Genomic DNA, 55,976 nt, shown 5'->3' on the forward strand with positions numbered 1-55,976 from the left:
CCGACCGGAACGCGGCCGACATCCTCGACACCCAGCGTTCCGAGCACCTGCGCATGATGCGCATCCTCACCGACCGCAAACGCAAGGGCGATCTGGCCGACCAGCTGATCTGCGACCACGCCCTGTTCCATCTGGAGGCCGACCTGCGATGGCTGGAGCTGACCGCCGCCCGACTGGGCAAACTGGCCGAGGCGGTGGGCCGGTGAATCCGCCCCCCGGCTCCCTGCTCGTCGCGACCGATCTGCGCAAGGCGTACGGTCCGACCACCGCGCTGGACGGCGCCGAGTTCTCCATCCACCCCGGCGAGGTCGTCGCGGTGATGGGCCCCTCCGGCTCCGGCAAGTCGACACTGCTGCACTGCCTCGCCGGCATCGTCACACCCGACTCGGGCTCGATCACCTACAACGGCCGTGAGATGGCCACCATGAACGACACCCGGCGCAGCGCGCTCAGGCGCAGCGAGTTCGGGTTCGTCTTCCAGTTCGGTCAGCTCGTGCCCGAGCTGACGTGCGTGGAGAACGTGGCACTGCCGCTCAGACTGAACGGCGCCTCCCGCAAGGAGGCCGAGCGGACCGCCCTCGGCTGGATGGAACGCCTGGAGGTCGACGACCTCGCCCGCAAGCGTCCCGGTGAGGTCTCCGGCGGCCAGGGCCAGCGGGTCGCCGTCTCCCGGGCGCTGGTCACGGGCCCCAGGGTGCTGTTCGCGGACGAGCCCACCGGCGCGCTGGACTCCCTCAACGGCGAGCGCGTGATGGAACTGCTCACCGAGGCCGCCCGGTCCACCAACGCCGCCGTCGTCCTGGTCACGCACGAGGCGCGGGTGGCCGCGTACTCGGACCGCGAGATCGTCGTACGGGACGGGAAGTCCCGGGACATGGAGCGCGTCGTATGAACTCCGCCGTCGTCCGTCAGTGGTACCGGGATCTGGCGATGGGGGTCCGGTTCACGTTCACCGGGGGCCGCGAGGGCTGGGTGCGCGCCCTGCTCACCGCGGTCGGCGTCGGCCTCGGGGTGGCGCTGCTGCTGCTCACCACGGCGATACCGAACGCGCTGGCGACGCGGGGCGCCCGGGAGGAGGCCCGGCAGGACCTGGGGTTCATCAATTACGAGGAGAACCTCAGGTCCAAGCCGACCGACACGAGCCTGGTCATCGCCGACACCGACACCGAGTACCAGCGGCAGGAGATCAGGGGACGGCTCGTCGAGCCCGAGGGTGCGAAGGCGCCGCTGCCACCGGGGCTCGCGAAGTTCCCCGCGGCGGGCGAGATGGTCGTCTCCCCCGCCCTCTCCGAGCTGCTGGGATCGGACGCCGGGAAACTGCTGCGGGGCCGGCTGCCGTACAAGACGGTCGGCACCATCGGCGAGACCGGGCTGATCGGCCCAGGTGAACTCGCCTACTACGCCGGCGCCGAAGGGCTCGCCCAGCGGATCGACGGCTCGGTGGTGGCCCGGATCGAGCGGTTCGGGACCCCGGTCGTGCAGCCCGAGGAGGAGCGCATGGACCCGATCCTGCTGCTGCTCACCCTGGTCGTCTTCGTGGTGCTGCTGATGCCGGTCGCCGTCTTCATCGCCACGGCCGTACGGTTCGGCGGCGAGCGGCGCGACCGCAGGCTGGCGGCGCTCCGGCTGGTCGGCTCCGACAGCCGGATGACACGCCGGATCGCGGCGGGCGAGGCCTTCGCGGGCGCCGTGCTGGGGCTGTTCTCCGGCGCCGGGTTCTTCCTGCTCGGCAGGGAGGCCGCGGCCTCGGTCGAGGTGTTCGACGTCAGTGTGTTCCCGAGCTACCTCAACCCCTCCCCCGGCCTCGCGCTGCTCGTGGCGTTGGCGGTCCCGGCGGCCGCCGTCCTCGTCACCCTGTTCGCGCTGCGCGGTGTCGTCATCGAGCCGCTCGGCGTGGTCCGCACGGCCAAGCCCGCCCGGCGCAGGCTCTGGTGGCGGCTGCTGCCACCGCTCGGCGGTCTCGCCCTGCTCTACCCGTTGCTCGGCCAGGGCTCGGACAACGGGCAGTTCAACGAGTACCAGGTGACCGGCGGGGTCGTCCTGTTGCTCTTCGGCATCACCGCGCTGCTGCCGTGGGCCGTCGAGGCGTTCGTCGCCCGACTGGGCTCCGGTGCGGTCTCCTGGCAACTCGCCGTCCGCCGGCTCCAGCTGAGCAGCGGCTCGGCGGCCCGCATGGTCAACGGGATCGCTGTGGCGGTGGCCGGCGCGATCGCCCTGCAGATGCTGTTCGCCGGGGTCGAGGGCCGTTTCACGGAATCGACCGGGAAGGACCCCTCGCGCGCCCAGTTGGAGCTGACCCTCCCACAGGACCTCTCGGTGAGCGCCGCGGGCGAGAAGCTGAAGCGGGCCAAGGGCGCGGCGGGCACCGCGGCACTCTCCTCCTCGACGATCTCCCGCGAAGCCAAGGACCCGGAGGAAGTGACGGAGGTGACCGTCGGCGACTGCGCCTCGCTGCGCGAACTCGCGACGATCCCCTCGTGCCGCGACGGCGACGTCTTCCTGATGCCCGACCCGGCCGACTCCACCGTCACGAACCTCGCCACCGCGGGCCGCACCCTGTACTTCGACCCGTCCTACGCCGGCGAGGACCCGGGCGCCGAGATTGCCTGGAAGCTTCCGGCCGAGGTGACGAAGGTGCGCGAGCGCACCGATTCGCTGCGGACGGGGATGTCGGGACTGATGGCGACCCCGGGCGCCCTGCCCGCGAAGACCGAGCCCCTGCTCCACAGCACCGTCTTCGTACGGACGGACCCCACGGTCCCGGACGCGCTCGACGAGGTGCGCAACGCGGCCGTGGCGATCGATCCGCTCATCCGGACCTGGGAGTGGGAGTCGACCCGGCGGTCGGACGAGTTCTCGGACATCCGCACCGGTCTGCTGGTCGGCGCGACCGCCGTGCTCGTCCTGATCGGCGCGAGTCTCCTCGTCTCCCAGCTCGAGCAGCTCCGCGAACGCAGGAAGCTGCTGTCCGCGCTGGTCGCGTTCGGCACACGACGCCGCACGCTGGGCCTGTCCGTGCTGTGGCAGACGGCGGTCCCGATCACCCTGGGCCTCGCCCTGGCCGCCGCGTTCGGCCTGACCCTGGGCGCCGCCCTGCTGAGGATGACGAACGCCGATGTGGGCGTGGACTGGCCGAGCGTGCTGTCGATGATCGGCATCGGCGCCGGCGTCGTCGTCCTCGTCACGGCGCTGAGCATGCCGCCGCTGCTGCGGATGATGCGGCCGGAGGGGCTGCGTACGGAGTAAGCCGGTGCGGGGCACGACCCCCGGGGTCCCACGCCGATCAGTCTCCGAGGGGATCGCGCCCGGAGGAGATACTGGACCCCGTCAGGCTGCTCGCCGGGAGTGAGGACGACATGTCGCTCGACGCCTTGAAGGCCGCGGTACCGGCGTACGCCAAGGATCTCAGTCGCAACCTGGACTCCGTCATCGGTCACTCCACCCTGCCGGCCCAGCGGCTGTGGGGCACCGTGCTGGCCACGGCGATCGCCTCGCGCTCGGCGCTGGTGCTGCGCGAGCTGGCACCGGAGGCGAGGGCGCGGCTGTCGGCCGAGGCGTACACCGCGGCGAAGGCCGTGGCCGCGACCATGGCGATGAGCAACGTCTTCCACCGGACCCGGCACCTGCTGTCCGACCCCGGGTACGGCGAACTGCGGGCGGGGCTGCGGCTGAACGTCCTCGGTGATCCCGGGGTCGAGCGGGCCGACTTCGAGATGTGGGCGTTCGCCGTGTCGGCGGTCAACGGGTGCGGAGCCTGTCTGGACGCTCACGAGCGGGCGTTGCGCGGGGCCGGGACGGATCGGGAGAGCGTGCAGGAGGCGGTCCGGATCGCGTCGGTGGTTCAGGCGGTCGCGGTGACCTTGGACGCGGAGGCGGTTCTCGGCGAGTAGGCCCCGCCGAGGCTCAGGCCCTTCGGCCTGTCGGGGAAATACGGCCTGCCGGGGAAATACGGTCGCGCGGCTCCTCCCTCCTCCGGAAGGATCCATCCCATGGCCTCCTTCCACTCCCCCACCTTCGAAGACCTCGTCGCCGACGCCGACGCCGTGCCCACCGAGGGGTGGGACTTCTCCTGGTTCGAGGGGCGGGCCACGGAGGCCCGTCCGTCGTGGGGGTACGCGCGGTCGAAGGGTGAGCGGCTGGGGCGGGCCTCGGCCGCGCTGGACATCCAGACCGGGGGTGGGGAGGTACTCGGCTCCGCTCCCCGTTTTCCGACGGTGACCGTGGCCACCGAGGGGTGGGCGCCGAACGTCGCGAAGGCCACCGCACTGCTGCACCCCCGGGGCGCGGTGGTGGTGGCCAGCCCTCAGGACGCCCCGCTGCCGTTCGCGGACGGAGCGTTCGACCTGGTCACCAGCAGGCATCCGGTACAGGCGCACTGGACGGAGATCGCCCGGGTACTGAGGCCGGGCGGCACGTACTTCGCTCAGCATGTGGGCCCGAGAAGCGTCTTCGAACTGGTCGAGCACTTCCTGGGACCGCTGCCCGAGGAGACCAGCGGCAACCGTCATCCGGACAACGAGCGGGCGGCCGCCGAGGACGCCGGACTGGAGATCGTGGACCTGCGGGCCGAGCGGCTGCGGATGGAGTTCCACGACATCGGCGCGGTCGTGCACTTCCTGAAGAAGGTTGTCTGGATGGTGCCCGGCTTCACCGTCGACGCCTACCTCCCCCAGCTCCGCTCCCTCCATGACCGGATCCGCAGCGAGGGCCCCTTCGTCGCCCACAGCACCCGCCATCTCTTCGAGGCCCGCAAGCCGGCAGACGTGTGAGGCAGTCACACGTGTGAGGCAGTCACACGTGCGCGGCGGTCAGACATGCGGGCCGGTCAGGCGTGCGGGCCGACCGTGATCTTCCCGATCGCCAAGTCCGCCCGTGCCTGGAGCACTTCCCCCGCCCGTTCCACCCGCTCCCCCAACTCCCGCTCCTGCCCGGCGGCCAGCCGCCCCAGCGGCTCCACCGTGACCGTCGTACGCCGCCCCAGCGGCTCCACCGTGACCGTCGTACGCCGCCCCAGCGGCTCCACCGTGACCGTCGTACGCCGTCCCTGGCGCCGCTGGTGCCAGACGCCCGCGACGACACCGTCGAAGGTCGGATCCTGACCTCCATCGCGGTTGCCACATCGTTATCGCTCCCGGCTTGGCTTCCGCCACGCCTCTCCCGTAGGTTCAGACCAAGGGAATTCGCGTGAGCAAAGCTGCGCGGCACGGCTTCGCGCAGCGGAGGGGGCTGCGCGTAGCCGTGCGCCTCGACGGAGGCGTCAAGTGCGCACCCCCGCTCCGCTTCACCCGTACGAGGGTGTCCGACCGTTTCTTCCCGCGAGTCGCACAACGATGCGCAAACCCCACAATCCCACCAGGATTGCGCCTCTTCTCCTTGGAATCCGTCGTAATCCGGCCACGATCACCCCTTGATCGCACCCTGAACGAACGGTTCCGCGCTCACCGCCGCGCTGTCATCCGACTCCGGAGAGTAGTTGTGGCACGCCGATGCACGCAGCATCACTCACAAAGGGTTATGGTGGGAACCCCCCCTCGGGCCGGTCCGTCTCCCCCCCACGGACCGGCCCGTTTTTTGTACGGTGAAGTGGGACCCGCGAGGCCCCCGAACCGTCGGCCGCATGGCCCCCCCAACCCCGTACACCCCTTGGCAGACTTGGGCTCAACCCCCGGTAGGCTCTGCCAACCAAGGGGACCGCCACCGCATTTCTGAGGGGCTGACATTCACGTGAACCTGCGAGACAAACTGCGCAGCCTGCTCGTCAGGGTCTACGCACGCAGGGTCGAGGGCCACCTGGACCACGACCAGGTGCCCAAGCACATCGGCGTGATCGTCGACGGCAGCCGTCGCTGGGCGAAGGCCGCGGGCTCCACCACCATGCAGGGCCACCAGGCCGGCGCGCACAAGATCGAGGAGTTCCTCGGCTGGTGCACCGAGACCGACGTGGAGGTCGTCACCCTCTGGCTGCTCTCCACCGACAACTTCAACCGGCCCAAGGAAGAACTCGTCCCCCTCCTCGGCATCATCGATGACACCGTGCGCTCCCTGGCCGCCGACGGCCGCTGGCGAGTCCACCACGTGGGCGCGCTGGACTTGCTGTCACCGGGGATGCAGCGCACGCTCAAGGAGGCCGAGGAGGCCACCGCGGACGTCGACGGGATACTCGTCAACGTCGCCATCGGTTACGGCGGACGACAGGAGATCGCCGACGCGGTGCGCTCCATGCTCCTCGACGCGCAGGACAAGGGCACCTCGATGGAGGAGCTCGCCGAGTCCGTCGACATCGACATGATCGGCCGGCACCTCTACACCGTCGACCAGCCCGACCCCGACCTCGTGATCCGCACGAGCGGCGAGCAGCGGCTGTCCGGATTCATGCTCTGGCAGACCGCGCACTCCGAGTACTACTTCTGCGACGTCTTCTGGCCGGCCTTCCGGAAGGTCGACTTCCTGCGCGCGCTGCGTGACTACGCGGTGCGACACCGCCGCTACGGAGGCTGAGGCTCCGCATCACCGGTGCGGTGCGCGTTACCCCCATCGGGACAGAAGTAACGAGGAGTTCACCGGGACGCCGTCGTACCGCTTGGCATGGCGGCGCGTGTTCGAGGGCATAAGCCAGTCAGGTCGACGCCCGAACCACGGGTGTCGGATCTCAGCGGACGGCTCGGGGCCGTCCGCCCGGGAGGCCCTTTGCACCAGCCCGATCGTGCGGTCACAGCACGGACGAAGCAGCGGAGGGCCGGTCACCGGCCCGTGCAACGGCGCCGACGACCGGCCGTTTGTTCGCACCCTGTCCATCCTGGGTGTCATCCCGTCGCTCCCCGACCTCATCCGAGGGGGTACGTCCTTCCGTGGTGACCAGCACAAAGCGCCACAAGCCAGACCGGCGCACCTACGTCCTCGACACCAGCGTCCTGCTGGCCGACCCCAATGCTTTGAGCCGCTTCGACGAGCACGAAGTCGTGCTGCCGATCGTCGTGGTGACGGAGTTGGAGGCGAAGAGGCACCATCCCGAACTCGGCTACTTCGCCCGCCAGGCCCTGCGCCTGCTCGACGAGTTCCGGGTGCGGTACGGACGCCTCGACGCCCCCATTCCGATCGGGGACCTCGGCGGGACCGTCCGTGTCGAGCTCAACCACTCGGACCCCAGCGTCCTGCCGACCGGCTACCGCCTGGGGGACAACGACTCCCGCATCCTCGCGGTGGCCAGGAACCTGCAGGCCGAGGGCTACGACGTCACGGTGGTGTCGAAGGACCTTCCCCTCAGGATCAAGGCGTCCTCCGTGGGTCTCCTCGCCGAGGAGTACCGGGCGGAACTCGCCATCACGGACACCTCCGGCTGGACCGGGATGTCCGAGCTGGCCCTGCCGGGCGAGCAGGTGGACATCCTCTTCGAGGAGGGGACCGTCCACGTCCCCGAGGCGAGTGACCTGCCGGTGCACACGGGTCTGATGATCCAGTCGGAGCGCGGCAAGGCACTCGGCCGGGTCACGGCCGACGGCAACATCCGGCTCGTCCGGGGCGACCGTGAGGCGTTCGGCATCAAGGGCCGCAGCGCCGAGCAGCGCATCGCGCTCGATCTGCTGCTCGATCCGGACGTCGGGATCGTCTCGATGGGCGGCCGGGCCGGCACCGGCAAGTCCGCGCTCGCGCTGTGCGCGGGTCTGGAGGCCGTGCTGGAGCGGCGCCAGCACCAGAAGGTGATGGTCTTCCGGCCGCTGTACGCGGTGGGCGGCCAGGAACTGGGCTATCTGCCCGGCTCCGAGGCCGAGAAGATGAGCCCCTGGGCGCAGGCGGTCTTCGACACGCTCTCCGCCGTCACCAGCCGCGAGGTCATCGAGGAGGTCACGGCTCGCGGCATGCTGGAGGTGCTTCCGCTCACGCACATCCGCGGACGTTCCCTCCACGACGCGTTCGTGATCGTGGACGAGGCACAGTCACTGGAACGGAACGTTCTGCTGACCGTTCTGTCCCGGATCGGCGCGAATTCTCGGGTGGTTCTGACCCATGACGTGGCCCAGCGCGACAATCTGCGCGTCGGGCGCTACGACGGTGTCGTCGCCGTGGTCGAGAAGCTGAAGGGCCATCCGCTCTTCGCCCACGTCACGCTGACGAGGTCCGAACGGTCCCAGATCGCGGCCCTTGTGACCGAAATGCTGGAGGACGGGCAGATCTGAACCTCGATCCAAGGGCGCCGCCCGGCAAAGGCTCAGCAGCCTAGCCGGGCGGCGCCTTGGCGCGCGCGGCTTTCCTTGAATCTCCCGCGGCAAACGAGGTGTGAGCTTTCACACGTGGCACTGGATTGCCTCGCGGTGTCGGGTTACGGCAGAGTCTCACTCCTGTCAGGCCCCGCATACGACACACCTGTACCCCCAGCGGTACGGAACAACAGCAGCACCAGGTCAACTCCATACCGTTGTCGTATGCCGCCCGCGCACCACACGGCGCTCCTCGCCGAGGAGTTGCCCACCGGGCCCGCGCCTCCGTGACCCCGCAGTTGGGAGGCCAGCGCCAGGGGCACGATTGCGTCCGCCAGGGTCACCGAGGCGGGCGATGCTGGAAGGAAACCGTGTGAGCCGGATCTCGGTCCGGGGATTCGCAGTGGCCTCGGCCACGGCGGTCACCGCAGTCGGCAGCGTCGTCGGAGTTGCCTCGGGCAGCACCGCGCAGACGACCACTGACGACGCAGAGGCGGTCGCGAACGACACCACGTTGCTCGCTGACATACCTGTGGGCCAGCAGGCTCAGGTCCAGACCGCGTCCCTGACTGCACAGGCCGACGCCCAGGCCATCGCCGCCGACGCGAGCGCCCGCAAGGACGCCGAAGCAACCGCCCGCAAGAAGGCGGCCCGGGACGCGATCGACAAGCAGAAGCAGGCGGAGAAGGCCGAGCAGGAGCGCAAGGCCAAGGAAGAGGCCGAGAAGAAGGCCGAAGCCGCCGGTTCGCTCGGTGACGCCCCCGTCAAGAGCTCGTACTCCATCGCCGAGATCCAGGCGATGGCGAAGGCGGTCGTGGCGAGCGACCAGTGGACGTGCTTCAGCAACATCGTGAACCACGAGTCCACCTGGAACTACCAGGCCGTCAACCCCTCCTCGGGTGCCTACGGCCTCTTCCAGGCGCTGCCCGCCGGCAAGTACGCGTCCGCCGGTGCCGACTGGCGGACCAACCCGGCCACGCAGATCAAGTGGGGCCTGAACTACATGGAATCGCGCTACGGCAGCCCCTGTGAGGCCTGGTCGTTCTGGCAGGCCAACCACTGGTACTAGGTCGTTCGGTCGTCGGGTGCCCGGCATCCGGCCGCTCAACCTTCGGAAGCCCTCCACCGTCCTTGGGTGGGGGGCTTCCGCCATGTACGGTCGAAGCTCCTGAGGCGCGCCGCGGCCTCCGGGAGGAGTGGTGACCAGCAGGGGCGACGGGGGAAGACGGGGAAGAGGACGGATGATGTCGCGAGTTCCTGGATGGCTCGGCCGGCTCGGCGCCGGACTGAGCGGGTGGAGCGAGCGGTTGGAGCGACGCCGGGCGCAGATCGAGGCGGAGGCGGAGGCCGAGGGGTCCGCGGGGTCGGAGGGGTCCGCTGGGGCGGAGGGGTCCGCGGGGTCGGAGAGGTCGGGACGGGACCGGGGCATCGCTGGGCGTGGTGCAGGCTCCGGTGACGCGGGCGGCTCCGGTGAGGCGGGTCCCTCCAGCGGTGGCGGCGGCTCCGGTGACGCGGGCGGCTCCGGCTCAGGTGGTGCGGACGCCGCCGGTGGCTCAGGGAACGCCGGCGGTACGGGTGATGTCGGCGGCTCCGGTGACGTCGGCGGCTCCAGCGCTCGGGGGCAGACGTCCGCCCCCCTTCTCTACACCCGTCCCGACCCCGCGTCCGCGGTGCCCTGGGGCATGCGGGTCGCGGCCGAGGCCGGGTGGCGGCTGCTCGTTCTGGCGGGCACCGTCTGGGTGATGATGCGGATCATCAGCTCCGTACAACTGCTGGTGCTGTCCTTCACGACCGCGCTGCTCGTCACCGCGATCCTCCAGCCGACGGTGGCCCGGCTGACCCGGCACGGCGTACCGCGCGGCCTCGCCACCGCGCTGACCGCCATCCTCGGCTTCGTCATCATGGGGCTGATCGGCTGGTTCGTCACCTGGCAGGTCATGGAGAACATCGACGACCTCTCCGACCAGATCCAGGACGGCATCGAGGAGTTGCGGGGCTGGCTGCTGGACAGCCCCTTCCACGTCACCGAGAACCAGATCAACGACATCGCCAAGAACCTCCGCGAGGCGATCAGCGACAACACGGACACGATCACCTCGGCCGGCCTGGAGGGCGTGACCGTCGTCGTCGAGGCGCTCACCGGCATCCTCCTGACGATGTTCTCCACGCTGTTCCTCCTCTATGACGGCAAGCGGATCTGGCAGTGGACCCTGAAGCTGGTGCCGGCGGCGGCCCGACCGGGCGTCTCGGCGGCGGGCCCGCGTGCCTGGCAGACGTTGACCGCGTACGTACGCGGCACGGTGATAGTGGCGCTGATCGACGCGATCTTCATCGGCCTCGGCATCTACTTCCTCGACGTGCCGATGGCGGTCCCGCTGGCCGTGTTCATCTTCCTGTTCGCCTTCATCCCGCTGGTGGGCGCGGTCGTCTCCGGCGCGCTGGCGGTGGTCGTGGCGCTGGTGACCCAGGGCGTCTTCACCGCCGTCATGACGCTGGTCGTCGTACTCGCCGTCCAGCAGATCGAGGGGCACATCCTCCAGCCGTTCATCCTCGGCCGGGCCGTACGCGTCCACCCTCTCGCCGTCGTCCTCGCCGTCGCCGCGGGCGGCATGGTCGCGGGGATCGGGGGCGCGGTGGTGGCCGTGCCGCTGGTCGCGGTCACGAACACGGTGGTGGGGTCGTTGCGGGCGTACGCCGACGACAGCCTGCGGGCACGGCTGAAGGGCGGCGAACCAGACCGGGCCTAGAGTCCTGCGGTGCCCAGGGGGTGGGGCGTCGTGGTTTGGGAGTACGACGCCGTTGCCGAAGGTGCGGGTCTCGATCAGACGTAGGCCGGTCGGGGCCGTGATGTCGGCGGCCCGTAAGAGGCGTTTGTCCGCGCCCAGCAGCACGGGGTGGGCAGAGAGCCGGGAAGCGTCCCGGCTGGCGTGAACGCATCACACCCCAGCATGACGGCATGGGACATCTCCTCGTCCGGCGTCCAGTTCGTGACCTCGCTGGTCGAGGACGCGATGGACGACCTGGCCAAGGACGTCAAGGCGTACGGCACGGACGTGGCGAGCGCGGCCGAGTCGGCCGGGACGATCAGCGCGGCGTACTGCGGGGCGTCGCAGACCGGGGCGGTCGGGGCGGCGTTGGCGTTGTTCGTGGAAGGGACCGCTCAGGAGGTGCTGTTCCTCGGGGCCCGCGCGGCGAAGTCGGTGAGCGGGGCACGTGAGGCCACCGGGTACTACGAGGGCGGGGCCCTGGAGATGGCCGCCACAGCCCAGAGGAACGCCCTCGCGGCGCCGAAGGTGGAGATGCCGGGCAAGGGCGGCGAGGGCCAGGGAGGCGGCGAGAAGTGATCGAGCCCGCTGGCATACCGCAGTTCACCGGTGACTTCGCGCAGTTGGAGAAGGATATTTCGGGGCTGCGTCTGGAGGCCGCCGGCATCAGCGACGCCGGCGGGGACGTGCACTCCCGCTTCCAGGCGCTGGGAGCGTACTACTTCGCCCCGGAAGCCGACGACCTGTTCGCCACCACCGAGCCGGTCATGAGCGGGGCCTCCGCGTTCGCCGGAAAGCTGGAGACGGTCGCCGACGCGCTGGAGGCGTACTGCGCCGAAGCCCGGCCCCTGGCGAAGCGGCTGGCCCAGCTTCAGACCGACGCCTACACGTTCGTCGACAGTGTCGACGGTGACGACGAGTGGACGTACGACGAGGACAAGGTCCAGCGCCATCAGGCGCTGCTCGACGGCGTCGCCGCGGCGGAGAGCGCGTTCCGCGCGGCCGAGCGCCGGGCGGCCACCAAGATCTCCGCGCTGGTGGGCGGCCCGAAGTTCGTCGCCGACGACGGCAGCCACACCGTCGACAAGAACACGGTCATGTACGGCTACGGCCTCGACATGCTCAAGGGTGCCGGGGAACTGCCATGGGGCAGCCCGGTCCAGGAGTCCCACCACGCGTGGGAGCTCGACCACTGGGGCAAAACCCTCGTCTGGGACGGCATCTACAAGGACAACATCGAGCCGGCCGTGACGGGCCTGGTCGATCTGGCCACGTTCGACGGCGAGGCCTGGGGCGGCGTCCGGGACGTACTGACCGGCATCGGCCTCTACACCATCTCCCCGTACGACGCGTTCATGGACTGGGCGATCGGTCCGGACGAGGAGAGCGCGGACGAGGTCCGGGGCAAGCAGGCGGCCAAGGAGTTCGCCAAGGGGCTCGTCGCCTGGGACACCTGGGGCGAGAACCCGGTCCGGGCCTCCGGCACGGTGATCTTCAACGCCTTCACCCTCGGGGCCGGTTCCTTCACTCGGCTGGCCAGGGGCGCGGAGGCCGGGAGCAGTGTCGCGAAGGGGGCCGGCGCGGCGGCGAAGATCGGCGAGTACCTCGACCCGCTCTCGGCCGCCGTCAAGGTCGGCGGCAAGGCCGTGGACACCATCCCCAGGCTCTCCGACGTCACGGCCCGCATCACGTCTGGCCTCGGCACCACCACGGACTCGACCCGGACGACCAGCGTCCTGGAACTGAGCGACGGCTCCAAGGTCCTTATCGAGAACGGGGAGTTCATCCATGTCGACAAGAACGGGAACGTCGTTTCGGCGGAGGCGCCGAAGGAGCCTCCGGTGGTCTCCCGACACGACGCTGCGGAGCAGGAGCCGGTGCGGCAGCGTGAGCCTGTGGGTGTCGGGTCAGCCGCGCGCCCGCATGAGGCGACCGCTCACGTCGGTGACAGCTCATCCAGCGGTGGTCACACCGCGCGTGACATCTCGGACGCTGATGGTCTGCATCCCGGTCCGGGAGGCACCACGGTCGACAGCCAGAGCGGGTCCGCAGATCACCATTCCTCCGGCGCGGGTGAGGGCGCCTTCGCCGATCAAGGCGGAAACGGCCCCGGGTCTTCCGCCGAGGCGTCAAGGGGAGAGCTGCCGTCAGAGCGAGCCAATGAACCGTTGCCTGAGCTCACGCAACAGGAGAGAGATGCTCATTGGGGTCATTTGGAGGAGGTCGAATCACGGAGCCCAGAGGAGTTCGACGAGCTTCAGCGAGACCCGGACAAGAACGGTGGAATTTCCGAGCCGTCCAAGGACGAAGCCCGCGTCGGGCTGGATCTTCGTGAAATCGGGCGCCTCCCTCACGACATCCAGCGTCCAGCGCAAGCGGACCATGGCGAGTTCTACTCACCGAGTGAGGACAAGTACTACGACATCAAGGGGGTCCACTCCGACTGGCCGCCCTTCAACAACGTCCGGGACAAGTCCCAGCCATTCAAGGGGGCTTACGACCCGGCCAACAACGACCGCTGGGTGAAGAAACTCGCGGTGCAGATCGTCGACAAGAATCGCATTGTTATCCTGGACGTGCGCAATGCGAATCAGGCAGCAATCGACGACATCAAGGGAGTCGTCGAGAAGAACGGCTGGGAAGATGATGTCATCTGGTACCCGTAAGAACTGGGCTCCTCGCGCATTCCCCTCGGACCCACAGGCAGCTGCTCGCCTCAGCGAGTGGATACAGGAGGAGTGCGAGGGCGGGCTGGATGCCATCGGTCTCGACCTGAGCAACGCAGACCTGTCCGAGGGGGTCTTCTCGGAGTGCTGGTTCATTGACGCAAAGCTCGTCAATATCAAGCTCATCGGAGCGGACCTTTACCGCTCCAACGCGGAGGGCGCCGACTTTTCCGGCGCAGATCTGACCCGGTCCTCACTCGTCCGAGTCAATCTCGATGACACGGTACTGCGCGGAGCAATTCTCGACGGGGCAGACCTGGTCAAGGCATCAATGTATGGAACCGACGCCTCACATGCTTCTTTTCGCGGAGCACACATCATGGGCGCAGACCTGCTCGACGCAAACCTCCGTGGAGCAGATCTCTCCCATGCCGTCCTTCAGGAAAACCCCTTCAGGGTGACACTAGATCACAGGACCATTCTGCAAGGGCTCTCGGGAACCCTTTTCGGCCCGGTCAACCTTTTTGAAGAGGGTGTGGGTGACGAACTCGGCGGAAGCGAACTGGAAAAATGGTTGAATGATCGCGGCGGCAACGTACGCGTGCTCTCCGGCGGTCGTGGGCGCGAGGGGTGACCAAGGACGTCATAGCTCTCACCCCGAAGATGCCGGACGCGCGGACGGTTCTCGCGGGGCTTTACGCCGGTGGCCCCGGTCTCCGGGTGGGGGGCATCGCTGAGGGGGCCGTCATTCAACTGTGCGCAGCCGGGGGGCGGCCGTTGGTCTCGGTCGAGGTGCCGATCTTGGTGCAGGTTCCGGGGGAGGTCGAGCGGCTGCTGGGCTGCGAGGTCCAGGAGGGGCCTGTGTGGTGGACGGAGGCGCGGGCCTCCACCGCCGTGGCGGAGGCTGAACGGCTCGCGGGGTCCTACGCCGGGCGACTGGCCGCCGTGCTCGGCGGGATGGTGTGGCCGGACGAGGCCGCCTCCACGGATGTCGTCCCGCTCAGCACCGAGGTGTCGGCCGTCTCCGTACCGGACACTGGCGTCCCGGCCGTCGACGTTCTGACCACCTCCACGGCGGTGGTCATCCAGGACCGCCCGGTGGTCGCCATGAGCAGTTGGCTCTCCGACGCGCTGCGTGCGGCCGCCGGAGCCGGCCGTGCGTTGCAGATCGTCACGCCGGCGACGGCCCAGCTCACCCTGCCCACCCGCGTCGCCCTGCGAGGGCTGCCCAACCGCTGGGTCGTCCAGCACCCGGACCATGGGTACTACGACGGCTTGTCCGGCGCTCGCCTCCAATGGCAGAACGGCACTTTCACCCCCGTACGCAACGAGCACGGCAGGGCGTCCACCGTCCCACAGTTCGCGACTCCTGCCGCGGACTCCGGTGAACGTCAGTTGATCCTCAACCTGCGCACGCGCCACAACGCCGCCGAGGATCTCGTCCTGGGCCGTGCGCTGGAGACTGCCTGGAAGCACGTCACGGGTGCGCCGCCGGTCGGCTGGAGCACCGCCGAGCCTGTCAACCTTCCCTGGAGCACGCGCCAGTTGACTGAACTGGCCCGAGCCCGCGCGCCGCAACCGACCTGGCTCGTCGCCGTCGGCGACCCGACGCGTCCCGCTCTCGCGACCGCCCGGGTCGCCCGTACGCCCGCCGGGGTCGAGGAAGACATCACCCTGGCCCTTGGGTACGGTGCCGACGAATCTCCGCCGCTCGACGCCATCGAGCCTCTCGCCCAGGCCCTGACCGGCGGTCAGGGGCTGGCGTCCATGCTCGTCTCGCTGCGTGCCGGCCCTCGGGATCTCACCGTTCCGCCGTGCCGTGAAGCACCGCCGATTCCCGTCTCGTTCACCCTCGGAGCCGGGGGGGTACGACACATCGGACTCGCTCACGCCCGCCGTCCGCCGGTCGGCATCACTCCTGTCCAGTACGGTTCCGAATCGGCCCCGGCACTTCACTATCCCCTCGGCGATGGCAGCGATCCCCGCGTCTGGACGGTGTTCCAGCAGCTCAGCTCCCACCTACGTGCGGACAGTGCCTGACGGTTCGCGATACTCCCCGCGCTTGGAGCCGTTGGGCCGTGACCGAAGGGGGCGTCAGCGCAGCACGTCCAGGTCATCCGCCGGGGGTGGGTAGTGCGGGGCGCAGTCCTGGCAGGCGTAGACGTTGAAACCCGGGCCCGTGGCCCCGTGATGCTCGTGGACCAGGACCGGGGTCTGGGTGAGGCGTTGGCAGCGGGCGCACATGCGGATCGGGGGGCGTCGCGGTGCGTGGTGGTCCGTGCTCGTCATCGGGCGGCTCCCGCTGGAACGGCCGGGGCATGGACCTCGCGGGGTGCGGGTGACTCCGTGTCGAAGCCTAGGCTCGCCAGGTAGAGGACGCGGCGGCGTTCGCGGAGGCCACGGGTTGCGCGGCGGCGAACCCGTTCGTCCAGGGTGAATGTGCGGGGCACTTCCGTCGCCGTGACGGGCGGGAGCGGTGACCGTGGGACGACGGGGATGGCTGGGCCAGGTGGTGGGACGGGGGTGGATCCCGCTCGGTGGCTACCACGCGGGTTCGGCAGCCAGTTGCCCAGCATCCAGGCCAGGGCTCGGACGGTAAAGTCCAGCATCGTCGGCGCTCCTTCTCAGCGTTGACCATGCCCCGGGGCCCTGCCAGGCCGCCGGGGTTCGATGTTGCTCAGCCTACATTGCTACGCATGTCAGTGCATAGCAGTATGTAGCTACTTGCCTATCGATGCAGCTCAGCGCTGTTTTACGGTGGCAACCATGGCAGCAGAGTCGAACAGTTCACCGATCGACCCGAGCAAAATCGCTTACGTATACATGCAGGTGGCCGACCACATCGCCGCCCAGATCGCCTCCGGCGACCTGCGGCCAGGCGCACGCCTGCCTGGAGAACGAGATCTCGGCACGGAGTACGGCGTCGCGTACCTGACTGCCCGCCGCGCGATCCGCGAACTACGCGAACGCGGCCTCGTCGTCACGCTCCCCGCGAAGGGCACCTTCGTCGCCTATCCGCAGGAGTCCGAGCCGGACTCCGCTCCCGAAGCGGACACCGACGCCCCCTCGGAGCAGTAGGCCGCCATCGCCCCTCCGGCGCCGGTTTACTACTTGATTTGACACCGCATTGGTAGCCTGGCGTCATGGAGACTCCGGAGCAGTACGGCGTGGACGAGGGGCCGGCGCAGAAGGTCAGCGTATCCATGCCCGCAGGTCGTATCGCGGCAGTCAAGGCCCGGGTGGGCGCGCGCGGCTTCTCCGCCTATGTCAGCGCGGCCGTGGAACGGCAGATACAGCGCGATCTGCTGGAGGAACTGCTTCAGGCGAAGGAGAGCGAGATCGGCCACCCCTCCCCTGAGGTGCAGGAATGGGCCGCCGAGATCTTTCAGGACGCCGAGGCCATGGCAGCCGACGAGCACACGGCCGAGACGACCGACGGGGGCGAGGGCACGGAATGGTCCGATCGCAAGGCCGGTTGAGTCACGGTGTCCTGCTCCTCGACAGTGAGGGACTGAGTAAGTTCATGGCCAACGATGCGCGGGTCACCGGCCTGGTTCGCGCCGCTCAGGCCAAGGACACACTCGTGGCTCTGAGCAATCTCACGTTGATCGAAGCGTGGCACTCCAAAGTACGCATGGACCGCCTTCGCTGGCACACGTCCCGGCTGGAGGTGTTGCCTGTCAGCGATGCCATTACTTGGCGTGCTATCGAGCTATTGCGGAACGCGAACCTCCACGGTCACAAGTACGCGATCGACTCTGTCGTCGCCGCCACGGCTCTGGGCTACACCGGGCCGCGCATCATCGTCACCTCGGACGCGGACGACATGAACAAGCTGTGTGGTGACAGGGTTCGCGTCGTGGCGATTTGAGCAGCGCTCTGGTTGCATGCGTGCCGCGACCGGGGCGGGATACCTCCACGGTCAGGCCGCCTGCTGAACGGCGGCGCGCAGCCGTGCCTCAGCTCTCGCTCGTCGTCCCACCGGTCCTCGGGAAGGAGACCTCCACTCGGCGGTTCTTCTTGCGGCCGTCTTCCGTGGAGTTGTCGGCGATGGGGTAGTCCTCGCTGTAGCCGCGTACCTCGAAGGTGACGTTGCCGCCCAGGTCCGCGGCGAGGAGGTCGTGGACGGCCTCCGCGCGCTTCTTGGAGAGGGTCAGGCCGTGGGCGTAGGACCCGAGGTTGTCCGTGAAGCCGAAGACGCGGACCGTGCCCGCGCTGTGGTTCTTGATCTCCTCCGCGATGGCCTGGATCCGGGACTGCGCCTGGGGATTCAGTTTCGCGCTGTCCTTCGGGAAGAGGACCTCCGCCTGAAGTGCGAACGTCACGTTCTCGTTCGTGTCCTCGCGGCGTTCCTCGCCGCCCAGATCCTCCACGACCGACTTGATGTCCAGGACCTTGGCGGGGGCGAGGGTCGCGCCCTGAGCGAGCTTCAGGTTCGGACTGTTCGCGTCCACTTCCGGGGGTGGGGAGGTGGTGACCGTGCCCGGGGGTTCGCTGGGGTCGTCGGCGGCGTGGGCGGGAAAGGCGAGGGTCGCCAGGAGGGCCACGGCCGTGGCCAACGTGGCCGTCGTGGCGGCACGTGGGGTCGGGGCGGTCATCGTCACGTCACTCGCCCTCGGAGAGTTCGATCGTGGCGGGGGGCATGGAGCCGACCTGGAAGTCTACGGAGGTTGTGCCTTCGGGAGGGGCGGGGAATTGGGCGTACCAGTCGGTCGCCTGTCCCGACTCCACACCGCCTCCCTCGAACTTCGTACACAGACAGCGCCCTTCGGTGTCCCGGAGCACGAGGTACTTCTTCTTCCCCGCACCGTCCACCAGCGACGCACCAGCCAGGGAAGCCCCGTTCTTGTTCAGTTCGCGCTCGTCGCCGCGCCAGTCCGCCGCAGGCCAGAAATTTCCGCCGTTGTTGGTGACCGTGCCGTTGACCGTCACATAGCCGCCCTGGTCCCGTTCGGCCGAAACCACAGAGAGGGTGATGGCACCGCTCTTGACCTCGGCCAAAGCCGATTTGACGTCGGGGGCTTGTGATTCTTCCTTGTCACCGCTCTCTTTGCTGGAAGGCTGAGAAGACGAAGCGGGGTCTGACGACTTCTTGTCGTCGTCTCCTCCCCCACTGCATCCGGCAACCGTGAGGAGCAGCCCGGTCGCGATCGCCACCGCGGTCACTGCCCTGCGGCCCTTCATGGTGCGCCGAAGGTTCATCGGTACGGCTTCCTCTCACTCGGCCAGATACACAGAGAACATCACGGACGCCTCGGGAAGATCGTCCGGGTTGAAATCTCCGGGGTCGATCTCCACCGGCACGCCGTCGCAGTCCAGGGTGACGGGTTGCGTGGGGTTGGTGTTCGGAGCGAACTCGCAGCGCGGCTGGATGACGGCAACGGCCTGAGCCCGGGCCGTCATATCCTCGGTGCCAGGAATAATCGAGTCGCCCACGGTGTAGTCCGTCACGACGTCGACTTGGAACGCTAGGTCACCGTCCACCTCGGTGGGCTGGGCACCACCTTCGACTGTCGAATTGTTCTGAGCGGCCAACTCCGCTGCCGCAGCGGTGGCTTCCCCTCCGGGAGGGAGCCCTCTGGACAGGTCGAGCCAGTCCAGCCAGTCGCTGTTGCCGTCGGCGATGTCGTCCCTGAGAACCAACAACAGCTCGTCCCGCGCCTGCTGCGCGGCCGCCAACGCGGCAGCGTCCGCCGCGGTTTGAGCACCATTGCGGGCGGACGCTGCCTGCGCGAACGCGAAAAAGGCGAGTCCCACGAAAAGAATGATCGTCGTGAGCCAGATGTAGATGGGAAGCGTGGATCCCCTGGCACCACGAAAATCAGACGAACTCAGCCGCCGATGACGTCGGTAATGGCATCCCGGATCGCGCCCGAGATCAGTCCGTCGAGACCGAGTCCGTCGATCATCACGAAAATTCCCGCAATGATGATCATGATGCCCGCGTACTCCACGAACCCCGCGCCGGCGTCCCGATCCTGCCCCCTCATTCGGGAGACGACGGTCCTCTTCCACGCCCCGAAACGGTGCTTCACCTTCATGGCGGTTGCCTTCCCGCGCGATGCCGACACCAACCGGATCACCGTACGTGAGATGACACGTACCGGGGGTGGGTCCGGGGGCCCAAATCGGTTGTGTGGGTGGGGTCATCGGGGCCACCCCCGGTGGGCGGTGCCCAGCCAGTGGGCGATGGCTTCGCTGCGCGTTGAGGTGTGCAGTTTCGCGAAGATGTGGTTGATGTGGTTCTTGACGGTCTTCTCGCTGATGAAGCAGGTGGCGGCGATCTGGCGGTTGTTCATGCCGGACGCGATGAGGTCCATCACCTCCACCTCCCTTGAACTCAGGCCGAAGGACGGGCGGTTGGAATGGTTGGGGATGCGGCGGTGCAGCCGCGAGGCATGGGCGGGACGAGTCTTTGACGACTGTGCCACAACTGGTTGCATCTGCGAAGCGGGGGCGTGACTTTCGTGTGAAGGTTTGTAGGAAACGCCGAGTGAAGTTGAGACAGTCGCGGAGATGGTCGGGCGCCCCTCCCGCAAGGCCCGTACCGCCGCGACCAGTTCGGCGGCCGTGAACTCGCCGTGGACCAGGTAGCCGGTCGCGCCCCGGCGCAGGGCCTCGGCCACGACCTGGGGTTCCGTGCTGTACGTCAGCATCATCACGGGACAGAGCGCGGCCAGTTCCGGGAGTGCGGTGAGGCCGTCCGTGCCGGGCATGCGGACGTCGAGGAGGGCGACGTCCGGATGGTGCCGCCCGGCTTCGCGGACCGCTTCCTCGCCGTTCGTGGCCTGGGCGACCACGTCCATGTCGGGGTGTGTGCCCAGGAGTGCGGTGAGGCCGGCGCGGACCACCGGGTTGTCGTCCGCGACGAGGACGCGGAGGGGTGGGCCGGGGCGTGCCTGGGGCTGGTCAGGCATGTGCGGCCTCCTGTCGGGGGGATTCGGGGGTGGGTGGTTCGCCGCCCGCTCGTACCGGGAGCGGGCGGACGGGGAGCGGGAGGGTGAGCGCTACCTCCGTGCCGGTGCCGTCCGATCCCATGTGGAGGGACGCGCCGGTCCGGGCCGCGCGCTCCGCCATGCCCAGGAGACCGAAGTGGCCGGATTCCTGCGCCTCTTCGAGGGTGAGGGCGGGCGGGAGACCCACGCCGTCGTCCTTGATCGAAAGGTGGAGGGAGTTCCGGGTGATCTTCAGGGACACCTCCGCCGCCGTCGCCCGCGCGTGGCGGTGGATGTTCTCCAAGGCCTCCGACGTGATCGCCAGGAGGTGGCGGGTCGTCTCGGGCGGCAGCGGCGGGGATGCGGCCGTCCCGGTGTGGACGAGGCGGGTGGGGACGGCGGTGCGGGACTCGAAGTCCGCTGTGCGGGCGGTCAGTTCGGTCGTCAGGTCGGTGGGTGGGGTCGTCGTCAGGTCCGTGTGGCGGCGTAGGTCTGTGAGGAGGTCGCGGGATTCGGCTGCGGCGCGGCGGGCGGCGGCCGCGACGAGGGTGGCCTGTTGTTTCAGGTGGGTGGGGTCGGGGGCGGGGTGGTCCGCCGTGGTCGCCAGGGCGTCCGCTGCGAGGGCCAGGCCGTGGAGGGTCTTGGCCACCGAGTCGTGCAGTTCGCGGGCCAGGCGGGCGCGTTCCGACTCCACGGCCTCCGCGACGGCCAGGCGGGACGTGACTTCCGAGAGTGCCTGGGTGGCCGTACCGAAGCGGAACATCAGGTTGCGGAGGGTTACGCCGATGATGCCGGCGGCGACGCAGAAACCGGCGATGAGAAGGGTGCTGGCGCCCGCGCCGGGGCGGTGCTCCCAGGCGCGGTGGACGGTGAGGAGGACGGCCAGTTGCAGGCCGGTGAGCACTCCGGCGCCGCGCCAGCCGTAGAGGAGGCCGGAGAGGAGGGGGGTGCAGACCGTGGCGTAGGCGAGGGGGGACGACGGGGAGGCGGTGAGGAGGAGGACCGCGCCGAAGAGGAGGTCCAGGGCCATGAGGGTGGGGTGGGCGAGGAGGTGGGGGGCGAAGCGGGGCCAGTCCCTGAGCATGGCGTAGGAGACGGTGATGCCGAGGACGGCGGCGATCAGTACGGCGTGGGTCGGGGGGCCGTCCGTGGTGTTGGCCAGGGCGAAGGGGGTGCCGACGGTGAGGGTGGTGAGGCGGACGGCGAAGGTCTGGCGGGCCAGGGCCTGGAGGGCGTTGAGTTGGAGGCGGAGGGTGGCGGGGGGTGCGGCGTCGTCCTGGAGGTAGCCGGTGGTGGGTGGGGCCCCTTCGCCGGGGCCGGGCGGGGGTTGGGTGCGTGGGCCCTGGCCGGGGCCGGGCGGGGGTTGGGGGCGCTCACCGGCGCTTGCCGGGTGCCGCCTGCGCCCACCCGTGCCACCCCAGCGGCACGATTGCCCGCAGGGAGGTGGGAGTAGTCTCCGGGCGCTCATCAGCGGCCCAGGATGTCGCCGAAGTTGGTGCCCGAGCCGAGGAACATGCCCGTGGCGATGAGGATCATCGTCGCCGGGAGCATGAAGACCAGGGTCACCAGGGTGGCCTTGGGGATGGTGCGGGCGGCTCGGCGGCGGGCGTTCTGGGCGTCGGTGCGGCGCATGTCGGCGGCCAGTTGGATGAGGGTCTCGGCGATCGGGGAGCCCAGTTCCTCGCCCTGCTGGAGCGCCGAGACGAACTGGGCGACCTGCTCGGAGGAGTTGCGTTTGCGGAGTTCGTCGAAGGCCTGGCGGCGGCTGACGCCCATGTCCATCTGGCGCAGGGTGATGCGGAGTTCGTCGGCCCAGGGGCCTTCATACTTCTCGGCGACCCGGTCCAGGGCCTGGCGGAAGCCCAGGCCCGCCGAGACCACGACCGCGAGGACGTCGAGGAAGTCCGGCAGGGTGCGGTCGATGACGTCCTTGCGTTCGCGGATGGCCTGCCAGATCGCGGCGTCGGCGGCGAGGAGGCCGAAGGCGAAGGTGAAGGCGGCGAAGAGAGGACGGCCGCTGGTGAGGAAGACCAGGCCCATGAAGGCGCCGAAGAATCCGTAGACGGCTCGGCGGGCGGCGTAGCGGTTGAGGGTGAGGCCGCCGGGGTTGCCCGCCATGTCGATGCGGCGGCGCTTGGCCTCGACCCGGCGGGGCCCCATGAGGCGCAGGACGAGGGGCGCGAAGCGCATGCCGAGGCGGTCGACGGCCGAGCCGGTCTTCGAGACACGGGTGGCGCCCACCTCCAGGGCGAGGGCCAGGTCGCTGGGGAGCTTGGCGTCCGCGCGGATCATGCGGATGCCCAGGAGGACGCCCGCGACGGCGACGGCCGTCACGAGGGCGAGGAGGAAGGGGAGCGTCGAGGTCGTCATCTCAGGTCACGGGCCCCTTCTCATACTTCGATCTTGCCGAGGCGGCGGATGACGAAGAAGCCGACCGTGTAGAGGCCGATCGAGATCAGGACCAGGGCCTGTCCGAGGGGGGAACCGGTCACCCGGGCCAGGGCGCCGTCGTTCGAGGAGTTGATCAGGAGGAGGGAGCCGAGGCCGAGGAGAGGGACCGTGAAGGCGGTCGCGTTGACCTCGGAGAGCATCGTGCGGACCTCTCGGCGGGTCTCCTTTCTGTCCTCGAGGGTCTGGGTGAGGTTGCGCAGGGAGCTGACCACGGTGCCGCCCGCCTTGTTGGAGAGGACGAGAGTGGTGACGAGGACGATCAGTTCGCGGGAGGGGAGACGTTCGGCCAGTTCGCCCAGGGCGTCGTCCACCGAGCGGCCGAGCGCCAACTGGTCGGCCACACGCGCCAGTTCCTCGCCCGCCGGGGCCTCCAGTTCCTCCGCCGCCATCGCCAGGGCCGTACGGAGGGCGAGGCCGGCGGCGGTGGCGTTGGCGAGGAGGCGGGCCACGTCGGGGAGTTGGTTGATGAAGGCCTCGATACGTTTCTGACGCTGCCAGTTGAGGAAGATGGCGGCGGCCCAGACGCCCACGGCGCCGGCGATCGGACCGAAGAACGGGGCGAGCGTGGCGGCGGCGATCAGCCACAGGGCGACGACGAGCAGGGCGACGTACGTGGCGAACTCGCCCGCCGTGAGGTCGAGTCCGGTCGTGGTCAGGCGCAGGTGGATCGCGCGGCCGAGGCGGGTGCGGCGCAGACGGCGGTCGACGGCGGTGAAGCGTCGTACGCGGCCGGTCGCGGAGCGGAGCGGGCCGCCCTGACTGCCCGCGAGGCGGTCCACCAGGGCCTGGCGCTGGGCGCGGCCGGAGGCGTACGCGTGGGCGCCCGCGACGGCGAGCATGCCGCAGAGGACGGTGGCGCCGAGGGCCAGCAGAGTGGTGCCGTCCAGGTCCAGGGGTGCCTGGGCCAGCCGTGTCCGGGCCAGGGGTGCCTGGGGCAAGGGTGCCTGGGCCAGGGATACCAGGGCTGTCGCCATGTTCGGTCCTACCTCCTCGGGGTCTCGGGCTATCCGATGGCCTGGCGGGTGTTGCGTACGTCGACGGCCTCCGCCACGCCGAACGCCGGGGGCAGCGGCTCGTTGGCCACGTACAGCTTCTCCGCGACGGGGCGGGGTATCGGCAGGTGTTCGTAGCGGCCGTGGACGACACGGTCGGCGCCGAGGGGGTCCGGGGCGAAGCGGGAGACCGTGGCGATACGGAACTGTTCACGGCCGTGCGAGACGAGCAGGGCGATCTCGGTGACCTTGCGGGAGCCGTCGGCGAAGCGGGTGAGCTGGACGACCACGTCCACCGCCGAGTTGATCTGGTCCTTGAGGGCCTCGAAGGGGATGAGGACCTCGGACATCGAGCCGAGGGTCTGCAGCCTCATGAGGGCGTCCTCGGCGGAGTTGGCGTGCACCGTGGCGAGGGAGCCGTCGTGGCCCGTCGACATGGCCTGGAGCATGTCGAGGGTCTCGCCGCCGCGGACCTCACCGACGATGATGCGGTCGGGGCGCATACGGAGGGAGTTGCGCACCAGGTCGCGGATGGTGATCTGGCCCTTGCCCTCGATGTTGGGGGGCCTCGATTCGAGGCGGATGACGTGCTCCTGCTGAAGCTGGAGTTCGGCGGAGTCCTCGATGGTGATGATGCGTTCGCGGGGTGGGATCAGGCCGGAGAGGGCGTTGAGGAGGGTCGTCTTTCCGGTGCCTGTGCCGCCGCTGACGATCACGTTGAAGCGGGCGCGGACGAAGGCGGCCAGCAGCATCAGCATCTGCTCGTCGAGGGAGCCGAGGCCGATCAGTTCCGGGAGCGTGTACGCGCGGGGGAAGCGGCGGATCGTGAGGGTGGGGCCGGTGAGGGAGAGCGGGGGGATGATCACGTTGACGCGCTCGCCGGTGGGGAGGCGGGCGTCGACCATGGGGTTCGACTCATCGACGCGGCGGTTGACGGTGGAGACGATGCGTTCGATCGTCTGCATCAGCTGGTCGGTGGAGGCGAAGCGGAGGGGAAGCTGTTCCACGCGGCCGGCTCGCTCCACGAAGATCGAGTCGGGGCCGTTGACCATGATCTCCGTGACCGAGGCGTCGGCGAGGAGAGGTTCGAGGACGCCGAGGCCGAGGGCCTCGTCGACGACCCTGCGGATGAGCTGGGAGCGTTCGGAGGAGGAGAGGACCGGGCCCTCTCGGCTGATGATGTGGCCGAGTACACGTTCCAGGCGGGCGCGGCGGTCGGCCGCCGTCAGGGCCGACATCTCGGCCAGGTCGATCTCTTCGAGGAGCTTGGCGCGGTAGACGGCCACGAGGTGTCCGTCCTCGCGTCCGGTTCCCCCCTCGTCGGGGGCGGCGATACGGGATCGCAGGCTCATCTTTCTCGTCAACTCCTCTCGGGGGTGGGGGCGGTGATCCGGGCGGGCGTCAGTCGTCGGTGTCGTTGGGCATGGTGGCGGTGCGTTCCACGGTGACCGGGTCGAAGAGGGGGATCACCGAGGGGACGGTGACGGTGACAGTCGCTGTGGTGGTGTCGGTGCCGGGGCCCACGTCGGGGTCCGGGTTCAGCCATTCGCTCACCGCGGCTGCGCCTGCGGCGGCGCCGGCCCCGGGTTCGAGCGACTCGGCACGGGCGGCGGCACGTGCGGCCGAGCCGGCCTGGCTGATGCCGTAGCCGACGAGGCCGAGCTGGATCGCCGCCATGCCCACGAGGAGGAGGATGGGGAGGAAGCCGGCGAACTCCAGGATGGAGGAGCCCCGGTCGTTCCAGCGGTGGCGGGGTGGCTTTCCCGTCGGTGGTGGGTGGTTCGCCCGGGGGTGGTGGGTGGGTCTGGGGCGCGCCGGGGGGTGTCCGTCCTCGGAACGGCGCGGAATCGGTTCCCTGAGAAGTGCAAGGTGTTGACGCGCCAACCGCTGCGGGCGGACACCCCCCGACACGCCCCCTTCTCGCCGTACGCGGCCGACCCGACGTACGCGGCCGACCCGACGTACGGGGTGCGTGTCGCTGTCGTGCGTGTCGTGGGCTGTGTCGGGCCGCGGTGGGCTGGGCGGGCTCATTCCGTGTCCCCCTCCAGGGCCGCGCCCGCTTCCCCGTTGACGGTCCAGCCGGCGTCGAAGCCCGGGAAGAAGAGGGGGACGTTTGCCTGGACCTCGGCTTGCATGAGGGAGCCCGACGGGGCGCAGTCGATGGAGGTGTCGCTCCAGGCGCCCGGGAGGTGTTCGCTGCCGGCGGCCTCGCAGGCGGCGGCGATGTCACCGTCGACGGCGTACGCGGCGGTGGCCGCGCGGGCCGCCTCGTCGGCCGCGTTGCCGGCGAGGGTGTAGGTGTAGCCGTAGAGGGCGGCCTGCCAGAGGATGGCCATGGTGATCAGGATCAGGGGGAACGTCCCGGCGAACTCGAGGGTCACCGAGCCCCGGTCGCCGCCCTTGCGTCGGAGGACCAGGGCACCACGGTCGGCCCCGGACCTGCGGCGCCGCCCTCCTCCGTGCCCGTTCTCCGGCGCCGCGACCAGTTCCAGTTCCGCCGCCAGCGCCCACAGCGCCTGTTTGACGACCGAGCGGGCGTCGAGGTCCTGGAGCCGGCCCGCGTCGACGACGGACTGGAGCTCCTTGAAGGCGGCGGGGACGCTGGCGCGGGCCACCTTCGTGCCGGTGACCTTCTCGACCAGCGACGGCTGGATCTCCGTACCGCGTGAGTGGCGGTTGACGACCGTCAGCGTCTCCTCGGCCTTGCGGATCTGGAGACGGTCCCAGAGGCGGACCATGCGTTTGGCGGCGCGGACGGCGACGACGTCCGGGGTGACGAGCAACAGTGCCCGGTCGGCCATCTCCACGGCGGCGGCCGTCGCCGCGTTCATCTGCGAGCCGCAGTCGACGACCACCACGTCGTGGCGGGAGCGGAGGGCGGCCAGGATCTGGCGGGCGACGCGGTCCGTGACCTCCTCACCCCGTTCTCCCTCGGCGGGGGCGAGAAGGAGGGCGATGCCGGTGTCGTGGGTGTAGACCGCCTCCTGGAGGACGCGGGGGTTGATGTCCGCGATGGCGGCCAGGTCGGCGACCGAGCGGCGGAACTGTACGTCCAGGTACGACGCCACGTCCCCGTTCTGCAGGTCGAGGTCGAGCAGCGCCACCGTACGGCCGGACGCTCGGGCGGCGAGGGCGAGTTGGACGGCGGTGACTGTGGCGCCGACACCGCCCTTGGCCCCGCTGACCGTGACGACGGTGCCACCGGGGCCCGCGTACAGCTCCGGCGTGGCGCTGCCGAGGTGGCGGCGCATTCCGGCCGACCAGGCGGCGGCGGCCTGGACGCGTTCGGCGAGGGCGTCGTAGGAGAGGGGGAGGTTGACGATGCCGCGGGCGCCGGAGTCCATGGCGGCGGTCAGGACCCCGGTGCTCGTGTCGGAGGTGATGAGGACGACGCCGACCGCCGGGAAGCGCAGGACGAGGTCACGGACCAGGTCCAGCACCGGGACGGGGCCGATGCGTTCGTGGACCAGCACCACCTCGGGCAGTTCGTCCAGCGAGTCGGCGGCCAGCCGGGCGAGGGTGTCGAGCAGGGCGGTGGAGTCGGAGACGGGCGGTGCCGGTTCGGCGTCGGCCAGTTGGCTGAGCAGGGTGGTGAGAGCGCTGGCCGAGTCGACGTCCCCGACTGCGGGGAGGATTCGGATGGTCATCGGCGGATCCCCGTTCCGGTCGCGGACGTGGCGGGCGTCGTCACGGGTGTGGCGGGCGTCGTCACGGGCCTGGCGGGCGTCGCCGCCGCCGTGTCGGGTCCGGCCGTAGGCATCGCAGCCGGTCCCGCCGTCGGCGTCGGCGTCAGCCGCGACCTCGGCACGCGCGAGGCCGCGGAACCCCCGGGCTCACTCGCCGCCGCCCACGGCGCCCTTGTTCGCCGTACCCCCCACGGCACACCCGTTCGCCGTACCCCCTTCAGCATGCCCAGCCGGGACGCGTCCACCCGCAAGCGCGTTTGCTGGACCCCCGTTCGAGGCATCCCTCTGCGGACGTTCCGGACCGACCTCATCGCGCGGCCTCCTACTTGTCCTCGTCGAGGGTGTACGAACGGTCGTCCGGTACGACGACCGTGGTTTCCCCGCCCCCGACGAGGGCGAGACGGACGTGCTCGGCGAACGACTCGGCGTACGCGACGCGCTGGGCGTCGGCGGTGTCGAGTGCGAAGGTGATGGGGACGGCCTCGGTCGCCGTGCGCCGGCGTTCGCTGCTGGACTGGCCGGCTTCCAGGGGGGTGAGCTTGCCGACGTCAATGACGCGGGCATCGCTGACCATCAGCTTGGACGAGTCCTTGCCCGAGTCGCTGTCCTTCTCCTCGAACGTGGCGTAGATGTTGACCCGCGACCCTGGGTTGATCTTCCCCGCCACACCGGTGGACGCGTCGATCAGGATCGCGATCTCCTGCTGCCCGGCTTCCAGTTCGGGCCGGTCGACGATCATGTCGGACTGGAGCAGCGATCCCTTGCTGAGCTGGGTGACGGCGATCTTGCCCCGGATCTCCGACAGATCGGTGACCGCCGTGCCGGACAGCCACCGTTCCGGCATCGAGATCCTCTCGAACTGGCCCGCCGACAGCTCCTTGTAGGGTGCGATGTCGCTCTTCAGCCGGTACGCCGTCACCTCGGGCCCGACCTTCGCGTTCGCGTCACGGATCACGGAGAGCACTCCGGCGAAGGCGGCCAGGGCGCACAGGGCCGAGAGGACCAGCAGGACGACGCCGCGGCGCTGGCGCGAGTTCACTACATCTCACCTCGTGGGGAAGTGCCGGGCATGGAGCGGTCGTACCGAGGCCTTGCGGCCGGGCTGCCTCAAGGCCTCGCGGGTGGGCTGCCGCAAGGCCTCGCGGGTGGGCGGCCTCGCGGGCGGTGGACTGCTCGCGGGCTGTGAAGTCGTCGTACGGCTGTCATGTGGCCCCCGGTGGCAGCGCGCGGGCGGGGGCCGGCTCCGGTTCCCGTAGCGGTGCGTGGCAGAAGCCGCAGCGGTCGCCGATGAGTTCGAGGCCGCACCAGTGACAGGTCTCACGTCGTACGGACGACACGAGCTGGTAGAGGACGGAGACGTCGGAGAGGCCGGCGGCGAACTCGACGAGTTTCCCGGTCCCCCACCAGCGGACGGAGCCCTCCGGCAGCGGTACCGGCAGGGAGCCCTGTACCTGCCAGGCGGGCGCGAGCGTCGAGGTGACCCAGTCGGAGGGCGGCTGCGGCCCCTGCGCGATGTGCAGCCGGGTGCCGAACTCGGGTCCGGCGAGGGGCTCCTGGTCGGCCACGTTGAGGCGTACGAGCTGGGGGCGGGGGTTGGCCAGTACGGCGAACTGGGCGCCCGGCACCCACGACTTGGCGTGCGACTTCAGCGTGACGGGGACCCGGTCGAGCTTGGCGACGGAGCCGAGGAGGGCGCCGGCGTAGATGTAGTGCGCGAGCAGGCGCACGGAGGAGGCGAGCACGCCGGGGCTGAAGTCACACACGGACAGCTGCCGTAACTGCTGTGCGAGCAGGGCGAGTCCCAGGGGCGGCAGGTCGACCGCGAGCAGGGCGAGGCGGTCGCTCTCCAGCATGGAGCGGACGGTGTGCAGCCGCCGGGTGACGACGGACGCGTCCGAGGGCGAGTGGAGGGCGATGACGTAGCCGTGCTGCTCGATGAGCGCGTGCATGCCGAGCAGGGAGCTTTCGAGCGTCTCCTGCGGCTGGACGACTGCGGGCGGGGTCTGGCGGTCGTGCGGTGGGAGCACCAGGTCGGAACTGGTGACGGCTATCGCGGTCGGCACGCTGCACACCACCCCGTTCACTGCGGCGGGGTGGTCGACCGCCGCCTCAGATGGCCCCTGTGAGGTCGACGTCTTTCTCGACGCCCCTCCTGCATCGTCTTGCATCAGCACCATATCCACGGCATGCCCCGATCAACACCGAATCTTCTTGATCGACTCACGGAAGGTGCGGGCCGTATCCACACAGAGTGAGACGCATATGCCTCAACTCGGCATGCGCGCAGGCGCGTTGGGGACACCCGGTCGGGTGAACGGCCTCGTGCGGGAGCGTTGACGGCGCAGGGCCCACGGCGGCGGGGAGGCTCGGTCGGGATGCCGCCTACCGGAAGGGAATGTTGAGCCAGGGGCTACCGGGCTCGGACATCAGGATCCGGTGGGCGTCGGCCATGTCGGTGTACCAGTCGCCGAACTCCTCCTCGTCGAAGTGGAGGCAGCGCCCGAGGATGTAGCCGGCAGAGAAGTCCTGCCAGGAGCGGTACGACAGGGAGGCTTTCCGTCCCGCCTCGACGACGGCGGCCTCCGCTTCCCGTACCGTCCCGAACCTGGCGCCGAGCCCCCATCGGGCCATCTTCGAGGCGCGTCCCAGGTCCCAGGCCTCGACGGAGGTGACGTACCGGTTCTCGGCGAGGATCCCGTCGGCACGCATGCGGGCCTCGTACCGGGTGATCCGCCCGATGAGGCGCTGCACACCCTCGATCCGCGCCGTGGTCTCCGATTCGGGGCGCGGATCGGTCTTGGTCACGCCGTCGGCGCCGAGCACGGTCGATCCGGCGGCGTTGGCGCGCAGCACCTGCGCGGCGAGGTGCCGCCAGTACTCCACGTCGACATGGCCGCCGAAGTCACGTGCGAGGGCGCGGCGCAGTCCGAGCGCGAACTCCCAGACCGAGCTGGAGGCTTCGCAGTCCAGCAGGGCGCGAAGGTGCTGCTGCCACTGTTCGCGTCGGCTGATCCCCCACCATTCCCTCAGTCGCTTACGTTCCTGGTCGTAGCCCGTCCCGTGCCAGGCCATGGCGTTCCAGAGGGAACCGTTGTTGACGCAGAGCAGGGCTCCGCAGGCGAGCCCCCGGGCGACGGGGCCGTGGAGAGGACCACCGACGTGGAGCGCGCGCAGGCGCTTGCGGTAGACGAACGGCGCACCCACTCGTTCGGCCACCCTGGACCACTCCGTCGACCCCGGAGGCCCGCACGGCAGATCGAGTTCGCAGGGGCTGCCCGGGTTGATCACCACGCTGGACGGGGATCTCTCGCTCCGGTAGTGCGCGATCCAACTCAGGGACGCATGTGCGTACACCTGGTCCGGCCGTGGCTCGGGCAGCATCCCGTCCGTGAAGAGCTCCCACCGCCAGGCGGAGGTGCGCGGGTCGCGGAAGAGGATACGGCCGAACCGTTCGGGGTCCGCGTCGACATCCTCTCGGGACACCTCGTAGTAGAGCCGGACCCGAGCGAGCACGTCGTAGTACGCGAGCCAGTCGCCTCGCATCTTGGCCTCGAACAGGGCCCGTTCGATGTCGGTCGGTGGTGTCCAGGCAGACGGTGCGGGAGGCCCGAACCCTGCGGGCGGCGGCCCGAACGACATGCTTCATCCTCTTCTTCACGGTCGTGCCCGCCCCGGTTCCGTCACCCGTCGACCGGTCCGGCGACACACTTTGCGGCAAAGGCCGTGGCGTTGCAGCACGCCATACGCCGATGCGATGATCGCACGCATGTCTGATCACGGGGGAGGTATCGGAGCGGCGGACGGCATACGCCGATCCAGGATCTTCGACTACGTGGAATCGGCCGAGCCGGCCAAGCAGAACGGCCCCGTTTCCGCCCGCCCGCCGGCCCCGCCCGAAGAGCGGACCCCATCCCCGACGGGCGGCGACACCCTACCCCCGGCGGCAGATGACGCCGCCCGCACCCACCGCCGACGCGAAGCCGCCGCCCTGCTCGGCGAGTTCCGGCGTACGGCGGTCCTGGTGCCCCTGTCGGACGACGGCGACCCGCTCACCGGGGAGTACGGCGGTATCCGCTGGATCTACGCCTTCTCGGACGAGCCCGCCCTGGCACGGTTCGCCATCGCAAGGGGCGAAGGCGCGCGGGAGTGGACGTACGACCGTGTCCTGGGCGCCCGGCTGCTGGACGTGGCGATCCCGGCGATGCCGGTGCCGTACGGGGTGGCGCTGGACGTCGGCAGCGAGGGTCAGGGCGCGCTGTTCCCGCCGGTCAAGGGGATCGTGCCGGACGCGGCGGCCGTGGACGCGGCCGTGGACGTGCACGTGAGCGACCCGGGCGAGATGAAGATGACCGACACGAACGGGGAGTTGACTCGGTGAACGACGGCGGAGGCGGCGGAGGTGAGGGCAAGGACCTTCAGGTGGAAGGCCTGGCCCTGATCACCGAGGGCATCGACCTGGCCATGTCCGAGCTCCGCGAACTCGGCATGCTCGGCGAGGCGAGCGTGGGCCGCGGGTTCTCCGATCTGGCCCTGTCCGGCCTGGAGTTGGGGCACGGCGGTCTGACGTCGGCGCTCGACTCGTTCTGCGAGCGGTGGGAGTGGGGGATCCGCGCGCTGATCCTGGAGGGCAGTGCCTTCGCGGACGCCGTGGGCCTGGCGGCGGGGACGTTCCACGAGACCGAGCAGTACATCGACGGCACCTTCAAGATCGCAGCGAACTCCGTCATGGGCAACCCGCACCTCAGCGAGGACCAGGTCACCCAGATGAGCTGGGGCGAGATCGGCGACAACCACATGTTCGCCACCTCCGACTGGAGCGGGGAGTCGTGGGACCGGGCGCAGCAGAACGTCGACCAGGCATGGAACGACACGCAGCGCGACGTGCTGACCTCCCCCGTCCTCCAGAACGGGCCGGCCGACCCGCAGGAGTCGATGGGCATGACCGACCAGCAGTACGAGGCATGGCTCGACCAGCAGTACGGCCCCTCGCGCGAGGAGCGTGAGCAGGCGGCGCAGGCCCAGGCCGAAGAGGAGCAGGGCGGGGGCGCCCGCTGATGGGCGGCTGGATCCCGGACGGCGTGGGCGACAAGCTCGCGGGCGCCGCCAACACGGTCGTCGGCAAGGCCGAAGAGGTATACGAGGACGGCAAGAGAGTCGTCGGCGAAGGCATCGACGCGGGCACCGACTTCGCCGGTGAACGCCTGGAGGAGATGGGCCTCAAGGGCGTCGCGGACAAGGTGGAGGACTGGGGCGACGGTGCGGCGTCCGCGCTCGGTGCCACCCCAGGCGAGCAGCAACTCGGTGAGACCGAGCAGGCCAACGAACTCGTCCACGGGAACCCGGCCCGCATCCGGGAGAGCGCCCAGCACCTCAAGGACTTCCACACCGCCTTCGACAAGGTCGGCGACGGCATGCGCAAGCTGGACTCCTCCCGGTGGAAGGGGCAGGCCGCCGACACCTTCCGCGAGAAGTTCGCCATGCACCCGAAGAAGTGGATGCGCGCGGCGGACGCCTGCGACAAGGCGGCCAAGGCGCTCGACTCGTACGCGGACACGGTGAAGTGGGCGCAGGGCCAGGCCCAGGACGCCATCGACGCCTACAAGTCCGGGGTGAAGGCCTCGGAGGCGGCGGTGAAGGCGTACAACTCCAAGGTCGACACCTACAACGCCAAGGTGAAGGCCGGTGACGATCCCGGGCCCAGGCCCGCCGAGTTCAGCGACCCCGGCAAGGCGGACATCGCCCGCGCCCACGAACTCCTCAAGGAGGCCCGCCGCCAGCGCAACGAGGCCGCCCGCACGGCCACGACCTCCGTCAAGGCGGCCCTGGAGCACGCCCCCGCCGAACTGCCGCCCGCCCTGAAACTCGCCGCCAACATCACCGACTACGGAGCGGGGAAGAGCACCGAGCTCCTCCATGTCGCCGGCGGCGTCGTCAAGGGCGGCGCGGGCATCATCACCTTCGGCCGCAGCATGAACGCCCTTGATCCGTACAACGTCCGCCACCCCGCCGAGTACTACCAGAACGTCAACATGACCCTCTCCGGGCTCGTGTCGACCGCGGCCCATCCGGACCGCGCCCTCAAGGACACCTGGCAGTCCGTCAAGAAGGACCCGTCCGAGTTCACCGGCCGCGTCATCCTCGACCTCCTCGGGACCAAGGGGGCGGGGGCAGCGCGCGGGGTGGCTACGGGCGGGATCAAGGGCGCGGTCAAACACGGCGTCGAAGAGGCGGCCGACGCGGGAGCCCAACGAGGGGCGAGGGAGACCGTCGAAAAGGCGCCCCAGGAGCACGACAACCCCAACAAGAAGGTCGCGGAGGACCCGACCGACCCGGTCGACCTCACCACGGGCAAGATGTACCTGCCGCAGACGGACGTGGTGCTTCCGGGTGCTCTCCCTCTCGTCTTCCGGCGGCGGGTGGAGTCCGGCTACCACTGCGGCCGCTGGTTCGGTCCGTCGTGGTCCTCGACGGTCGACCAGCGCCTGGAGATCGACTCCGAGGGCGTCGTCTTCGTCACCGAGGACGGCCTGCTCCTCGCCTACCCCCACCCGGCACCGGGCGTCCCGACCCTCCCCAGCCACGGCCCTCGCTGGCCCCTGGAGCGCGAGGACGGTGGCTACACCGTCACCGACCCGCAGAACCACCGTGTCTGGCACTTCACCGACCGCGGGGACGACCTGGCCGTCATCGAACAGATCGACGACCGCAACGGCAACTGGCTCACCTTCGAGTACGACGCCGAGGGCACCCCGCTCGGCATCGTCTCCAGCGCCGGATACGACGTACGCGTCACCACGGAGGCAGGACGGATCACGGCCCTCCGCCTGGCCGCCACCGACCAGGAACTGAAGCGCTACCGCTACACGGACGGCAATCTGACCGAGGTCGTCAACTCCTCCGGCCTCCCGCTCCAGTTCACCTATGACGAGGCCGGCCGGGTCACCTCCTGGACGGACACGAACGACCGCGGCTACACGTACGAGTACGACGACCGGGACCGTTGCGTCGCCGAGGGCGGCACGCACGGCCACATGAGCCTGCGCTTCACCTATGGCGAACGGGACGCGGCAACAGGTCACCGCGTCACCACCACGACGACCGGCGAAGGTCACACCCGCCGCTTCGTGATCAACGACGCCTGCCAGGTCGTCACCGAGATCGACCCTCTCGGCGCCGCCACCCACTTCGAACGGGACCGCTACCACCGCCTCCTCTCCCGTACCGACCCCCTTGGCCACACGACGACGTTCCGCTACGACGACGCGGGCAACCCAACCCTCGTCACCCGCCCGGACGGCCGCGAGGCAAGGGCCGAGTACAACGGACTCGGCCTGCCAGTGCGGGTGGTGAACCCGGACGGCACGGTGGTCCGCCAGACGTACGACGAACGCGGCAACCGCACCTCGGTGACCGGCCCGAGGGGCCACACCACCCGTTTCACGTACGACGAATTGGGCCACCTGACCGCCGTGACGGGCCCCCTCGGCCACACAACCACGGTCCGTTGCGACCGCGCCGGTCTGCCTTTGGAGATCACGAATCCCCTGGGCGCGGTCAATCGCTACGAGCGTGACCCCTTCGGCAGGCTCATCGCCATTACAGACCCCACGGGTGCGGTGACCCGGCTGGAGTGGACGATCGAGGGTCACCTGGCCCGCCGCACAGCTCCTGACGGCACCACGGAGTCATGGTCGTACGACGGCGAGGGCAACTGCATCACCCACACCGACCCGATGGGTGGCGTCACCCGCTTCGAGTACACCCATTTCGACCTGCTGACGGCCCGCACGGGACCGGACGGCGTACGTCACGAGTTCGAGCACGACAAGGAACTACGCCTGACACGGGTGACCAACCCGCAGGGCCTGACGTGGAGCTACGAGTACGACGCCGCAGGTTCCCTGATCGCCGAGACGGACTTCGACGACCGCACCCTCACGTACGAGCACGACGCGTCGGGCCGCCTGACGTCCCGCACGAACGCGCTCGGGCAGGTGGTGTCGTTCGAGCGCAATGCCCTTGGCCAGGTACTCCGCAAAGACGCGGCGGGCGCAATCACGACGTACGCGTACGACATGACGGACCAACTCGCTCAGGCGACCGGCCCGGACGGTACGACGCTGACGATCCTGCGTGACCGCTTCGGTCTGGTGCGCTCGGAGACGGTCGACGGGCGCCGGCTGTCGTACGCGTATGACGATCTGGGCCGCCGCGTCGGCCGCACGACCCCGTCCGGCGCGACGACGACCTGGACGTACGACGCGGCAGGCCGCCGCACCGGGATGGTCGCCGGGGGCCGCGCCATCGACTTCGCCTACGACGAGGCCGGCCGTGAGCTGACCCGCCGCATCGGCGAGACGGTCACCCTGGAGCACACCTTCGACTCCGTGGGCCGCCTCACCAACCAGGCGGTGACCGGCACATCCGGCCGCTCGATCCAACACCGCGCTTACACGTACCGCGCCGACGGCAACCTGACCGCCATCGACGACCAACTCTCCGGCCCCCGCCACTTCGACTTGGACGCAACGGGCCGTGTGACAGCGGTACACGCGGCGAACTGGACGGAGACGTACGCCTACGACGAGGCGGGCAACCAGACCTCGGCCTCCTGGCCATCGGCCCACCCGGGCCAGGAGGCGACAGGCGAACGCTCGTACGAGGGCACTCGCATCACCCGCGCGGGACACGTCCGCTACGAACACGACGAGCTGGGCCGCATCACCCTCCGCCAGAAGACCCGCTTGTCCCGCAAGCCGGATACGTGGCGCTACGAGTGGGACGCCGAGGACCGCCTGACGTCGGTGACGACACCGGACGGCACGCGCTGGCTGTATGCGTACGACCCACTGGGGCGCCGAGTCGCGAAGCTCCGCCTGGGAGACGACAGCGAAACAGTCGTCGAGCGGGTCGGCTTCACTTGGGACGGCACAACCCTCTGCGAACAGACGACCGCATCCCCGGCCTGCCCAAACCTTGTCACCTTGACCTGGGACCACCAGGGCCTGCAGCCCATCTCCCAGACAGAACGCATCGCCACGGCCGAGGCTCCCCAAGAGGTGATCGACTCCCGCTTCTTCGCGATCGTGACCGACCTGATAGGCACACCCAGCGAACTCGTTGACCAGCAGGGCAAGATCGCATGGCGAACGCGGAGCACGTTGTGGGGAACAACCGCTTGGGCGGCGAACAGCACCGCCTATACACCATTGCGCTTCCCTGGCCAGTATTACGACCCGGAAACGGGGCTGCACTACAACTCCTTCCGGCACTACGACCCCGAAACCGCCCGCTACCTCACCAAAGATCCCCTTGGTCTGGCGCCAGCCCCGAACTCAACTGCCTACGTGCATAATCCGCACACCTGGGCTGACCCGCTTGGTCTCGCACCCTGCCGGTCGGCCGGACCGGGCGCCGACTACATGGAAGACAGCGGCATTCCTGCCGGGGCGCCTGTTACACATGGTCCGACGGGTACGTTGATCGGGGATGACGGCGCAAGCGCCCGGAACTTCCAGAACGTACTGAATGCCGGTGAGCACGACGTGGTCGCCCACGGTTCTCGAGATGGGTTCCTGGAGTTCCCGGACGGTAATGTGAATGGCGGGCAACTCGTAGATGCCGTGACAAACAACCCGCACTACAACGGGGGCCCACTTCGGCTAATGGTCTGTCACTCCGGGGCGGACAGTTCGGGAATCGCTCAGCAGATAGCCGACGAATTGGGCGTAACTGTACGAGCACCTACCGATAAGGTGGGCACGAATCCCGTACTGGGACCAGGACAGGTTCCCCAGATCGCAAACGACGGCTATTGGAGAATCTTCCTACCCATCATCGGAGGAAATTGATGCGATTTATCGGATTCTATCGCCAACTAGAAGACCGTACAGTAAGCACATACACGGAGGAAATCCCGCTCCCCGACTCGGGCGCGCTGTCCTACCCGCTTCACGACCTGACCCAGTACCTGCTCTCCGGACACCCCGTCCTCGATGTGACCGAGCTTACGGCGGATGTGATCGGTGACGCCTTTCGCGTACCCGGGGGATCGTCAGTGCTGACTGACGGCTCGTTCGTCTGGCGGCTGGACCTGGCTTCCTACGTGCGGCATTACTCCATCGCCCTGCCTGAGGACTTTCTTTCCTTCGCCGAAGCGCACGGGTACCAGGTTCCATCCGTGGAGCGGGAGCTACTGCTCGATATTTCATTGCAGGTCGGCCGCACTCTGGGCTTTCGTTCTGATCCGGGAGCCGGACCTCAGTCCGGCCGCAGCCAGTGAAGGTGCGAGACGAAAGTATTGGAGGGAATGGCCGAAGACCCCTTCTGCGCCGAGGGATCGGCTTGCTTCCGCCTCGGCACCGACCCCTCCGGCAACGCCTACACAGCCATAGCCGGTGCCGAGGACACCTACCTCACCGACTCCCGGGAAGCGCTGCGCACGCTCATTCTCGACATCAAAGCCGGGAAGGTGGACCACCTGCTCTGAGAGGCCGCACGGTCGGCGCTAGCCCATCGGGCGGTAGTAGCTCAGCACCTGGGCCAGGTGGCCGAACCACTGGCAGAGGCGTTCCCTCGGCTTGGCCTCGACTGTGCACTCGAAGAAGCTGCCGTCGACGTGGATCACGGCGACCATGAGGGACTTGCCGTTGGCGCTCGCCTTGTAGTGGACGCTGCGGACCTCCGGCCAGGGGAAGTCGACGGCGACGCCGTGGTCCTCGAAGGCGACGCCGTTGTCGTCGATGACGACGGAGTTGTGGCGGTCGACGGCCAGGAACTCGGGGCCCTGGGCCCCGGGAGCAACGCCCGCCTGCGGCTGAGGGGCGTACGGCTGCGGAGCCGGGTGCCCGTACGGCTGCGGCGGTTGCGCGTGAGGCTGCGGTGGTTGTGCGTAGGGCTGCGGTGGTTGTGCGTAGGGCTGTGCCGGGGGCGCGTACGGCTGTGGTGGGGGGCCGGGGGGTGCGTACGGCGGAGGCGGAGGGCCGAAGCCCTGGTGGCCGCCCGGCGGCGTCCACGGCTGCGGCTGCGGTGGTGGCGGCGGCTGGTGGCCCTGCTGCTCAGGCTGGTCCATGGTGTGCGTTCCCCTGCCCCGTTGGTGTGACTCGTACCGCACCGTATCTCTCCCCCTCCGATGAAACATTCCCCGGGGGTCACCGCATCAGTGAGGTGAGAGGCGAAGAATCCGAGAAGCCCACACGACCACGTACGCGAGCTCACCCAGGGGGAGCCACAGATGAGACAAGTCCGCGCGGACGGATACCAGGAGTTCGCGGCGGCGCGCGCGGGGCACCTCTACCGGTCCGCGTGTCTGCTCACCGGCGGGGACACCCACCTCGCCGAGGACCTCGTGCAGGAGACGCTCGGGCGGTTGTATGTGAAGTGGGGGCGGGTGCGGCGGGCGGACAACCCGGCCGGGTACGCGCAGACCGTGCTGACCAGGACCTTCCTCACCCACCAGCGACGCCGCAGCAGCAGGGAGCGGGTTACCGATGTCATCCCGGACGTGCCCGCCGCGCCCGGCTCCGACTCCTCCCTGCGGCTCACGCTCGTCGAGGCGCTGGCCCAACTGTCCGCCAAGGACCGGGCCGTGGTCGTCCTGCGCTACTGGGAGGACCGGTCCATCGAGGAGACCGCCGCGGCGATGAACGCCAGTTCGTCGGCGGTGCGGACGAGGTGTGTCCGCGCCCTCGGTCGACTGCGCGTGCTCCTCGGGGACGGCATCGGTGAATACGTCACCCCCTGAGCACCCGCCACTCCGCAGCAACGGCCGACGCCCACAGCCACTCCCACAGCCACTCCCACAGTCACTCCCACGGTCACGCGCACAGTCACTCCCACACCCACTCGCAGATACGGTGGTTCGTCATGCCCTTTGACCAGCACGAAGACCCCGCAGACCCCTTCGAGGGGCGGCTCGGAGACGCCCTGCGCCGAGCAGGCGGGGCCTACGAGACCGACGCCCACGCCATGGTCAGCGGCGGAGCCGTCCGTGGTCGGCGGCGGCTGTTCCGGCGGCGGGCGGCCATGGCCGGCGGGGTGGCCGGGGTCGCGCTCGTCGGAGTGGGCGGGGCGGTGCTGCTGCCCATGGGCGCCGGCACCGACGACAAGCGGTCTGTGGCGGCGGCGCCGTCCGCCGAGCCGAAGCCCAGGGAGGATGACGGCAAGGTGTCCGGCGCGGACCTCGTCCGTACGCTCAAGGATCTGCTGCCGAAGGGCAAGTTCAGCGGGGAGGCGGCGCGCGGCACGGGCGCGGAGCTGGGGCCGTACGCGCAAGTCGTGTACGACGACGGCAAGGGCGGGGCGGCCGTGCAGGTCGGGCTCGGGCGGGTCGAGGCGGACGGTGAGCACGCCCGGCAGTTGACCGAGTGCCCGGACAAGGCGTTCGTCTCGTTCGACTCCTGCGCGGAGAGCACCCTGCCGGACGGGTCGCGGCTGATGCTCTTCCAGGGGTACGAGTACCCGGACCGCCGGGTCGACACCAAGCACTGGTACGCGCAACTGGTCACTCCGGACGGCTACGACGTCAGCGTCATGGAGTGGAACGCCGAGGCGCAGAAGGACGCGCCGATCACCCGGCACGAACCTCCCCTGACCACGGCCCAGTTGAAGGAGATCGTCACGGCCCCGGCCTGGCGCACGGCCATCGACGCCGTTCCGGAGAAGAAGGAGAGCTCCTCCGCCGGGGCTCCCGGATCCGAGCCCGGGGCCGGCGAGTCACCCGGCTCGGCCTCCGTCGACGCTCCGATGGTCGACGGCGACGCCATCCAGAAGACGCTCACCGGCCTCCTTCCCGAGGGTGTGGACGTCGTCGACAAGGGCGGTCAGGAGACGGACTTCGCGTATGTCGTCCTCGACGACGGCGAGGGGCGGAGCCTGGTGCAGATGAACGTGCAGCCGGGGATGGCGGACCTCGCGGACTCGCTGTTCGGCTCCGGCGCCGAGACCCTGCCGGATGGTACGAAGGTCGCCTCGCGGCAGGAGCCCGGCGAGAAGGGCGGCGAGGGGGTCGTCAAGTGGACCGTGGACACGCTTCGCCCGGACGGGCTGCGGGTCGTGATCAGCGCCTTCAACTCCGGCGCCCAGCACACGGCGGCTACCCGTGACACCCCGGCGCTCACCATGGCGCAGCTCAAGGAGATCGCGACCAGCGAGAGGTGGAATGAGCTCGGCTAGCCGCCCCTGCGCCCCCGGGCTCAGAAGAAGTTCCCCCACGGCTGGTCCCAGATCTGCTTCACGGCCAGGACCAGGAAGAGCAGGCCCGCGATCGCCAGCATTCCGTTGCTGACCCATCCGTTGCGCCATTCGCGGGGTGTGCGGGAGGAGTTGAGGAGCCAGAGGAGGGTGGCGGCGAGGAAGGGGAGGAAGGCCGCGCCGAGGACGCCGTAGATGATGATCAGGCGGAACGGCTGGCCCTGGAAGAGCAGGACGATGGGCGGGAAGGTCAGCCAGAGCAGGTAGGCGCGGAACGGCCAGGACTTCTCGTGGCGGCCGGAGGCGACCTCCCGGCCGGAGGCCGTCTCCCCGCCCGTCGCCTCGCCCCTCTTTCGGAACCGCTCCACGAAGTCCGCGAACATCAGGCTGACGCCGTGCCAGACGCCGATGAGGGAGGTGTAGGAGGTGGCGAAGAAGCCGATCAGGAAGAACTTGGCGGTGGCCGTGCCGTATTCGTCGGCCAGGATGTCGCCGAGCTGGATCAGGCCCTTGTCGCCGCTGGCGATGGCGATGTTCGCGGAGTGGAGCAGTTCGGCGCCGACGAAGAGCATCGAGATCACGAAGATGCCGGTCGTGATGTAGGCGACCCGGTTGTCGAGGCGCATGACCTTCATCCAGCCGGTGTTCGTCCATCCCTTTGCGTTGACCCAGTAGCCGTACGCGGCCAGCGTGATCGTGCCGCCGACGCCGCCGATCAGGCCGAGGGTGTTGAGGATCGAGTCCTTCTCGTCGGGGAGGACGGGGAGGAGGCCGGCGAAGGCGTCGGCGAGGTTGGGGGTGACGCGGATCGCCAGGTAGACCGTCACCACGAACATGACGCCCACCAGGACCGTCATGACCTTCTCGAAGACCTCGTACTTGTTGAACCAGACGAAGACCAGACCGCTCAGACCGCACAGCACGGCCCACCACTTGAGGTCCATGACGTCCGGGAACAGCGCCTGGAGGGGCAGGGCGCTTGAGGACATCGCGGCGGCGCCGTAGACGAAGCCCCAGATCACTACGTAGACGACGAAGAACCAGGTCGTCCAGCGGCCGAGGCTCGCCCAGCCGTCGAAGAGGGTGCGGCCGGTGGACAGGTGCCAGCGGCCGGCCGCCTCGGCGAGGGAGATCTTGACGAGGCAGCCGATGACGGCCGCCCACAACAGGGTGTAGCCGAAGTTGCTGCCCGCGATGAGGGTCGCGACCAGGTCGCCGGCACCGACGCCGGTCGCGGCGACGACGATGCCCGGACCGATGTACTTCCAGCTTGACTTGCGCGGTGCCGAAGTCCCGGCCCCGGTAGCCGTGTTGTCCGTGGTGTCAGCCATGCGGATCAAGAAAGCGCATAGCGGGGGCGGGCACAAGAGGGCGTGCGGTGAAGGAAGCGGGTGGTGATCTTGCCGCTTTCGGGGGTGTCTCGGCGCGGTGCCGACGCCGCCGGTCGGGAAACGGGGTGCCCCCGGCGGCTTGACCGGCAGGGTGCCCCCGGCGGCTTGACCGGCCGCCAGGACCCGGGCGGTCAGGCCCCGGCAACCGAAAGCCGCCGGAACCCGAGCCGAGGCGACCCCGGCGGCATGACCAACCGCCAGAACCCAGGCGATCACGCCCCGACAAACCGAAAGCCACCGGAACCCAGGCGGTGACGCCCCGGTGAACCGACCGCCGCCGGAGCAGCCGAAGCCTCAGGAGCGGCCGAAGCGTCCGAACAGTCCGAAGCCTCAGGAACAGTCCAAGGCCGCCCAGCCCAGCGGAGCGCTACGGTCGACCACAGCCGTCGGACCCGCATGTGCCGAGCTCGAACCACACGGTCTTGCCCGGCCCGTCCTGGTGGCAGCCCCAGCGCCCGGCGAGCGCGTCCACCAGGAACATTCCTCTGCCGCTCTCTGATATCTCCGTCGTCCGGCGCACCCGGGGCGGGCGGCCGTCTGTGTCCGACACCTCGCAGCGCAGTACGCCGTGCGAGGCCGACAGGGTCAGCTTCAGTCGGCTCTCCGCGTGCACCAGCGCGTTGGTGACCAGCTCGCTCACCAACAGCTCCGCCGTGTCGGTCTGGTCGAGCAGTCCCCATGCCTCCAACTGCCTGCGCACCTCCGCGCGGGCCTGCGCGGCAGCGTTGGGAAGGGGGTCGTACTCGACACTCAGGTGGCCCGCACCCATGGGTGGTTGGGGGTACGAGGCGAAATGGGGGCCGGAATCCGGAAGGAGTCCCCCGGAGAGTTGCAGCATGCCTCCAGGGTTGCCGCCGCGGGTACCCGGCACACGGGGAGGATTACCCGTTTCCGGCCGTGCATATACCTGTTTTCCGCCCAGGTACGTCCGGAATTGCGGGAATACGGGCCCGATGGACGTGTACGCGGTCGTGTACGGCTTACGCGCGCCGCGAGTGAGGGGATCGATCCCCGCCCGTTCCGGCCATGCGGAACCCGCCGTCGGCCAACGCCACTCTTGACCTGGTCATGCCAGAGCCGCACCATGAGCGCCACACCCGCACCGGGGCCCGTCCGGCACCTCACGGTCATCGGCAGGGCCCCAGGCACGTCGCAAGGATCCACCCCCCGCTCCACTCCCCACTTCCGGAGACCCCGGAATCCCTGGAGAAAACAGGAGACTTCATGCGACTCCGAATACGCGGCAGGTCGGCGACACCCGGCGGCACGGGCAGATCAGGCCGCCGCACCGCCGCCCTCGCCACCCTGCTGGCGCTGGCCCTCGCGGCCCCGGTCGCCGCGACCACCACGGACGCGACGGCGACCAGCGCCGAGCGGCCCAAGGCCTCGGCCGACGACATCCGTCAGTACGAGGTCCACATGCACTCGGACACCGAGTCCCGCACGGCGCTGCAGAAGGCCGGCGTGACCGTGGACGACGCCGACGACCACTCGGTGTTCGTCTCCGGCCGTGCGGACCAGATCAAGAAGCTGAAGCAGCAGGGCTACGAGGTCACGCCGCTCGGCGCGGTACCGGACCGGTCGAACGGCGAGGACGACGTACGGCTCTTCGACTTCCCGTCCGCCGACTCCCGGTACCACAACTACGCGGAGATGACGAACGAGATCAACTCCGTGGTCGCGGCGAACAGTTCCATCGCCAGCCAGCGGGTCATCGGTACCTCGTACCAGGGCCGGAACATCGTCGCCATCAAGATCAGTGACAACGTGGGGACGGACGAGCCCGAGCCCGAGGTGCTGTTCACCCACCACCAGCACGCCCGTGAGCACCTCACCGTCGAGATGGCGCTCTACCTGCTCAATGAGCTGACCTCCGACTACGGCACCGACTCCCGGGTCACCAACATGGTGAACAACCGCGAGATCTGGATCGTCCCGGACATCAACCCGGACGGCGGCGAGTACGACGTCGCCACCGGCTCGTACCGTTCGTGGCGCAAGAACCGGCAGCCCAACAGCGGTTCGTCGTACGTCGGCACCGACCTCAACCGCAACTGGAACTACCGCTGGGGCTGCTGCGGCGGCTCCTCCGGGTCCTCGTCCTCGGACACCTACCGGGGGCCGGCCGCCGAGTCGGCGCCCGAGGTGAAGGTCGTCGCGAACTTCGTCCGCAGCCGGGTCGTCGGCGGGGTCCAGCAGATCAAGACCGGCATCGACTTCCACACGTACAGCGAGCTGGTGCTGTGGCCGTTCGGGTACACCACGGCCAACACGACGACGGGCATGACGGCGGACGACCGCAACGCGTTCGCGACGGTCGGCGGGAAGATGGCCGCGAGCAACGGGTACACGCCCGAGCAGTCCAGCGACCTCTACATCACGGACGGGTCGATCGACGACTGGCTGTGGGGCAGCCAGAAGATCTTCGGGTACACGTTCGAGATGTATCCGGGGTCGGCCGGGGGTGGCGGGTTCTACCCGCCCGACGAGGTCATCGCCCGGGAGACCGCGCGGAACCGGGACGCGGTGTTGCAGTTGCTGGAGAACTCGGACTGCATGTACCGCTCGATCGGCAAGGAAGCGCAGTACTGCGGCTAGGCAGCGCCGCTTGAGCCGGTGAGAGCTCGGGTGCTTCTGTGCGTGGGGAACTGCGGGCCGGTCGTGGCCGGTCGCGCAGTTCCCCACGCCCCTTACGGGGCGCTGTCCTCGGACTCCTTCTCGTCAGAGCCGTCGTCGAAGTACGCGTCCAGCACCTCGTCGATCCGCTTCTCCCACCCGGCGTGCTCGGACTTGGCCTTGGCCTCGATCTCGATCGGGTACCAGCGGCTGTCGGGGGTGTGGACCGTGACGGTGAAACGCTTGCCGAAGCGGGGGGACTCCGTCTCGATCGCGGCGATCTCGTCCCAGCCGAACTCGCACTCCTGGTCGTCCAGGCGCAGCCGTACGCCACGGCTGTCGGCGACGATCTTCGCGCGGCGGTCGGAGGCCTCGAAGACGGGCCCGTCGGGGGTGGGTTCCTCCGCGTCCTCGTTGTCGGCCGCGTCCGCCTTGCCGGCTGCGTCCGCCTTGCCGGCCTCGTCCGCGTCGTCGGCCGCGTCCCCGTCCTGGACTTCTGGCTCGCCTTCGGCCTCGGTTCTGGCCTTGGCCTCGTCCTCGTCCCCGGCCCCGGATTCCGGGGCAGCCTCGTCCGGGTCCTCGTGCTCCGTCGGTTCGACGGACTCCGTCGGCTTGATGTCCTCCGGCTCCTCCTGCTTCTCCTTCTTCACGGACACCGGGGCCGTGAGTCCGGGGATGTGCGACGGGTCGACCGCGGCGGCGGCCAGGGGCTGGTTGTTCGAACCGATGCGCTGCTCCACAGCGGGCAGTATGGTCGACGATCCTGTGCCGGGAACAGTCGGGCCGGGCATATGTCCGTATCTGGATTCCACAAAGCGCGGACCGACACCCACGTGTCCAGTACCGCCAGCGCGTCGATCTCGATCAGGAGGCCCGCCGGGAGCCGGCGTAGACCGTCGTGCGGGCTGCCGGGGCCGGCGGGGGCGGGGGTCGGCCCTCGACTGCGGGGAGGAAGCCGACCTGGCCGGCGACCTGGAGGGTGTGTGGCTGTTCGGGCTGACGGTGACCGGGCGATCCGGGACGTCTGGTACGGCGCCGGTGCGTGTGTGAGACAGCGGTGAACGTCATATGCAATGAGCGTGGCAACATCCATGCAACAGACCTCACCAGGGAGGCTCCCATGAAGGACGACGGTGCGCTCGCCCGTCTGGCCGCCGAACGCGTCGACCACCGCTTCAAGGGCCTCCCGCCGGACGCCGACGGACTGACCGTGGCCGCATTGGCCGCCCAGCGCCGGAACCTGTTCGACGACGGCTTCACCACCCCCGTGCTCGCCCTCTCCGCCGAGCGCCTGGAGCACAACCTGGCGCTGATGGAGACCTACTCGGCCCGCCACGGCCTGGCCTTCGCCCCGCACGGCAAGACCTCCATGGCGCCCCAGTTGTTCCGACGGCAGATCGAGCGCGGCGCGTGGGGCATCACCCTCGCCGTGCCCCACCAGGTGCGCGTGGCACGGGAGTTCGGGATCGAGCGGGTCTTCCTGGCCAACGAGGTCGTCGACCCCGCCGCCCTGCGCTGGATCGCCGGCCAACTCGCGGCCGACCCGTCCTTCCGGTTCGTCTGCTACGTCGACTCCGTGCGCGGGGTGGAGCTCATGGACGCGACGCTCCGGGGTTCTACGCGCCCGGTGGACGTGGTCGTGGAGCTGGGCGCGGGCGAGGGCGCGCGGACCGGGGTCCGTACGGAGGCCGAGTGCGCCGCGGTCGCGGACGCCGTCGCCGGGGTGGGGACGCTTCGGCTGGTGGGGGTCGCCGGATACGAGGGCGAGGTGCCGGAGGCCGACCCGGAGCGGGTGCGGGCGTGGCTGCGCCGGCTCACCGCGCTGGCCGTGGAGTTCGACAAGGCGGGGCGGTTCGCGGGGCTGGAGGAGATCGTGGTCAGCGCGGGCGGCAGCGCCTGGTTCGACACGGTGGCCGAGGTCTTCGCCGAAATCCCCGACCTGTCCGTGCCCGTCCTGAAGTTGCTGCGCTCGGGTGCGTACGTCTCGCACGACGCCGGCCACTACCGCCGGGTGACCCCCTTCAACCGGGTTCCGGAGGAAGGCGCGCTGGAGCCCGCCTTCCGCCTCTGGGCCCAGATCGTCTCCCGACCGACCGACGCACAGGCCTTCGCCAACGCGGGCAAGCGTGACGCCGCGTACGACCTGAACCTGCCGTCGGCGGAGGTCGTACGGGACGCCGCCACGGGCAGGGTCCGCGACGCCACCGGCATCACCGTGACGGGCCTCTCCGACCAGCACGCGTGGCTGCGCACGGAGGCGGGGGCGGAGTTGGACGTCGGGGACTGGGTGGGCCTGGGGCTGTCGCACCCCTGTACCTCGTTCGACAAGTGGCCGCTGATTCCGGTGGTCGAGGGGGACGGGACGGTCGTGGACTACGTCCGCACCTTCTTCTGAGGCGGAGCGCGGGCTTCTGAGGCGGAGCGCGGGTGTCGGCCGCGCGCCCTGGCGGGCCGCAGGGCCGCAAGGGGCGGAGGGGCACGGGGGGCGAAGGGGCGCGGGGGGGCGCGGGGAACTGCGCGCGGCCACGACGCGCCCGCGGCCGCGTACCCTTCTCAGCCCCCTCCCCGTAGGCGATCTGACCGCACCCCCACCGGAAGGTGAGCCCCATGGACCTCGTCATCCGCGACGCCGACGTCGTCGACGGCTCCGGCGCCCCCTCCTACCGCGCCGACGTCGTCGTGGCGGACGGCAGGATCACCTCCATCGTCAAGGAAGCCGCGGCCGCCGGCTGCCAGCGTCCTACCGCACAGCGGGAGCTGGACGCCGAGGGTCTGGTCCTGGCCCCCGGTTTCATCGACATGCACGCCCACAGCGACCTCGCGCTCCTGCGGGACCCGGAGCACACGGCGAAGGCGGCGCAGGGGGTGACCCTGGAGGTCATCGGCCAGGACGGCCTGTCGTACGCGCCCGTCGACGACCGGACACTCGAAGAGGTCCGCCGCGCGATCACGGGCTGGAACGGCTACGGCGAGGACATCGACTTCGACTGGCGGTCCGTCGGCGAGTACCTGGACCGGCTCGACCACGGCTTCGGGGGCGAGGGGATCGCCGTGAACGCCGCGTACCTCGTTCCGCAGGGGACGGTGCGCATGCTGGCCGTGGGCTGGGAGGACCGGCAGGCGACGCCCGAAGAACTGGACCTTATGCGGGAGTTGGTGGCTGCGGGGCTGAGGGAGGGCGCGGTCGGGATGTCGTCAGGGCTCACGTACGCCCCCGGCAGGTACGCCAAGGACGCCGAACTCACCGAACTGTGCCGGGTGGTCGCCGAGTACGGCGGTTACTACTGCCCGCACCACCGCTCGTACGGGGCGGGCGCGCTCCAGGCGTACGAGGAGATGGTCGCGCTGACCCGTGAGGCCGGCTGCGCCCTCCACCTCGCCCACGCCACCATGAACTTCGGGGTGAACGAGGGCCGGGCCCCGGAACTCCTCGCCCTTCTCGACGACGCCCTCGCGACCGGCGCCGACATCACCCTGGACACCTATCCCTACACCTCCGGCTGCACGACTCTCGTGGCGCTGCTGCCCGGCTGGGCGAGCGAGGGCGGCCCGGAGGCGGTCCTCGCTCGGCTGGCGGACGAGGAGACGGCCGAACGCATCCGGCATCACCTGGAGGCCGTCGGCTCCGACGGCTGCCACGGGGTGCCCGTGGAGTGGGACACGATCGAGATCTCGGGCGTCACCGACCCCGCGCTGTCGTCGTACGTCGGCAGGACCGTCGCCCGAGCAGCCGCGGCGCACGGCGAGGACCCCTGGGTCACCGCCCGCCGGCTCCTCCTCACGGACCGGCTCGGCTCCACGATCCTCCAGCACGTCGGCCACGAGGAGAACGTTCGCGCGATCATGCGCCACCGTGTGCACACCGGCGGCTCCGACGGCGTCCTGCGCGGCGACAAGCCGCACCCGCGGGCGTACGGCGCGTTCCCCCACTATCTGGGGCTCTACGTACGGGAGTTGGGGGTTCTCTCCCTGGAGGAATGCGTCGCCCACCTCACCGCGCGCCCCGCCGAGCGGCTCCGCCTCGCGGACCGGGGACGCGTCCGCGAGGGGTACCGCGCCGACCTCGTCCTCTTCGACCCGGCGACCGTGGCCGCCGGGTCGACGTACGAGGCGCCGCGCACCCTGCCCATCGGCATCCCGTACGTCCTGGTGGACGGCCGCTTCGTCATCGAGGACGGCCGGCGGACGGACGTACTGGCGGGCCGGGCGATCCGGCGGAGCACCTGAACCGCACCCGCGCCCCGTCAGGGGCGCGGGGAACCGCGCGAGCGCTACGGCCTGGGGAGCACGCAGCCCTCAGCCGAGAGGTCGAGCTTGTTGTCCACGCCGAAACAGGCGGGGACGTGCCAGGTCTGTTGGGCGTAGTTGATGCCCCGGCGGACGGTCACGGTGCCGTTCGCGTCGACCTCGCAGGGGTTGTTGACGGTGCAGCGCTGGCCGTCCTCGTTGCCGGTGTTGTTGACCCCGACGACCTTGTTGGTGGCGCTGTCGACGACCGGGGAGCCCGAGGTGCCGCCGATGGTGTTGCAGGCGGAGGTGTAACGGATGGAGTCCTTCCAGGTCCAGTCGCCCTCCTTCAGACGGTGGGCGAAGCCGTCCACGGAGCAGCTGTAGATCCGCTTCCAGTACCCGGAGACGACGCTGATGGCCTTGCCGGCGGCCGGGCGGGTGGTGTCGTAGACGAGCGCGTCGATGCCGTACGCGCTCTTGATCTGCGCGTACGTGGTGGTGAGCTGGTACACCGCCATGTCCGTGTCGGTCATCGTGCCGTACGCGATCTTGCTGGCGCGGAGCGTGCCGACGCGGGTGCCGGAGGAGTTCAGCAGGCCGAACGTGCGGGTCGAGGCCCGGTCGACGATGACCTGGCCGGGGGCCGGGAAGCCGGTCTCCAGACAGTGGCCGTTGGTCATCACCAGCGCCGGGTCGTTGTCCTCGGAGTCGGGCATCCGGACGACCGAGCCGGAGCAGTTGCTGAGCGACACGGTGCCGGCGAAGTTGACGGCCTGGACGCTGGGGCCGGCCAGGACGCCGTTGACCAGGGAGGTCGTGGAGTCGACGACATCCGTCACCGCGCTCCCGGACTGGGCCGACTTCCCCGGCGACGCGGCCGCGGCATCCTGCGCCGCGGTCGCGGGCGCCGCGCCCGCCCCGGTGATCACCAGGGCGAACAGCGCGGCTGCGAGAGGCTTTCTCATGTGGGGGTCCCCTCTTACTACGTGAGTGACGCGAGTGACGCGAGTGACGAAGATCGTCCCGCCATCGCAGTTTGTCATGCGCATTGTGAAGGCGATGTGTGGGGCGAGCAAGGAGTTGGTTCCGGACGGGTGATCTTCGGCCAGGGGTGAGGGGGGTGACGGTAGCGGGTGAGGGTGAGGGTGAGGGTGAGGGTGACGGAAGGAGCTGAGGGTTCGGAGCGGCGGACGAGGCGTCAGCTCACCCGCTCCTGACGGCACTTCACGGGGCCTCGTCACTTCCTATGGCTGACCCGGCGGACGGCTCGGCATGCCTCGCCGTCGACCGGACACGCCTGTGCGATGCCTGCCAGGCGGGAGAGGCCCCGCTACTTGGGCTACTTGGGCCCCTTCGTCGCGCCTTGGCCGCGCCCCTGGTTGCCGTTGGCCCTGCCCCGGGGTGAGGAGGCCGGCGTGGCGGAGGAGGCTGACGAGGTGGTGGTGGTCGGGGTGGGGGACGTGGAGTCGGAGGGCCCGGTGGTGGTGGCGGCCGAGGACGGGGTCGTGGAGATGTCGGGAGAGGAGCTTCCCGGGGCAGCCGTGTCCGCCGTGTCCGCCGTGTCGGAGGATCCGCCGGTCGACGGGGAGGCCGCTTCCGTGCCGGCGGACCCGGTGTCGGCCGGGGTGGACTCCAGGGGCGTGGGGGCGCTCGGGCCCTCCGAGGGGCCGAGCCCCGCCAGTCCCGTCACGGCCGCGCCCACCAGCACCGCGGCGCCGATACCGCCCGCGATCAGAGCCCCGCGCCGCCGGGCCCGACGCCGCCCGAGCGTGGCCCGCCGCCCGTCCACCGGCCGTGCCCGCCGCCCGGCCGCGCCCAGACCCTCCGCACCGCCCGTCCGGCCGGCCGCCCCCGGACCACCGGCATCGTGCGGCCCCTCGCCTCCGTTGGGCGCCTGGTCCCCGTACGGCGCCCCCGTCGCGTACGCCTCGGCCTCCCGGTACGGCATCGGCCCCTGCCCCACGGCGAAACCACCCTTACCCGAACCGCCTTCCCCCGCCCCGGGCCCGGCCTCCTCCCGACCGCCCGGCACCACCTCGTCCAGTTGGACCGTGTCGTCGTACGCGTTCTGCCAGCCGTGGGCGGTGGCCGGGTCCACGAAGGCGTCGTAGGCGGGGGTGGCGCGAGGGTCGCCGGTGGGGTGGTACACGTTCGGCGGTCTCCGGATGTCGGCGTTGTTCCGGTCCGGACCGTGCGCCCTGTCCACGCCGCCCACCCCATTCATGTCGTCGCGCCGCCTTCGTGTCGCGATGCCGTACGGCCCTGCGTCCTGCGGTCAGCGGCCGTGTGGTGGGGGATGGCCGGACCTGCTCGCGGATTGTAGAGAGGAGGAGGGCCGGGGCACAGTGGGGGGTCATTTCGGGGTATAGCGGTTGTCTCACGTGGTGGAAAACACGGCCCGGAACGCGTTACCGGGCCGTAAGCTCACGGACATGCAGGTGATCCAGTCGACCAAGCTCGCCAACGTCTGTTACGAGATCCGGGGCCCGGTGCTCGAGGAGGCGATGCGGCTTGAGGCGGCGGGGCATCGGATCCTCAAGCTGAACACCGGCAATCCGGCGGCGTTCGGCTTCGAGTGCCCGCCCGAGATCCTGGAGGACATCCTCCGCAACGTGTCGTCGGCCCACGGTTACGGCGACGCGAAGGGGCTGCTGGCCGCGCGCCGGGCGGTCGTCATGCACAACCAGACCCTCGGCATCGAGACGGACGTCGAGCACGTCTTCATCGGCAACGGCGTCTCCGAGCTGATCGTCATGGCGATGCAGGGTCTCCTCGACGACGGCGACGAGGTTCTCGTACCGTCCCCGGACTACCCGCTGTGGACGGCGGCGGTCTCCCTGTCCGGCGGTACGGCGGTCCACTACCGCTGCGACGAGCAGTCCGACTGGATGCCCGACCTCGCGGACGTCGAGCGGAAGGTCACCGACCGCACCAAGGCGATCGTCATCATCAACCCGAACAACCCGACGGGCGCGGTGTACGACGAGGCGATGCTGCGCGGTCTGACGGACATCGCGCGCCGCCACAACCTCCTCGTCTGCTCGGACGAGATCTACGACAAGATCCTCTACGACGGTGCCACGCACACCGCGACCGCCGCGATCGCCCCCGACCTGCTGACCCTCACGTTCAACGGCATGTCGAAGGCGTACCGCGTGGCCGGCTACCGGGTGGGCTGGATGTCGATCTCCGGGCCGCGCGCGCACGCCGACTCCTACATCGAGGGTCTGACGATCCTCGCGAACATGCGGCTGTGCGCGAACATGCCGGGGCAGCACGGGGTGGTGGCCGCGCTCAGCGGGCGCCAGACGATCAACGACCTGGTGCTGCCGGGTGGGCGGCTGAAGGAGCAGCGGGACGTCGCGTACGAGCTGCTCACGCAGATCCCGGGCGTCTCGTGCGTGAAGCCGAAGGGGGCGCTGTATCTCTTCCCGCGCCTCGACCCGAACGTCTTCAAGATCAAGGACGACCGTCGGATGGTCCTCGACCTGCTCCGCCAGGAGAAGATCATGGTTGTCCAGGGCACCGGCTTCAACTGGGCCGAGCCCGATCACTTCCGGGTCGTCACCCTGCCGACGGTCGGGGACCTACGGTCCGCGATCACCCGGATCGGTAACTTCCTTGACGGGTACGGGCAGGCGTGACACGGCACGAAGGGTACGGGAGCGCAACGGCCCGACGTTTTCGGATCTCGCTCAACTTTAGACGGAATCTAAGGTAGGCTGGTCCTCCGCAAGCTTGGAGGCCATCCCATGTACGAGCCGATCCGCACCAAGTCGGTCCACGCGATGGCCGGCACGACCTCCTCCGACTTCCCTCACCGTTCGCGCGAGGAAGAGCTGGACATCCAGCTCGCGGGTCATCTGGCGGCGCTGCTGGCGACGACGGACGAACTCCGCGCACTTGCCCCCTCCGAGGACCTCGACGCGGCCGCGGAGCGGCTGTCCGCGCAGGTCGCCCGGTTGCGGGGCGGGCGCCCGCCGGTGCGCTCCGTTTCGGACGCCGCCACAGGTCGCGAGGTCGACGACCTCCACCGTCGCGCCCACACCCTGGCGGGGCGCGCCCTCGTCGTCGCGGCGTCCCGGGCGGACACGGCGGCGGCGATCCTGGCGGCCGAGCGGATGGACGCGCACGCCGCCGACGAGTCGTCGCCCCGCGAGCTGGCCACCCACTGAGCCGGAGGGGCCCCTGCCCCCTTCGGGCACCCGGCGGCTCAGGAAACCCGTGCGCGCCGGCCTGGTGCGCCGGCCGCCGCTGCCGCGCCCCTTCGGCCCGTTCTCGTAGCGGTCCCGACCGGACAAGACCGCCGAGACGCCGACGCGGAGCGGGCCAGGGACGACGATGGAGCTGGCTCTTCACTTCGACGGCCCGGCTGACACGGACGCGCCGTACGTGCACCACTGCCACCTGCTGTACCACGAGGACGTCGGAATGATGGGCCAGTTCGTCGTGGTGGAGGAAGGGCGACGGGCCGGGCGGCCCGGTGGCCACGACGCGCACGCGGGGTTCGGGTTCAGCCGAGGTTCGTGAGGAGCACGATGAACAGCACCACCCCGAGCACCATGGCCAGCACCTTCAACGCGGCGTACGGGGAAGGGGGCTGGTCCGGTGGGGGCGGCGGGACCGGCATCGACGCGGGGCGGGGGCCGTTGAACACGTCGTGCCCGGTGACCGCCGCCCGGGTGCACCACGGGCAGGTCGGCAGGTGGGAGCCGTAGGTGTGCAGGGGCCGTACGGTGCAGGAGCGCATCTGGCCGCGTTCCTTGTCGAGGGCCCGCAGCCAGGCCTCGGCCGGGGGCCGGACGGCGGGGTCCTGGACGCCGGGGCCGAAGGCGGCCTTGGCGAGGGTGAGGAGTTCGGGCGGCAGGACGGACGGGTCGATGGTGCCGCGTGGAATGGTGACGCGCTCGGGGCGGACGACATAGCTGCAGCTCGCGGCGATGTTGTCCTTGACGGTCGACTCGGATGCGCTCTCGTGCGGAACCCCGCCGAAGGGGTGGTTGCCGGCGGTGAGCAACTGGTAGACGAGCACGGCGAGGGCGAAGTCGTCGCTCTGCCGGGTGGCGGGGCCGCCGGCCTGACGCTCGGGGGACGAGTAGTCGGTGGTGTGCATCATGCATGGGAAGAGTTCGCCGGTGACCGGGTCGGTGAAGGCGATGGAGTCACAGTCGAGGAAGGTGACGAAACCGTTGGCGTCGACGACGACGTTGCTGCTGGAGAAGTCGCCGATGACGAGGTTGTCGTGGTGCATCCGGGCCGTCATGAAGGCGAGGTTCCAGGCGACGCCCAGCAGGAACCGCCAGTCGGCCCGGTCCGGGAACAGCTTGAGCCGCTGGACACGTGTGTACAGGCCGACCAGTTGGACGTGTCGGGGCTCCCCGAAGCGGCGCATCGCATAGCCGAGGAACTCGCCGTTCGCGCCCCGGGCGATCGCGGTGGGCCAGGCCAGCTCCGGCGGCTGGTTGGCGTCCGTGGGGCGGGCGGCCAGCGGTGACATGGTGAGCATGCGGGCCAGCCGCCGCTCCTGGTCCGGCCCGGGCGTGTCCCGGTAGATCTTGACGACGATCCCCGTGTCCCCCTCCACCGGGAACACGGCCGCCTGCCCACCGCCCTTCAGGGGCAACTCGGCCAGGGTGACCCGCCTGCTGTCGAGAAAGACCGTGCGGCCGCTCATGGCCGTACCTCCGAGTGTTCGTCGAGCCGATCGTCACGCGTCACGGCCGCCGGGCGCGGCCGATCGGAGAGGGTGGCGACGGACGACCACCGGCGGCTGCCGCCGTCCCCTCCCATCGCCCTGCCCGGTCCTCCGCACGGCGCGGCTTCACGTGCGGGGTCCCGCACCGACCCCGCCCCACCGTCCCGGACCACCACCGACCGCGCCGCCCTCACAGGCCACCGCCGTCCGCGCCGCGCCCTCACGGGCCGCCGCCGACCGCGCCGCGCCCCCACGGGCCACCGCCGACCGCACGGCGTGGCTTCACGTGCGGGGTCCCGCACCGACCCCGCCCCACCGTCCCGAGCCACCACCGACCGCGCCGCGCCCTCACGGGCCGCCGCCGACCCCGTGCGGCACAGTCCGGCAAGCCAGAGCCGGGGCAGGGCGCAGGCCCAGCGTCGGGCCGCCAGGCCATCCCGGCCCGGTTCACCGCTCGGGCCCGTCACGGGCCCGAACCACCGCCCCGGTCCTCCACCAGGCCCAACCCGTCATCTCCGCCCCTCACCGGGCCGTCGTCTCCGCCCGTCACCGACCTCGCCCCGTCATCACCACCAGGGACCGCCCCCGCAGTCGGCGTCGGCGCCCGCCGCCACGCCCGGCGCACCCCCCACCCGGCACCCGCCGACGAGCCGGCCCGGGCCAGGCCGGTGCCCCCACTCGTCACCGTCCCGCCCCCCGTTCCGCAGTCGGCCGCCGTCGCCCGCCGCGTCCGGCCATGTCCTCACACGCCCTCCCCACAGCCGTCGGCCGTGGCCGGCCGGGCCCGTTCATCGCCCGCTCGTGCGTACCGCTCGTAGCAGGGTCTTGTCGTCGGCGTTGAGGGCGGTGAGGCGGTCGGAGCGGAGGAGGGCGGCCAGGTTGGTGTCCTGGGCGTCGTCGGGGGCGGTGTCGAGGGAGCGGAAGACGGCGTCGGCGAAGGAGGTGTTCGGGGACTGGACGCCGCCGGCCTGGCGGTTGAGCATGGCCTGGGCGAGACCGTCCGTGGACAGCAGCACCCCGTCGACCCCGTCGTCGAGCACGCACTCGGTGTGCGTCCAGCGCGCCGCGTCCGGCGAGGTCAGGAACACCGTCTCGTTGCTGTACTCACTGGCCGCCGCGGCCTGCGGCAGCAGATGGAACTGCCGCTCCCCCTCCTCCGTCCC

At 69.9% G+C, this 55,976-nt stretch carries 52 protein-coding genes and 2 pseudogenes (2 of these 54 cut by a window edge); 29 read left to right on the forward strand and 25 right to left on the reverse strand.

Translation table 11 applies throughout. The annotated features are described in order from the left end of the window. From ACFY9I_RS32775 to ACFY9I_RS32795, 5 genes are all read left to right on the forward strand, one after another. Window positions 1-206: the 3' portion of a helix-turn-helix transcriptional regulator gene (locus ACFY9I_RS32775; protein ID WP_391008180.1), read on the forward strand. The gene continues 319 nt to the left of window position 1, outside the view; 206 of the gene's 525 nt are visible here — the last part of the coding sequence; the start codon falls outside the window, past its left edge; it ends in the stop codon at window positions 204-206. Next, window positions 203-892, forward strand: a complete 690-nt coding sequence (locus ACFY9I_RS32780; RefSeq protein ID WP_391008182.1) for an ATP-binding cassette domain-containing protein — start codon at window positions 203-205, stop codon at window positions 890-892. Before ACFY9I_RS32775 ends, ACFY9I_RS32780 begins: the two co-directional genes overlap by 4 nt. After that, window positions 889-3,246, forward strand: a complete 2,358-nt coding sequence (locus ACFY9I_RS32785; RefSeq protein ID WP_391008184.1) for an FtsX-like permease family protein — start codon at window positions 889-891, stop codon at window positions 3,244-3,246. Before ACFY9I_RS32780 ends, ACFY9I_RS32785 begins: the two co-directional genes overlap by 4 nt. Window positions 3,247-3,356: 110 nt before the next feature. Further along, window positions 3,357-3,890: a carboxymuconolactone decarboxylase family protein gene (locus ACFY9I_RS32790; protein ID WP_391008186.1), complete on the forward strand. Its 534-nt coding sequence runs from the start codon at window positions 3,357-3,359 to the stop codon at window positions 3,888-3,890. Between the two features lie 99 nt (window positions 3,891-3,989). Beyond that, a complete protein-coding gene (locus ACFY9I_RS32795; RefSeq protein WP_391008188.1) occupies window positions 3,990-4,769 on the forward strand; it encodes a methyltransferase domain-containing protein in 780 nt (259 codons plus the stop codon). 56 nt (window positions 4,770-4,825) lie between these two features. Here ACFY9I_RS32795 and ACFY9I_RS32800 read toward each other — a convergent pair. Next, a pseudogene (locus ACFY9I_RS32800) lies at window positions 4,826-5,083 on the reverse strand (hypothetical protein); the annotation flags it as partial. Between the two features lie 641 nt (window positions 5,084-5,724). Between ACFY9I_RS32800 and ACFY9I_RS32805 the strand changes: the two are divergent. From ACFY9I_RS32805 to ACFY9I_RS32840, 8 genes are all read left to right on the forward strand, one after another. Next, window positions 5,725-6,498 carry an isoprenyl transferase gene (locus ACFY9I_RS32805; RefSeq protein WP_391008189.1) on the forward strand — a complete coding sequence of 258 codons (774 nt, stop codon included), beginning with the start codon at window positions 5,725-5,727 and terminating at the stop codon, window positions 6,496-6,498. Between the two features lie 350 nt (window positions 6,499-6,848). After that, complete coding sequence (locus tag ACFY9I_RS32810; RefSeq protein WP_391008191.1) at window positions 6,849-8,174, forward strand: PhoH family protein; 1,326 nt, start codon at window positions 6,849-6,851, stop codon at window positions 8,172-8,174. A 376-nt stretch (window positions 8,175-8,550) separates the two neighbouring features. Next, complete coding sequence (locus ACFY9I_RS32815; RefSeq protein ID WP_391008193.1) at window positions 8,551-9,264, forward strand: transglycosylase SLT domain-containing protein; 714 nt, start codon at window positions 8,551-8,553, stop codon at window positions 9,262-9,264. A gap of 175 nt (window positions 9,265-9,439) precedes the next feature. Beyond that, entirely contained in the window at window positions 9,440-10,942 is a 1,503-nt protein-coding gene (locus tag ACFY9I_RS32820) for an AI-2E family transporter (protein WP_391008338.1), read from the forward strand. Between the two features lie 201 nt (window positions 10,943-11,143). Next, entirely contained in the window at window positions 11,144-11,539 is a 396-nt protein-coding gene (locus ACFY9I_RS32825; protein ID WP_391008195.1) for a DUF6507 family protein, read from the forward strand. Further along, the gene (locus ACFY9I_RS32830; RefSeq protein ID WP_391008197.1) at window positions 11,536-13,626 is read left to right on the forward strand and encodes a hypothetical protein; all 2,091 of its coding nucleotides are present in this window, start codon (window positions 11,536-11,538) and stop codon (window positions 13,624-13,626) included. Before ACFY9I_RS32825 ends, ACFY9I_RS32830 begins: the two co-directional genes overlap by 4 nt. Next, the gene (locus ACFY9I_RS32835) at window positions 13,604-14,260 is read left to right on the forward strand and encodes a pentapeptide repeat-containing protein (protein WP_391008199.1); all 657 of its coding nucleotides are present in this window, start codon (window positions 13,604-13,606) and stop codon (window positions 14,258-14,260) included. Before ACFY9I_RS32830 ends, ACFY9I_RS32835 begins: the two co-directional genes overlap by 23 nt. After that, window positions 14,257-15,666 (forward strand): DUF6177 family protein, encoded by a 1,410-nt coding sequence (locus ACFY9I_RS32840; RefSeq protein ID WP_391008200.1) that lies wholly within the window; start codon window positions 14,257-14,259, stop codon window positions 15,664-15,666. Before ACFY9I_RS32835 ends, ACFY9I_RS32840 begins: the two co-directional genes overlap by 4 nt. Before the next feature lie 54 nt (window positions 15,667-15,720). On the opposite strand, the gene ACFY9I_RS32845 is transcribed toward ACFY9I_RS32840, so the two are convergent. Then, the gene (locus ACFY9I_RS32845) at window positions 15,721-15,915 is read right to left on the reverse strand and encodes a hypothetical protein (protein ID WP_391008202.1); all 195 of its coding nucleotides are present in this window, start codon (window positions 15,913-15,915) and stop codon (window positions 15,721-15,723) included. 477 nt (window positions 15,916-16,392) lie between these two features. On the opposite strand from ACFY9I_RS32845, the gene ACFY9I_RS32850 reads away from it, so the two are divergent. The 3 genes from ACFY9I_RS32850 (at window position 16,393) to ACFY9I_RS32860 (ending at window position 17,497) form a co-directional block, all read left to right on the forward strand. Next, entirely contained in the window at window positions 16,393-16,704 is a 312-nt protein-coding gene (locus ACFY9I_RS32850; protein ID WP_391008204.1) for a GntR family transcriptional regulator, read from the forward strand. A 65-nt stretch (window positions 16,705-16,769) separates the two neighbouring features. Next, on the forward strand, window positions 16,770-17,105 hold the full coding sequence (locus ACFY9I_RS32855) for a hypothetical protein (RefSeq protein ID WP_391008205.1): 336 nt from the start codon (window positions 16,770-16,772) through the stop codon (window positions 17,103-17,105). Window positions 17,106-17,149: 44 nt separating this feature from the next. Beyond that, window positions 17,150-17,497 (forward strand): PIN domain-containing protein, encoded by a 348-nt coding sequence (locus ACFY9I_RS32860; protein ID WP_391008207.1) that lies wholly within the window; start codon window positions 17,150-17,152, stop codon window positions 17,495-17,497. 88 nt (window positions 17,498-17,585) lie between these two features. Here the strand turns inward: ACFY9I_RS32860 and ACFY9I_RS32865 are convergent, their stop codons facing one another. The 14 genes from ACFY9I_RS32865 to ACFY9I_RS32930 all read right to left on the reverse strand — a co-directional run bounded on the left by ACFY9I_RS32865 (window position 17,586) and on the right by ACFY9I_RS32930 (window position 31,329). After that, a complete protein-coding gene (locus ACFY9I_RS32865; RefSeq protein ID WP_391008209.1) occupies window positions 17,586-18,224 on the reverse strand; it encodes an OmpA family protein in 639 nt (212 codons plus the stop codon). A gap of 7 nt (window positions 18,225-18,231) precedes the next feature. After that, window positions 18,232-18,828 carry a hypothetical protein gene (locus tag ACFY9I_RS32870; RefSeq protein ID WP_391008211.1) on the reverse strand — a complete coding sequence of 199 codons (597 nt, stop codon included), beginning with the start codon at window positions 18,826-18,828 and terminating at the stop codon, window positions 18,232-18,234. A gap of 15 nt (window positions 18,829-18,843) precedes the next feature. Continuing rightward, window positions 18,844-19,461 carry a pilus assembly protein TadG-related protein gene (locus tag ACFY9I_RS32875; RefSeq protein WP_391008339.1) on the reverse strand — a complete coding sequence of 206 codons (618 nt, stop codon included), beginning with the start codon at window positions 19,459-19,461 and terminating at the stop codon, window positions 18,844-18,846. After that, window positions 19,458-19,667: a hypothetical protein gene (locus tag ACFY9I_RS32880; RefSeq protein ID WP_391008341.1), complete on the reverse strand. Its 210-nt coding sequence runs from the start codon at window positions 19,665-19,667 to the stop codon at window positions 19,458-19,460. The genes ACFY9I_RS32875 and ACFY9I_RS32880 overlap by 4 nt, the downstream gene beginning before the upstream one ends. 105 nt (window positions 19,668-19,772) lie before the next feature. Beyond that, entirely contained in the window at window positions 19,773-20,543 is a 771-nt protein-coding gene (locus ACFY9I_RS32885) for a response regulator (RefSeq protein ID WP_391008213.1), read from the reverse strand. Continuing rightward, window positions 20,536-22,029 carry a histidine kinase gene (locus ACFY9I_RS32890; protein ID WP_391008214.1) on the reverse strand — a complete coding sequence of 498 codons (1,494 nt, stop codon included), beginning with the start codon at window positions 22,027-22,029 and terminating at the stop codon, window positions 20,536-20,538. Before ACFY9I_RS32890 ends, ACFY9I_RS32885 begins: the two co-directional genes overlap by 8 nt. After that, window positions 22,029-22,931 (reverse strand): DUF5936 domain-containing protein, encoded by a 903-nt coding sequence (locus ACFY9I_RS32895; protein ID WP_391008216.1) that lies wholly within the window; start codon window positions 22,929-22,931, stop codon window positions 22,029-22,031. Before ACFY9I_RS32895 ends, ACFY9I_RS32890 begins: the two co-directional genes overlap by 1 nt. A 20-nt stretch (window positions 22,932-22,951) precedes the next feature. Next, window positions 22,952-23,851 (reverse strand): type II secretion system F family protein, encoded by a 900-nt coding sequence (locus ACFY9I_RS32900; RefSeq protein ID WP_391008343.1) that lies wholly within the window; start codon window positions 23,849-23,851, stop codon window positions 22,952-22,954. Between the two features lie 164 nt (window positions 23,852-24,015). Next, complete coding sequence (locus ACFY9I_RS32905; RefSeq protein WP_391008218.1) at window positions 24,016-25,356, reverse strand: ATPase, T2SS/T4P/T4SS family; 1,341 nt, start codon at window positions 25,354-25,356, stop codon at window positions 24,016-24,018. Between the two features lie 49 nt (window positions 25,357-25,405). Next, window positions 25,406-25,681: a hypothetical protein gene (locus ACFY9I_RS32910; protein ID WP_391008345.1), complete on the reverse strand. Its 276-nt coding sequence runs from the start codon at window positions 25,679-25,681 to the stop codon at window positions 25,406-25,408. Between the two features lie 350 nt (window positions 25,682-26,031). After that, window positions 26,032-27,651, reverse strand: coding sequence for an AAA family ATPase (locus tag ACFY9I_RS32915; RefSeq protein WP_391008220.1), 1,620 nt, complete (start codon window positions 27,649-27,651; stop codon window positions 26,032-26,034). A gap of 361 nt (window positions 27,652-28,012) precedes the next feature. Further along, entirely contained in the window at window positions 28,013-28,729 is a 717-nt protein-coding gene (gene cpaB / locus ACFY9I_RS32920) for a Flp pilus assembly protein CpaB (RefSeq protein WP_391008221.1), read from the reverse strand. 163 nt (window positions 28,730-28,892) lie between these two features. Beyond that, window positions 28,893-29,753: a hypothetical protein gene (locus ACFY9I_RS32925; protein ID WP_391008223.1), complete on the reverse strand. Its 861-nt coding sequence runs from the start codon at window positions 29,751-29,753 to the stop codon at window positions 28,893-28,895. Between the two features lie 319 nt (window positions 29,754-30,072). Beyond that, complete coding sequence (locus ACFY9I_RS32930; RefSeq protein ID WP_391008224.1) at window positions 30,073-31,329, reverse strand: DUF1266 domain-containing protein; 1,257 nt, start codon at window positions 31,327-31,329, stop codon at window positions 30,073-30,075. 127 nt (window positions 31,330-31,456) lie between these two features. Between ACFY9I_RS32930 and ACFY9I_RS32935 the strand changes: the two genes are divergently transcribed. From ACFY9I_RS32935 to ACFY9I_RS32955, 5 genes are read left to right on the forward strand one after another with little or no spacing between them, the layout of a single operon-like run. Continuing rightward, entirely contained in the window at window positions 31,457-32,068 is a 612-nt protein-coding gene (locus ACFY9I_RS32935; protein WP_391008226.1) for a hypothetical protein, read from the forward strand. Continuing rightward, window positions 32,065-32,745 (forward strand): hypothetical protein, encoded by a 681-nt coding sequence (locus ACFY9I_RS32940; protein ID WP_391008227.1) that lies wholly within the window; start codon window positions 32,065-32,067, stop codon window positions 32,743-32,745. Before ACFY9I_RS32935 ends, ACFY9I_RS32940 begins: the two co-directional genes overlap by 4 nt. Next, on the forward strand, window positions 32,745-37,541 hold the full coding sequence (locus ACFY9I_RS32945; protein ID WP_391008229.1) for a putative T7SS-secreted protein: 4,797 nt from the start codon (window positions 32,745-32,747) through the stop codon (window positions 37,539-37,541). Before ACFY9I_RS32940 ends, ACFY9I_RS32945 begins: the two co-directional genes overlap by 1 nt. Further along, the gene (locus ACFY9I_RS32950) at window positions 37,541-37,972 is read left to right on the forward strand and encodes a hypothetical protein (RefSeq protein WP_391008231.1); all 432 of its coding nucleotides are present in this window, start codon (window positions 37,541-37,543) and stop codon (window positions 37,970-37,972) included. Before ACFY9I_RS32945 ends, ACFY9I_RS32950 begins: the two co-directional genes overlap by 1 nt. 27 nt (window positions 37,973-37,999) lie before the next feature. Then, window positions 38,000-38,179, forward strand: a complete 180-nt coding sequence (locus tag ACFY9I_RS32955) for a hypothetical protein (protein ID WP_391008233.1) — start codon at window positions 38,000-38,002, stop codon at window positions 38,177-38,179. An 18-nt stretch (window positions 38,180-38,197) separates the two neighbouring features. Here the strand turns inward: ACFY9I_RS32955 and ACFY9I_RS32960 are convergent, their stop codons facing one another. Continuing rightward, on the reverse strand, window positions 38,198-38,761 hold the full coding sequence (locus ACFY9I_RS32960; RefSeq protein WP_391008235.1) for a hypothetical protein: 564 nt from the start codon (window positions 38,759-38,761) through the stop codon (window positions 38,198-38,200). Window positions 38,762-38,923: 162 nt separating this feature from the next. Between ACFY9I_RS32960 and ACFY9I_RS32965 the strand changes: the two genes are divergently transcribed. Next, window positions 38,924-39,433 carry a SigE family RNA polymerase sigma factor gene (locus ACFY9I_RS32965; protein WP_391008237.1) on the forward strand — a complete coding sequence of 170 codons (510 nt, stop codon included), beginning with the start codon at window positions 38,924-38,926 and terminating at the stop codon, window positions 39,431-39,433. Between the two features lie 122 nt (window positions 39,434-39,555). Next, the gene (locus ACFY9I_RS32970) at window positions 39,556-40,863 is read left to right on the forward strand and encodes a hypothetical protein (RefSeq protein WP_391008239.1); all 1,308 of its coding nucleotides are present in this window, start codon (window positions 39,556-39,558) and stop codon (window positions 40,861-40,863) included. Between the two features lie 20 nt (window positions 40,864-40,883). Here ACFY9I_RS32970 and ACFY9I_RS32975 read toward each other — a convergent pair whose 3' ends face one another. Both ACFY9I_RS32975 and ACFY9I_RS32980 read right to left on the reverse strand, forming a co-directional pair. After that, window positions 40,884-42,212 (reverse strand): Nramp family divalent metal transporter, encoded by a 1,329-nt coding sequence (locus tag ACFY9I_RS32975; RefSeq protein WP_391008241.1) that lies wholly within the window; start codon window positions 42,210-42,212, stop codon window positions 40,884-40,886. A gap of 427 nt (window positions 42,213-42,639) precedes the next feature. Further along, window positions 42,640-43,041: an ATP-binding protein gene (locus ACFY9I_RS32980; protein ID WP_391008347.1), complete on the reverse strand. Its 402-nt coding sequence runs from the start codon at window positions 43,039-43,041 to the stop codon at window positions 42,640-42,642. 455 nt (window positions 43,042-43,496) lie between these two features. Between ACFY9I_RS32980 and ACFY9I_RS32985 the strand changes: the two genes are divergently transcribed. Beyond that, complete coding sequence (locus ACFY9I_RS32985) at window positions 43,497-44,870, forward strand: M14 family zinc carboxypeptidase (RefSeq protein ID WP_391008243.1); 1,374 nt, start codon at window positions 43,497-43,499, stop codon at window positions 44,868-44,870. Window positions 44,871-44,962: 92 nt separating this feature from the next. On the opposite strand, the gene ACFY9I_RS32990 is transcribed toward ACFY9I_RS32985, so the two are convergent. Both ACFY9I_RS32990 and ACFY9I_RS32995 read right to left on the reverse strand, forming a co-directional pair. Further along, the gene (locus ACFY9I_RS32990) at window positions 44,963-45,628 is read right to left on the reverse strand and encodes a hypothetical protein (protein WP_391008245.1); all 666 of its coding nucleotides are present in this window, start codon (window positions 45,626-45,628) and stop codon (window positions 44,963-44,965) included. Window positions 45,629-45,726: 98 nt separating this feature from the next. Then, window positions 45,727-45,800 (reverse strand): annotated as a pseudogene (locus ACFY9I_RS32995) (RidA family protein); the annotation flags it as partial. A gap of 208 nt (window positions 45,801-46,008) precedes the next feature. Here ACFY9I_RS32995 and ACFY9I_RS33000 point away from each other — a divergent pair. Continuing rightward, a complete protein-coding gene (locus tag ACFY9I_RS33000; protein WP_391008247.1) occupies window positions 46,009-47,283 on the forward strand; it encodes an alanine racemase in 1,275 nt (424 codons plus the stop codon). A gap of 212 nt (window positions 47,284-47,495) precedes the next feature. Further along, the gene (locus ACFY9I_RS33005) at window positions 47,496-49,115 is read left to right on the forward strand and encodes an amidohydrolase family protein (RefSeq protein WP_391008249.1); all 1,620 of its coding nucleotides are present in this window, start codon (window positions 47,496-47,498) and stop codon (window positions 49,113-49,115) included. A 44-nt stretch (window positions 49,116-49,159) separates the two neighbouring features. Here the strand turns inward: ACFY9I_RS33005 and ACFY9I_RS33010 are convergent, their stop codons facing one another. Together ACFY9I_RS33010 and ACFY9I_RS33015 are read right to left on the reverse strand one after the other, a co-directional pair. Further along, complete coding sequence (locus ACFY9I_RS33010; RefSeq protein WP_391008251.1) at window positions 49,160-50,083, reverse strand: trypsin-like peptidase domain-containing protein; 924 nt, start codon at window positions 50,081-50,083, stop codon at window positions 49,160-49,162. A gap of 374 nt (window positions 50,084-50,457) precedes the next feature. After that, entirely contained in the window at window positions 50,458-51,324 is an 867-nt protein-coding gene (locus tag ACFY9I_RS33015) for a hypothetical protein (RefSeq protein WP_391008253.1), read from the reverse strand. 226 nt (window positions 51,325-51,550) lie between these two features. Here ACFY9I_RS33015 and ACFY9I_RS33020 point away from each other — a divergent pair, with 226 nt between their 5' ends. The 3 genes from ACFY9I_RS33020 to ACFY9I_RS33030 all read left to right on the forward strand — a co-directional run bounded on the left by ACFY9I_RS33020 (window position 51,551) and on the right by ACFY9I_RS33030 (window position 53,648). Beyond that, window positions 51,551-52,762 (forward strand): aminotransferase class I/II-fold pyridoxal phosphate-dependent enzyme, encoded by a 1,212-nt coding sequence (locus ACFY9I_RS33020; protein WP_391008255.1) that lies wholly within the window; start codon window positions 51,551-51,553, stop codon window positions 52,760-52,762. Between the two features lie 108 nt (window positions 52,763-52,870). Beyond that, complete coding sequence (locus ACFY9I_RS33025; protein ID WP_391008257.1) at window positions 52,871-53,293, forward strand: hypothetical protein; 423 nt, start codon at window positions 52,871-52,873, stop codon at window positions 53,291-53,293. Between the two features lie 166 nt (window positions 53,294-53,459). Then, window positions 53,460-53,648 carry a multicopper oxidase domain-containing protein gene (locus ACFY9I_RS33030; protein ID WP_391008259.1) on the forward strand — a complete coding sequence of 63 codons (189 nt, stop codon included), beginning with the start codon at window positions 53,460-53,462 and terminating at the stop codon, window positions 53,646-53,648. Here ACFY9I_RS33030 and ACFY9I_RS33035 read toward each other — a convergent pair. Beyond that, window positions 53,632-54,792: a hypothetical protein gene (locus tag ACFY9I_RS33035; protein WP_391008261.1), complete on the reverse strand. Its 1,161-nt coding sequence runs from the start codon at window positions 54,790-54,792 to the stop codon at window positions 53,632-53,634. The genes ACFY9I_RS33030 and ACFY9I_RS33035 overlap by 17 nt on opposite strands. 809 nt (window positions 54,793-55,601) lie before the next feature. After that, window positions 55,602-55,976, reverse strand: partial view of a protein phosphatase 2C domain-containing protein gene (locus ACFY9I_RS33040; protein WP_391008263.1) — the 3' end only. 414 nt of this gene lie beyond the right edge of the window; only the last 375 of its 789 coding nucleotides appear in the window; its start codon lies beyond the right edge, outside the window — the gene reads right to left on this strand; the stop codon is at window positions 55,602-55,604.

Origin of the sequence: Streptomyces sp. NPDC012510, from assembly GCF_042955065.1 — a bacterium.
Lineage (GTDB): Bacteria > Actinomycetota > Actinomycetes > Streptomycetales > Streptomycetaceae > Streptomyces.

What these genes read in the sequence shown, in the direction of transcription:
- ACFY9I_RS32845 (WP_391008202.1), bottom strand. Translation starts at nt 15,915, where the DNA reads ATGACGAGCACGGACCACCACGCACCGCGACGCCCCCCGATCCGCATG.
- ACFY9I_RS32975 (WP_391008241.1), bottom strand. Translation starts at nt 42,212, where the DNA reads ATGGCTGACACCACGGACAACACGGCTACCGGGGCCGGGACTTCGGCA.
- ACFY9I_RS32835 (WP_391008199.1), top strand. Translation starts at nt 13,604, where the DNA reads ATGATGTCATCTGGTACCCGTAAGAACTGGGCTCCTCGCGCATTCCCC.
- ACFY9I_RS32910 (WP_391008345.1), bottom strand. Translation starts at nt 25,681, where the DNA reads ATGGCGGCGATCCAGCTCGGCCTCGTCGGCTACGGCATCAGCCAGGCC.
- ACFY9I_RS32900 (WP_391008343.1), bottom strand. Translation starts at nt 23,851, where the DNA reads ATGCTCGCCGTCGCGGGCGCCCACGCGTACGCCTCCGGCCGCGCCCAG.
- ACFY9I_RS32825 (WP_391008195.1), top strand. Translation starts at nt 11,144, where the DNA reads ATGACGGCATGGGACATCTCCTCGTCCGGCGTCCAGTTCGTGACCTCG.
- ACFY9I_RS32905 (WP_391008218.1), bottom strand. Translation starts at nt 25,356, where the DNA reads ATGAGCCTGCGATCCCGTATCGCCGCCCCCGACGAGGGGGGAACCGGA.
- ACFY9I_RS32985 (WP_391008243.1), top strand. Translation starts at nt 43,497, where the DNA reads ATGCGACTCCGAATACGCGGCAGGTCGGCGACACCCGGCGGCACGGGC.
- ACFY9I_RS32945 (WP_391008229.1), top strand. Translation starts at nt 32,745, where the DNA reads ATGGGCGGCTGGATCCCGGACGGCGTGGGCGACAAGCTCGCGGGCGCC.
- ACFY9I_RS33030 (WP_391008259.1), top strand. Translation starts at nt 53,460, where the DNA reads ATGGAGCTGGCTCTTCACTTCGACGGCCCGGCTGACACGGACGCGCCG.
- ACFY9I_RS33010 (WP_391008251.1), bottom strand. Translation starts at nt 50,083, where the DNA reads ATGAGAAAGCCTCTCGCAGCCGCGCTGTTCGCCCTGGTGATCACCGGG.
- ACFY9I_RS32950 (WP_391008231.1), top strand. Translation starts at nt 37,541, where the DNA reads ATGCGATTTATCGGATTCTATCGCCAACTAGAAGACCGTACAGTAAGC.
- ACFY9I_RS32850 (WP_391008204.1), top strand. Translation starts at nt 16,393, where the DNA reads ATGGCAGCAGAGTCGAACAGTTCACCGATCGACCCGAGCAAAATCGCT.
- ACFY9I_RS32785 (WP_391008184.1), top strand. Translation starts at nt 889, where the DNA reads ATGAACTCCGCCGTCGTCCGTCAGTGGTACCGGGATCTGGCGATGGGG.
- ACFY9I_RS32930 (WP_391008224.1), bottom strand. Translation starts at nt 31,329, where the DNA reads ATGTCGTTCGGGCCGCCGCCCGCAGGGTTCGGGCCTCCCGCACCGTCT.
- ACFY9I_RS32790 (WP_391008186.1), top strand. Translation starts at nt 3,357, where the DNA reads ATGTCGCTCGACGCCTTGAAGGCCGCGGTACCGGCGTACGCCAAGGAT.
- ACFY9I_RS32870 (WP_391008211.1), bottom strand. Translation starts at nt 18,828, where the DNA reads ATGAACCTTCGGCGCACCATGAAGGGCCGCAGGGCAGTGACCGCGGTG.
- ACFY9I_RS32980 (WP_391008347.1), bottom strand. Translation starts at nt 43,041, where the DNA reads ATGGGTGCGGGCCACCTGAGTGTCGAGTACGACCCCCTTCCCAACGCT.
- ACFY9I_RS32820 (WP_391008338.1), top strand. Translation starts at nt 9,440, where the DNA reads ATGTCGCGAGTTCCTGGATGGCTCGGCCGGCTCGGCGCCGGACTGAGC.
- ACFY9I_RS32955 (WP_391008233.1), top strand. Translation starts at nt 38,000, where the DNA reads ATGGCCGAAGACCCCTTCTGCGCCGAGGGATCGGCTTGCTTCCGCCTC.
- ACFY9I_RS32915 (WP_391008220.1), bottom strand. Translation starts at nt 27,651, where the DNA reads ATGACCATCCGAATCCTCCCCGCAGTCGGGGACGTCGACTCGGCCAGC.
- ACFY9I_RS32960 (WP_391008235.1), bottom strand. Translation starts at nt 38,761, where the DNA reads ATGGACCAGCCTGAGCAGCAGGGCCACCAGCCGCCGCCACCACCGCAG.
- ACFY9I_RS32880 (WP_391008341.1), bottom strand. Translation starts at nt 19,667, where the DNA reads ATGAAGGTGAAGCACCGTTTCGGGGCGTGGAAGAGGACCGTCGTCTCC.
- ACFY9I_RS32965 (WP_391008237.1), top strand. Translation starts at nt 38,924, where the DNA reads ATGAGACAAGTCCGCGCGGACGGATACCAGGAGTTCGCGGCGGCGCGC.
- ACFY9I_RS33035 (WP_391008261.1), bottom strand. Translation starts at nt 54,792, where the DNA reads ATGAGCGGCCGCACGGTCTTTCTCGACAGCAGGCGGGTCACCCTGGCC.
- ACFY9I_RS32885 (WP_391008213.1), bottom strand. Translation starts at nt 20,543, where the DNA reads ATGCCTGACCAGCCCCAGGCACGCCCCGGCCCACCCCTCCGCGTCCTC.
- ACFY9I_RS33020 (WP_391008255.1), top strand. Translation starts at nt 51,551, where the DNA reads ATGCAGGTGATCCAGTCGACCAAGCTCGCCAACGTCTGTTACGAGATC.
- ACFY9I_RS32815 (WP_391008193.1), top strand. Translation starts at nt 8,551, where the DNA reads ATGCTGGAAGGAAACCGTGTGAGCCGGATCTCGGTCCGGGGATTCGCA.
- ACFY9I_RS33005 (WP_391008249.1), top strand. Translation starts at nt 47,496, where the DNA reads ATGGACCTCGTCATCCGCGACGCCGACGTCGTCGACGGCTCCGGCGCC.
- ACFY9I_RS33025 (WP_391008257.1), top strand. Translation starts at nt 52,871, where the DNA reads ATGTACGAGCCGATCCGCACCAAGTCGGTCCACGCGATGGCCGGCACG.
- ACFY9I_RS32935 (WP_391008226.1), top strand. Translation starts at nt 31,457, where the DNA reads ATGTCTGATCACGGGGGAGGTATCGGAGCGGCGGACGGCATACGCCGA.
- ACFY9I_RS32890 (WP_391008214.1), bottom strand. Translation starts at nt 22,029, where the DNA reads ATGAGCGCCCGGAGACTACTCCCACCTCCCTGCGGGCAATCGTGCCGC.
- ACFY9I_RS32855 (WP_391008205.1), top strand. Translation starts at nt 16,770, where the DNA reads ATGGAGACTCCGGAGCAGTACGGCGTGGACGAGGGGCCGGCGCAGAAG.
- ACFY9I_RS32970 (WP_391008239.1), top strand. Translation starts at nt 39,556, where the DNA reads ATGCCCTTTGACCAGCACGAAGACCCCGCAGACCCCTTCGAGGGGCGG.
- ACFY9I_RS33000 (WP_391008247.1), top strand. Translation starts at nt 46,009, where the DNA reads ATGAAGGACGACGGTGCGCTCGCCCGTCTGGCCGCCGAACGCGTCGAC.
- ACFY9I_RS32795 (WP_391008188.1), top strand. Translation starts at nt 3,990, where the DNA reads ATGGCCTCCTTCCACTCCCCCACCTTCGAAGACCTCGTCGCCGACGCC.
- ACFY9I_RS32865 (WP_391008209.1), bottom strand. Translation starts at nt 18,224, where the DNA reads ATGACCGCCCCGACCCCACGTGCCGCCACGACGGCCACGTTGGCCACG.
- ACFY9I_RS32895 (WP_391008216.1), bottom strand. Translation starts at nt 22,931, where the DNA reads ATGACGACCTCGACGCTCCCCTTCCTCCTCGCCCTCGTGACGGCCGTC.
- ACFY9I_RS32860 (WP_391008207.1), top strand. Translation starts at nt 17,150, where the DNA reads ATGGCCAACGATGCGCGGGTCACCGGCCTGGTTCGCGCCGCTCAGGCC.